The 57,671-nt window shown below is 38.0% G+C and carries 59 protein-coding genes; 38 read left to right on the top strand and 21 right to left on the bottom strand.

The window, feature by feature from the left end; translation table 11 throughout:
* Positions 1-162 precede the first annotated feature (162 nt).
* The 11 genes from FN960_RS15520 to FN960_RS15470 all read left to right on the top strand — a co-directional run bounded on the left by FN960_RS15520 (position 163) and on the right by FN960_RS15470 (position 14,297).
* On the top strand, positions 163-1,629 hold the full coding sequence (locus FN960_RS15520; protein WP_143849765.1) for a type I restriction-modification system subunit M: 1,467 nt from the start codon (positions 163-165) through the stop codon (positions 1,627-1,629).
* On the top strand, positions 1,626-2,786 hold the full coding sequence (locus tag FN960_RS15515) for a restriction endonuclease subunit S (protein WP_143849764.1): 1,161 nt from the start codon (positions 1,626-1,628) through the stop codon (positions 2,784-2,786). The genes FN960_RS15520 and FN960_RS15515 overlap by 4 nt, the downstream gene beginning before the upstream one ends.
* A 12-nt stretch (positions 2,787-2,798) precedes the next feature.
* Complete coding sequence (locus tag FN960_RS15510; protein ID WP_143849763.1) at positions 2,799-6,143, top strand: DEAD/DEAH box helicase family protein; 3,345 nt, start codon at positions 2,799-2,801, stop codon at positions 6,141-6,143.
* Positions 6,144-6,360: 217 nt separating this feature from the next.
* Complete coding sequence (locus tag FN960_RS15505) at positions 6,361-6,900, top strand: hypothetical protein (protein ID WP_143849762.1); 540 nt, start codon at positions 6,361-6,363, stop codon at positions 6,898-6,900.
* A gap of 38 nt (positions 6,901-6,938) precedes the next feature.
* Positions 6,939-8,678 carry an ATP-dependent nuclease gene (locus FN960_RS15500; protein WP_143849761.1) on the top strand — a complete coding sequence of 580 codons (1,740 nt, stop codon included), beginning with the start codon at positions 6,939-6,941 and terminating at the stop codon, positions 8,676-8,678.
* A gap of 190 nt (positions 8,679-8,868) precedes the next feature.
* A complete protein-coding gene (locus FN960_RS15495) occupies positions 8,869-9,963 on the top strand; it encodes a DUF4297 domain-containing protein (protein WP_143849760.1) in 1,095 nt (364 codons plus the stop codon).
* A 45-nt stretch (positions 9,964-10,008) separates the two neighbouring features.
* Positions 10,009-11,709, top strand: a complete 1,701-nt coding sequence (locus tag FN960_RS15490) for a hypothetical protein (protein WP_143849759.1) — start codon at positions 10,009-10,011, stop codon at positions 11,707-11,709.
* 336 nt (positions 11,710-12,045) lie between these two features.
* Positions 12,046-12,450, top strand: a complete 405-nt coding sequence (locus FN960_RS15485) for a hypothetical protein (RefSeq protein ID WP_143849758.1) — start codon at positions 12,046-12,048, stop codon at positions 12,448-12,450.
* Positions 12,451-12,465: 15 nt separating this feature from the next.
* Positions 12,466-12,945, top strand: coding sequence for an NUDIX hydrolase (locus tag FN960_RS15480; RefSeq protein WP_143849757.1), 480 nt, complete (start codon positions 12,466-12,468; stop codon positions 12,943-12,945).
* Between the two features lie 12 nt (positions 12,946-12,957).
* A complete protein-coding gene (locus tag FN960_RS15475; RefSeq protein WP_143849756.1) occupies positions 12,958-13,188 on the top strand; it encodes a hypothetical protein in 231 nt (76 codons plus the stop codon).
* Between the two features lie 146 nt (positions 13,189-13,334).
* Positions 13,335-14,297, top strand: a complete 963-nt coding sequence (locus FN960_RS15470; protein ID WP_143849755.1) for a tRNA dihydrouridine synthase — start codon at positions 13,335-13,337, stop codon at positions 14,295-14,297.
* Between the two features lie 355 nt (positions 14,298-14,652).
* On the opposite strand, the gene FN960_RS15465 is transcribed toward FN960_RS15470, so the two are convergent.
* On the bottom strand, positions 14,653-15,018 hold the full coding sequence (locus tag FN960_RS15465; protein WP_143849754.1) for a PH domain-containing protein: 366 nt from the start codon (positions 15,016-15,018) through the stop codon (positions 14,653-14,655).
* Between the two features lie 467 nt (positions 15,019-15,485).
* Between FN960_RS15465 and FN960_RS15460 the strand changes: the two genes are divergently transcribed.
* From FN960_RS15460 to FN960_RS15450, 3 genes are all read left to right on the top strand, one after another.
* Complete coding sequence (locus tag FN960_RS15460; protein ID WP_143849753.1) at positions 15,486-16,331, top strand: hypothetical protein; 846 nt, start codon at positions 15,486-15,488, stop codon at positions 16,329-16,331.
* A gap of 100 nt (positions 16,332-16,431) precedes the next feature.
* Positions 16,432-17,289, top strand: coding sequence for a DMT family transporter (locus FN960_RS15455; RefSeq protein ID WP_143849752.1), 858 nt, complete (start codon positions 16,432-16,434; stop codon positions 17,287-17,289).
* A gap of 126 nt (positions 17,290-17,415) precedes the next feature.
* Positions 17,416-17,604 (top strand): DUF6440 family protein, encoded by a 189-nt coding sequence (locus FN960_RS15450; RefSeq protein WP_143849751.1) that lies wholly within the window; start codon positions 17,416-17,418, stop codon positions 17,602-17,604.
* Between the two features lie 155 nt (positions 17,605-17,759).
* Here the strand turns inward: FN960_RS15450 and FN960_RS15445 are convergent, their stop codons facing one another.
* A complete protein-coding gene (locus tag FN960_RS15445; protein WP_143849750.1) occupies positions 17,760-18,197 on the bottom strand; it encodes a PH domain-containing protein in 438 nt (145 codons plus the stop codon).
* Positions 18,198-18,499: 302 nt separating this feature from the next.
* Between FN960_RS15445 and FN960_RS15440 the strand changes: the two genes are divergently transcribed.
* The 3 genes from FN960_RS15440 (at position 18,500) to FN960_RS15430 (ending at position 20,972) form a co-directional block, all read left to right on the top strand.
* Entirely contained in the window at positions 18,500-19,405 is a 906-nt protein-coding gene (locus FN960_RS15440) for an HNH endonuclease (protein WP_185971062.1), read from the top strand.
* Positions 19,406-19,457: 52 nt separating this feature from the next.
* The gene (locus FN960_RS15435; protein ID WP_143849748.1) at positions 19,458-19,949 is read left to right on the top strand and encodes a hypothetical protein; all 492 of its coding nucleotides are present in this window, start codon (positions 19,458-19,460) and stop codon (positions 19,947-19,949) included.
* A 531-nt stretch (positions 19,950-20,480) separates the two neighbouring features.
* Positions 20,481-20,972: a hypothetical protein gene (locus FN960_RS15430; RefSeq protein ID WP_143849747.1), complete on the top strand. Its 492-nt coding sequence runs from the start codon at positions 20,481-20,483 to the stop codon at positions 20,970-20,972.
* 91 nt (positions 20,973-21,063) lie between these two features.
* Here the strand turns inward: FN960_RS15430 and FN960_RS15425 are convergent, their stop codons facing one another.
* Together FN960_RS15425 and FN960_RS15420 are read right to left on the bottom strand one after the other, a co-directional pair.
* The gene (locus tag FN960_RS15425; protein ID WP_143849746.1) at positions 21,064-21,510 is read right to left on the bottom strand and encodes an OsmC family protein; all 447 of its coding nucleotides are present in this window, start codon (positions 21,508-21,510) and stop codon (positions 21,064-21,066) included.
* A 17-nt stretch (positions 21,511-21,527) separates the two neighbouring features.
* Positions 21,528-22,169 carry a TetR/AcrR family transcriptional regulator gene (locus FN960_RS15420; RefSeq protein WP_143849745.1) on the bottom strand — a complete coding sequence of 214 codons (642 nt, stop codon included), beginning with the start codon at positions 22,167-22,169 and terminating at the stop codon, positions 21,528-21,530.
* Between the two features lie 149 nt (positions 22,170-22,318).
* On the opposite strand from FN960_RS15420, the gene FN960_RS15415 reads away from it, so the two are divergent.
* The 4 genes from FN960_RS15415 to FN960_RS15400 all read left to right on the top strand — a co-directional run bounded on the left by FN960_RS15415 (position 22,319) and on the right by FN960_RS15400 (position 25,402).
* Positions 22,319-23,146, top strand: a complete 828-nt coding sequence (locus FN960_RS15415) for an oxidoreductase (protein ID WP_143849836.1) — start codon at positions 22,319-22,321, stop codon at positions 23,144-23,146.
* A gap of 150 nt (positions 23,147-23,296) precedes the next feature.
* Positions 23,297-23,869 carry a plasmid pRiA4b ORF-3 family protein gene (locus FN960_RS15410; protein ID WP_143849744.1) on the top strand — a complete coding sequence of 191 codons (573 nt, stop codon included), beginning with the start codon at positions 23,297-23,299 and terminating at the stop codon, positions 23,867-23,869.
* A 70-nt stretch (positions 23,870-23,939) separates the two neighbouring features.
* Positions 23,940-24,374 carry an NUDIX hydrolase gene (locus FN960_RS15405; RefSeq protein ID WP_143849743.1) on the top strand — a complete coding sequence of 145 codons (435 nt, stop codon included), beginning with the start codon at positions 23,940-23,942 and terminating at the stop codon, positions 24,372-24,374.
* Between the two features lie 125 nt (positions 24,375-24,499).
* Positions 24,500-25,402: a macrolide 2'-phosphotransferase gene (locus FN960_RS15400; protein ID WP_143849742.1), complete on the top strand. Its 903-nt coding sequence runs from the start codon at positions 24,500-24,502 to the stop codon at positions 25,400-25,402.
* Between the two features lie 39 nt (positions 25,403-25,441).
* Here the strand turns inward: FN960_RS15400 and FN960_RS15395 are convergent, their stop codons facing one another.
* Positions 25,442-25,669: a hypothetical protein gene (locus FN960_RS15395; protein WP_143849741.1), complete on the bottom strand. Its 228-nt coding sequence runs from the start codon at positions 25,667-25,669 to the stop codon at positions 25,442-25,444.
* Positions 25,670-25,805: 136 nt separating this feature from the next.
* Here FN960_RS15395 and FN960_RS23030 point away from each other — a divergent pair, with 136 nt between their 5' ends.
* The 3 genes from FN960_RS23030 to FN960_RS15385 all read left to right on the top strand — a co-directional run bounded on the left by FN960_RS23030 (position 25,806) and on the right by FN960_RS15385 (position 27,713).
* Positions 25,806-25,949 (top strand): hypothetical protein, encoded by a 144-nt coding sequence (locus FN960_RS23030; protein ID WP_221936811.1) that lies wholly within the window; start codon positions 25,806-25,808, stop codon positions 25,947-25,949.
* Positions 25,950-26,279: 330 nt separating this feature from the next.
* The gene (locus FN960_RS15390; RefSeq protein WP_143849740.1) at positions 26,280-26,909 is read left to right on the top strand and encodes a hypothetical protein; all 630 of its coding nucleotides are present in this window, start codon (positions 26,280-26,282) and stop codon (positions 26,907-26,909) included.
* 33 nt (positions 26,910-26,942) lie between these two features.
* Positions 26,943-27,713 (top strand): TSUP family transporter, encoded by a 771-nt coding sequence (locus tag FN960_RS15385; protein WP_143849739.1) that lies wholly within the window; start codon positions 26,943-26,945, stop codon positions 27,711-27,713.
* 88 nt (positions 27,714-27,801) lie between these two features.
* On the opposite strand, the gene FN960_RS15380 is transcribed toward FN960_RS15385, so the two are convergent.
* Entirely contained in the window at positions 27,802-29,259 is a 1,458-nt protein-coding gene (locus tag FN960_RS15380) for an Msr family ABC-F type ribosomal protection protein (RefSeq protein WP_143849738.1), read from the bottom strand.
* Between the two features lie 373 nt (positions 29,260-29,632).
* Here FN960_RS15380 and FN960_RS15375 point away from each other — a divergent pair, with 373 nt between their 5' ends.
* The gene (locus tag FN960_RS15375; RefSeq protein ID WP_143849737.1) at positions 29,633-30,634 is read left to right on the top strand and encodes an HD domain-containing protein; all 1,002 of its coding nucleotides are present in this window, start codon (positions 29,633-29,635) and stop codon (positions 30,632-30,634) included.
* Here the strand turns inward: FN960_RS15375 and FN960_RS15370 are convergent.
* Genes FN960_RS15370 through FN960_RS15360 form a run of 3 tightly spaced genes read right to left on the bottom strand, consistent with a single transcriptional unit; the run spans position 30,625 to position 33,872 of the window.
* Positions 30,625-31,905, bottom strand: coding sequence for an ABC-2 transporter permease family protein (locus tag FN960_RS15370; protein WP_143849736.1), 1,281 nt, complete (start codon positions 31,903-31,905; stop codon positions 30,625-30,627). The two genes, FN960_RS15375 and FN960_RS15370, sit on opposite strands and share 10 nt — an antisense overlap.
* Positions 31,906-33,003, bottom strand: a complete 1,098-nt coding sequence (locus tag FN960_RS15365) for a hypothetical protein (protein ID WP_143849735.1) — start codon at positions 33,001-33,003, stop codon at positions 31,906-31,908.
* Positions 33,003-33,872, bottom strand: coding sequence for an ATP-binding cassette domain-containing protein (locus tag FN960_RS15360; RefSeq protein WP_185971061.1), 870 nt, complete (start codon positions 33,870-33,872; stop codon positions 33,003-33,005). The genes FN960_RS15365 and FN960_RS15360 overlap by 1 nt, the downstream gene beginning before the upstream one ends.
* A 103-nt stretch (positions 33,873-33,975) precedes the next feature.
* Here FN960_RS15360 and FN960_RS15355 point away from each other — a divergent pair, with 103 nt between their 5' ends.
* The 5 genes from FN960_RS15355 to FN960_RS15335 all read left to right on the top strand — a co-directional run bounded on the left by FN960_RS15355 (position 33,976) and on the right by FN960_RS15335 (position 36,816).
* Positions 33,976-34,290, top strand: coding sequence for a hypothetical protein (locus FN960_RS15355; protein WP_143849733.1), 315 nt, complete (start codon positions 33,976-33,978; stop codon positions 34,288-34,290).
* Positions 34,287-34,841, top strand: a complete 555-nt coding sequence (locus FN960_RS15350; protein ID WP_143849732.1) for a DinB family protein — start codon at positions 34,287-34,289, stop codon at positions 34,839-34,841. Before FN960_RS15355 ends, FN960_RS15350 begins: the two co-directional genes overlap by 4 nt.
* Positions 34,842-35,240, top strand: a complete 399-nt coding sequence (locus tag FN960_RS15345; RefSeq protein ID WP_143849731.1) for a YhfM domain-containing protein — start codon at positions 34,842-34,844, stop codon at positions 35,238-35,240.
* A 30-nt stretch (positions 35,241-35,270) separates the two neighbouring features.
* Entirely contained in the window at positions 35,271-36,509 is a 1,239-nt protein-coding gene (locus FN960_RS15340; RefSeq protein ID WP_143849730.1) for an alpha/beta fold hydrolase, read from the top strand.
* Positions 36,510-36,573: 64 nt separating this feature from the next.
* Complete coding sequence (locus FN960_RS15335; protein ID WP_143849729.1) at positions 36,574-36,816, top strand: hypothetical protein; 243 nt, start codon at positions 36,574-36,576, stop codon at positions 36,814-36,816.
* Between the two features lie 707 nt (positions 36,817-37,523).
* On the opposite strand, the gene FN960_RS15330 is transcribed toward FN960_RS15335, so the two are convergent.
* From FN960_RS15330 to FN960_RS23375, 3 genes are all read right to left on the bottom strand, one after another.
* Positions 37,524-38,033 (bottom strand): cupin domain-containing protein, encoded by a 510-nt coding sequence (locus FN960_RS15330; RefSeq protein WP_260682033.1) that lies wholly within the window; start codon positions 38,031-38,033, stop codon positions 37,524-37,526.
* A gap of 69 nt (positions 38,034-38,102) precedes the next feature.
* Positions 38,103-39,263: a DUF418 domain-containing protein gene (locus FN960_RS15325; protein WP_143849727.1), complete on the bottom strand. Its 1,161-nt coding sequence runs from the start codon at positions 39,261-39,263 to the stop codon at positions 38,103-38,105.
* A gap of 244 nt (positions 39,264-39,507) precedes the next feature.
* Positions 39,508-39,591, bottom strand: a complete 84-nt coding sequence (locus tag FN960_RS23375) for a putative holin-like toxin (protein WP_368854050.1) — start codon at positions 39,589-39,591, stop codon at positions 39,508-39,510.
* Between the two features lie 207 nt (positions 39,592-39,798).
* Here FN960_RS23375 and FN960_RS15320 point away from each other — a divergent pair, with 207 nt between their 5' ends.
* Positions 39,799-41,127: a sodium-dependent transporter gene (locus FN960_RS15320; protein WP_143849726.1), complete on the top strand. Its 1,329-nt coding sequence runs from the start codon at positions 39,799-39,801 to the stop codon at positions 41,125-41,127.
* Positions 41,128-41,185: 58 nt separating this feature from the next.
* Here FN960_RS15320 and FN960_RS15315 read toward each other — a convergent pair whose 3' ends face one another.
* Together FN960_RS15315 and FN960_RS15310 are read right to left on the bottom strand one after the other, a co-directional pair.
* Positions 41,186-42,304, bottom strand: a complete 1,119-nt coding sequence (locus FN960_RS15315; protein WP_143849725.1) for a CAP domain-containing protein — start codon at positions 42,302-42,304, stop codon at positions 41,186-41,188.
* Positions 42,305-42,509: 205 nt separating this feature from the next.
* Positions 42,510-42,983, bottom strand: coding sequence for an NUDIX hydrolase (locus tag FN960_RS15310; RefSeq protein WP_260682032.1), 474 nt, complete (start codon positions 42,981-42,983; stop codon positions 42,510-42,512).
* A 42-nt stretch (positions 42,984-43,025) separates the two neighbouring features.
* Between FN960_RS15310 and FN960_RS15305 the strand changes: the two genes are divergently transcribed.
* Positions 43,026-43,586 carry a GNAT family N-acetyltransferase gene (locus FN960_RS15305; RefSeq protein WP_143849724.1) on the top strand — a complete coding sequence of 187 codons (561 nt, stop codon included), beginning with the start codon at positions 43,026-43,028 and terminating at the stop codon, positions 43,584-43,586.
* A 16-nt stretch (positions 43,587-43,602) separates the two neighbouring features.
* Here the strand turns inward: FN960_RS15305 and FN960_RS15300 are convergent, their stop codons facing one another.
* The 3 genes from FN960_RS15300 to FN960_RS15290 form a co-directional block, all read right to left on the bottom strand.
* Complete coding sequence (locus tag FN960_RS15300) at positions 43,603-43,869, bottom strand: transporter (protein ID WP_185971060.1); 267 nt, start codon at positions 43,867-43,869, stop codon at positions 43,603-43,605.
* A 129-nt stretch (positions 43,870-43,998) separates the two neighbouring features.
* A complete protein-coding gene (locus FN960_RS15295; RefSeq protein ID WP_143849723.1) occupies positions 43,999-47,214 on the bottom strand; it encodes a DEAD/DEAH box helicase in 3,216 nt (1,071 codons plus the stop codon).
* Between the two features lie 237 nt (positions 47,215-47,451).
* Positions 47,452-48,684, bottom strand: coding sequence for an MFS transporter (locus FN960_RS15290; RefSeq protein ID WP_143849722.1), 1,233 nt, complete (start codon positions 48,682-48,684; stop codon positions 47,452-47,454).
* 127 nt (positions 48,685-48,811) lie between these two features.
* Here FN960_RS15290 and FN960_RS15285 point away from each other — a divergent pair, with 127 nt between their 5' ends.
* On the top strand, positions 48,812-50,587 hold the full coding sequence (locus FN960_RS15285) for an ABC transporter substrate-binding protein (RefSeq protein ID WP_143849721.1): 1,776 nt from the start codon (positions 48,812-48,814) through the stop codon (positions 50,585-50,587).
* Here the strand turns inward: FN960_RS15285 and FN960_RS15280 are convergent, their stop codons facing one another.
* Complete coding sequence (locus FN960_RS15280; protein WP_143849720.1) at positions 50,588-51,013, bottom strand: DUF1801 domain-containing protein; 426 nt, start codon at positions 51,011-51,013, stop codon at positions 50,588-50,590.
* A gap of 78 nt (positions 51,014-51,091) precedes the next feature.
* Between FN960_RS15280 and FN960_RS15275 the strand changes: the two genes are divergently transcribed.
* The 4 genes from FN960_RS15275 to FN960_RS15260 all read left to right on the top strand — a co-directional run bounded on the left by FN960_RS15275 (position 51,092) and on the right by FN960_RS15260 (position 53,859).
* The gene (locus FN960_RS15275; protein ID WP_143849719.1) at positions 51,092-51,637 is read left to right on the top strand and encodes a histidine phosphatase family protein; all 546 of its coding nucleotides are present in this window, start codon (positions 51,092-51,094) and stop codon (positions 51,635-51,637) included.
* Between the two features lie 9 nt (positions 51,638-51,646).
* Complete coding sequence (locus FN960_RS15270) at positions 51,647-52,018, top strand: thiol-disulfide oxidoreductase DCC family protein (RefSeq protein WP_143849718.1); 372 nt, start codon at positions 51,647-51,649, stop codon at positions 52,016-52,018.
* Between the two features lie 612 nt (positions 52,019-52,630).
* The gene (locus FN960_RS15265; protein WP_143849717.1) at positions 52,631-52,909 is read left to right on the top strand and encodes a hypothetical protein; all 279 of its coding nucleotides are present in this window, start codon (positions 52,631-52,633) and stop codon (positions 52,907-52,909) included.
* A 20-nt stretch (positions 52,910-52,929) separates the two neighbouring features.
* On the top strand, positions 52,930-53,859 hold the full coding sequence (locus tag FN960_RS15260; protein WP_143849716.1) for a DUF1186 domain-containing protein: 930 nt from the start codon (positions 52,930-52,932) through the stop codon (positions 53,857-53,859).
* A gap of 92 nt (positions 53,860-53,951) precedes the next feature.
* Here FN960_RS15260 and FN960_RS15255 read toward each other — a convergent pair whose 3' ends face one another.
* Genes FN960_RS15255 through FN960_RS15245 form a run of 3 tightly spaced genes read right to left on the bottom strand, consistent with a single transcriptional unit; the run spans position 53,952 to position 56,533 of the window.
* Positions 53,952-54,956, bottom strand: coding sequence for an ABC transporter substrate-binding protein (locus tag FN960_RS15255; RefSeq protein WP_260682031.1), 1,005 nt, complete (start codon positions 54,954-54,956; stop codon positions 53,952-53,954).
* 13 nt (positions 54,957-54,969) lie between these two features.
* Positions 54,970-55,758 carry an ABC transporter permease gene (locus FN960_RS15250; protein WP_143849715.1) on the bottom strand — a complete coding sequence of 263 codons (789 nt, stop codon included), beginning with the start codon at positions 55,756-55,758 and terminating at the stop codon, positions 54,970-54,972.
* A complete protein-coding gene (locus FN960_RS15245) occupies positions 55,691-56,533 on the bottom strand; it encodes an ABC transporter ATP-binding protein (RefSeq protein WP_143849714.1) in 843 nt (280 codons plus the stop codon). Before FN960_RS15245 ends, FN960_RS15250 begins: the two co-directional genes overlap by 68 nt.
* Positions 56,534-56,720: 187 nt before the next feature.
* Between FN960_RS15245 and FN960_RS15240 the strand changes: the two genes are divergently transcribed.
* Positions 56,721-57,347 (top strand): Crp/Fnr family transcriptional regulator, encoded by a 627-nt coding sequence (locus FN960_RS15240; protein WP_185971059.1) that lies wholly within the window; start codon positions 56,721-56,723, stop codon positions 57,345-57,347.
* Positions 57,348-57,671 lie beyond the last annotated feature (324 nt).

The following is a 57,671-nucleotide window of genomic DNA, read 5'->3' as shown; positions in this document are numbered from 1 at the left end:
AACCAATGGTTTAAGAGAAAAAAATAATAAACTTTTTATTTTAGGTAATTAGTACTATGTGTATGAATGGTAATAGTAGGTTTCCCATTATATTTCCAAGTGAGATATAGTATAATAGAACTTACATATGTTTATATGATTCTTAATTTATGAGGTGTAACAATGATTACTGGTGAATTGAAGAATAAAGTAGATAAAGTCTGGGAGACGTTTTGGACAGGTGGAATAACAAATCCTTTAACTGTTATTGAGCAGTTTACATATTTGTTATATATCAAGGGCTTAGATGATAACGAAAAGAAAAAAGAAATGGATGCAGAATTGTTAGGCATTGAACACGAAGGAATCTTTCCACAAGATAAGCCACAGTTACGTTGGTCTATTTTTTCAAATATGGGTCCGGATGAAATGTTTAATGTGGTTTCACAGGAGGTTTTCCCATTTATTAAAGGCCTGGGCGGAAAAGGGTCTGTGTACTCTAAATTTATGAAGGATGCTATTTTTGTAATTCCTACTCCATCACTCTTAGCAAGAGTTGTTGCAGGTATAAATGGGTTAATGCAAGCCAGTAATACAGATGGTAAAAAGGATACTCTAGGTGACTTATATGAGTATTTACTTTCAAAACTTTCTACAGCTGGTACAAATGGTCAATTTAGAACTCCACGTCATATCATTGATATGATTGTTAAATTGATGAAGCCCACACCTGAAGATATTATAGTGGATCCGGCAGCTGGTTCAGCAGGATTTCTTGTTTCCGCTGGTGAGTATTTAAAAGAAAATCATAGTGATATGTTCCTGGTTCAAAGCCTGAAAGAGCATTTTAACCAAAAAATGTTCCACGGATTTGAGATGGATGGAACAATGCTCAGAATCGGTGCAATGAATATGATGCTTCACGGGGTAGATAATCCTAATATAGCTTACCGTGATAGTTTGTCCGAGCAGAATAAGGATACTGAGCAGTACACACTTGTTCTAGCTAATCCACCATTTAAAGGCTCTTTGGATTATGAATCTGTATCTGATGACCTATTAAAAATTACTAAAACAAAGAAGACTGAGTTATTATTTCTAGCATTGTTTATTAGAATGCTAAAAAAAGGTGGTAGAGCTGCTGTAATTGTTCCGGATGGCGTGTTGTTTGGCAATTCTAATGCTCATAAATCTATTCGAAAAGAAATTGTTGATAATCATAAATTAGAAGCAATAATTTCAATGCCATCTGGAGTTTTTAAACCGTATGCTGGTGTTTCAACGGCCATAATGATTTTTACAAAAACTGGTGCTGGTGGTACTGAAAATGTTTGGTTCTATGATATGAAGTCAGATGGATTCTCTTTGGATGATAAACGTAAGCCCATTGATGAAAATGATATTCCAGATATATTATCTAGATTTAACAACTTGTTTAATGAAGTCGGAAGAAAACGGACAGAACAATCATTCTTCGTACCAGTAAATGAAGTTCGGACCAATGGATATGACTTATCTATAAATAAATACAAAGAGATTGAATATACAGAAATAAAGTATGAAGATCCAAAAGTTATTATTGAAAAAATAAGGAATTTAGAAGAGGGCATAATGAAAGGCTTGGAAGAAATGGAGATGTTAATCAAGTGAGTAACTCTGTTGTTTCATTAGTATCCATTTGTGACTTTCAAGGAGGTACTCAACCTCCCAAAAGTCAATGGAAAACTAGAGAAGAAGATGGATATATTCGAATGTTACAGATAAGAGATTTTACTCAAGGGAGAAACGAAAAAGGGTACGTTCCTGTGACTGCTAATTTAAAAACCTGCAAAGAACAGGATATATTAATTGCAAGATATGGTGCATCGGTTGGAAAAATACTTACTGGTCAAAGTGGAGCATATAATGTTGCAATAATTAAAACTATTCCAGATGAAGAAAAAGTGTTAAAAAGATATCTATTTTATTATCTTAAGTCAGATATTTTTCAAAACTTTGTCAAAAACGTTGGTACAAGAGCGGCTCAAGCTGGGTTTAACAAACAAGACCTAGAAAGTTTGAATATATTTTTACCATCATTATCAGGGCAACAACAAATCATTGACCTATTAGAAAAAGCCGAGATGCTAATCTATAACCGTAAAGAACAAATTTCAGCAATATATTCACTTATTCAAAATGTATTTTTACAGATGTTTGGTGATCCCGTAATTAATAGTAATAAATATAAATCTATTTCACTAAAAGAAATCTGTAAAGATATAAAGGGTGGAGGCACTCCATCGAAAAGTAAACCTGAGTATTATACGGGTGATATTCCTTGGGTTACACCAAAAGATATGAAGATGATGATTATTGAAGATAGCATTGATCATATTAATGATGACGCTATTAATAATAGTTCAACTAAATTAATTCCTCCTAATTCCCTATTAATGGTTATTAGAAGTGGGATTCTGAAAAGGCATTTACCGGTAGCAATTAATAAGAATTCAGTTACTTTAAATCAAGATATGAAAGCTTTTATTCCTAATAATAATATTATAACAGCAGAGTATTTATTGTTATTTTTTCAAAATTATCAAAGGATATTATTGTCCCAGGTAAGATCTGTAACAGCAGATAATCTAGATTTTAATCAAATAAAAAGCATTGAGGTTCCTATTCCACCAATAGAAAAACAAAATGAGTTTTCTAAATTCTTTAATGAAACAAATCGATTGATAAAGAAAGTAGAAAAACAGATTGAAATACAAGAGGAATTGTATAAATCTCTTTTACAACGTGCATTTAAAGGAGAGCTATAGGGAGGAATTCATTTGTTAAGTAACTTTGAGTTTTTACAGGAAAAAGCTCAATTTAGTAGTTTTAGTAATGCTTGCTTGGAGGCTGAAAAAAGTCTTCAAGTAAGCCCTTCGACTTGTGCAATTTTAACTCGTCGTGCGTTAGAACTGTCAGTAAAATGGCTATATACTTCAGATAGTGAACTAAAGACACCATATCAAGATAATTTATCCAGTTTGATACACGAGCCTACATTTAAGTCAATTATAGACGAGGATCTTTTCCCTTTAATGAAATATATCATTAAATTGGGAAATGTAGCTGTCCACACCAATTCAACAATTACAAGAGATGAAGCTGTACTAGCATTACATAACCTTCATCAATTTATTGATTGGTTAGATTATTGTTACTCAGATGATTATTCTGATTCAGAGTTTAAGGAAGAGCTTCTTTTAACTGGAGACGAGCCACGAAGAAGACCAGAGGAATATAAAGAGTTATATGAAAAGTTAAGCTCCAAAGACCGAAAGCTTGAAGATTTGATGCGTGAAAATGAGGAATTACGTAAGGTTTTAACTGATAAACGTATTGAGAACACCGAACAATACAATTTCCAAGTAGAAGAAATTTCTGAACTTCAAACCAGAAAGATCTACATTGATTTAGAACTAAAATTAGCAGGTTGGGAGTTTGGAAAAAACGTAATTGAAGAGTATCAAGTTTCTGGTATGCCAAACAGTCAGAATACAGGATTTGTGGATTATGTTTTACTTGGAGATAACGGTAAACCAATTGCTGTGGTTGAGGCGAAGAAAACTTCATATGATGCTAACAAAGGAAAACAGCAAGCAAAGTTATATGCTGACTGCATTGAACAAATGCACGGTCAAAGACCGATAATCTTTTACACAAATGGATTTGATATCCGCCTTTGGGATGATGTGAATTACCCTGAACGGAAAGTATCTGGATTTTATACTAAGTCAGATCTTCAACTTTTAATTGATCGTCGCACAATTCAAAGACCATTAGCTGATATTGAAATTAAAGACGAGATTTCCAATCGTTATTATCAAAAAGAAGCAATCCTTGCTGTTTGTGAAGCTATACAATCAAAACAAAGAAAAGCCCTCTTAGTTATGGCTACTGGAAGCGGAAAAACTAGAACCGCAGTTTCCCTGGTGGATGTTTTGGTAAGACACAACTGGGTGAAAAATGTGTTGTTCTTAGCGGACAGAACTGCTTTGGTATTACAGGCAAAGAAAAACTTTAATAACCTTCTCCCAAGTATGACACTTTGTAATTTACTTGATAACAAAGATAATCCTGAATTAAGCCGGATGGTATTTTCGACATATCCAACGATGATGAGTGCAATTGATGATACAAAACAAAAAGACGGCAATAAACTTTTTACTGTTGGCCATTTTGACTTAATAATCGTAGATGAAAGTCACCGGAGTATATATAAAAAATACCGTGCAATTTTTGAATACTTTGATGGTATCATATTAGGATTAACTGCTACTCCCAAAGATGAAATTGATAAAAATACTTACGATATTTTCGGCTTAGAAACTGGTGCTCCTACTTATGCATACGAACTTGAACAAGCAGTAAAAGATGGTTATCTAGTTGAATACCGAACATTTGAAGCGTCTTCAAAAATTTTAGATGACGGTCTCCGTTATGATGAATTATCTGATGAAGAAAAAGAACAATTTGAAGATACCTTCGAGGAAGAAGAAGGAGAAGAGATAAGCAATTCTGCTGTTAACCAGTGGTTGTTTAATGATCATACCATCGACCAAGTATTGAATGACCTAATGGAGAAAGGAATTAAGGTTGAGGGTGGAGATAAGTTAGGTAAGACAATTATCTTTGCTAATAATTCCAAGCACGCTAAACGAATCGTTGAACGTTTTAATCATATTTATCCACAATACAATGGGAAATTTGCAGCTCAAATTGATTATAAAGTCGATTATGTGCAAACCCTAATAGACGATTTTTCAACAAAGGATAAATTTCCGCAAATTGCAGTATCCGTGGATATGTTAGATACCGGAGTAGATATTCCAGAAGTAGTAAACCTGGTATTTTTCAAAAAGGTTCGCTCAAAATCAAAGTTTTGGCAGATGATTGGTCGGGGGACTCGCCTATATCCGAATCTTTTTGGAGTCGGTGAGGATAAAAAGTACTTTTTAATTTTTGATTATTTAAGAAACTTTGAGTTTTTTAGAGAAAATCAAAAAGGAATTGAAGGGAAACTTTCAGTTGGCTTAACTGAACGGATCTTTAATTTGAAGGTAGATATAATTAAAGAACTTCAAGCAATCGATTTTCAAGAAGAACCTTATATTCGGCACCGTAAAGAACTAATTGAAGATGTCTATCAAGAGATAAGTAAGCTTAATGAGGAAAACTTCCAAGTAAGAATGCATCTACAGTATGTCCACAAATATAAAAACCGGGAGAATTGGCAAGCTCTTAGCGTAACGAATGTGAGTGAAATACAAGAGTATATCTCACCGTTGATCATTTCTATAGTGGATGATGAACTAGCAAAGCGATTCGATAGCGTAATGTATTCTATTGAACTTGCTAAACTTACTGCAAAGAATGCAACAAGACCTATTAAAAGTGTAGTTCAGACAGCTGAAGAATTATCTAAACTAAGTACAATACCTCAAGTTAATGCCAAAAGAGATATACTATTGAAAGTACAGACAGATGTTTTTTGGGAAGAAGCCAATATTTTTGAACTTGAAGAAGTTCGTGAGGCTATACGTGAGTTGGTAAAATTCTTAGAAAAAGAAAGCCAAAAGGATTATTACACTAATTTCAAGGATAACTTTACTTTGATTGGTGAAGGTGAAGCTCCTTTTTATGGCTCAAATGACCTGCAAAATTACCGCAAGAAGGTTAATCAATATTTAAAAGAACATCAAGATCAAACCGCCATATATAAGCTCCGGCATAACAAAACATTGACTAGACAAGATGTAGAAACTCTTGAGGGAATTCTTTGGACTGAACTAGGTACCCAGGATGACTATAAAAAAGAGTTTGGTGATACCCCGATTGCAAAACTCGTTAGACAAATTGTAGGTCTTGACCAACAGGCAGCTAATGAAGCATTTTCGGAGTTCTTGAATGAAGAAAAGTTAAATGTTAATCAACTACGATTTGTTAAACTCATCATTGATTATGTCGTGAAGAACGGTACCCTTGAGAAGAAAGTGCTACAAGAAGATCCATTCCGTTCTTTGGGAAGTGTAACCGAGCTATTTAGCGACAATATAGACGATGTACGTGGAATTATACGAATTATCGATATGATTAATCGTAATACTGAGGAGTATGAAGGGGCCTAATCTTTTTGACATTCTCAATAAAATCAACTTCAGCAGCCCTGAGAATATTAAAAGGTTTATCTAATTTATAGATAAACCTTTTGAGTATTGTTTGAAAAAGAGGTCATATACATAATTCTTGACAGCTGAAATGGAATTCTTTATAAAAAGTGGTTTTGCAGTTAATTGTAGCAAGATATATTCTTTAATTACAGAATTATGAAAAGAGGTGATGTTGATGGCACTTCAAGCGGAAACATTGGTTGAGGAATGGTTCAATCGTAACGGTTATTTTACAATAAGAGGATTAAAAGACAAGATTGAAGAAATTGATATCCTTGCTGTAAAAAATATTGGAGGAAACAATTGGGACTGTATTCACTGCGAAGTTCAAGTTAGTATAAGGCCGGTTGGATATATAAGCAAACTGACAGCCCAAGTTATGAGTGAATTACAGGTATTAAAGAATACAAGTGCAAAAATAAGAAATGAACAGCAACTCAAATTATGTGCTGCACAATGGGTTGAAAATAAGTTTTTCTCTCCCAAAAAACAACTACTAAGAGATAAACTGATGTCTAGTGGTAACTGGCGTTATCAATTCATTTATGGAAATGTTAAGGATCCTATAGAACTTACCTATATTGCCCGACAGGGTGTTCAGATTATCTCTTTTCGAAATGTATTAGATGAATTATGCACAAAACGAACAGAATTTGATTTTTCTGGTTCTTCAGCTGGAGACCTAGTTGAAATTATTAACTTTATAAATGAGTAAGTCACACAAGGGAAATTTAGGGGAAAAGGGATGGAGTAATGAAATTAATAAGTACTAGCATTATAAATTTTAGATCTATTCATAGCTGTACAGTACAGAATGGTAAAATTTCAGCTTTAGTCGGTGAGAATAATTCCGGGAAATCAGCTATTTTAAGGGCGTTAAATGCTTTCTTTAATTATGAAGAGGAAGAAATGAATTTCATAAATGGATTGCATCAATACTCGAATCAAAGTTTAGTGAGGATCGAGCTTACTTTTGAAGATATACCTATTAAAGACTACTACATAGATATAACTCAGAGTAATCAACTAATAATAAGGATGACTTACTCGTTTAAAACGAAAAAAAGAACTCTTCACTATAAAAAAAGTGGTCAATATGTTTTACTTAACGATGAATTTATCTCATATTTAAAAGAGGACATAAATTATGTTTTAATCCCTCCAAACAGAGACCAAAAATCAGTAATATGGGGCGAAAATTCCCTTATTAGTATTGTTCTCCAGGAATTTTTGAAAAAGAGCACGTCTCGGAGAGATACTCTAACACCAAGAGTAAAAGAAGTAGCAAAAAACTTAGAACGAGTCGGTCTTTCCAAGGTGGAAGCAGCAGTAGAAAGATATTATTCCTTAAACAAGAACTTTAAATTCAGGTTAAATTTTGATAAGCAAATAGATTATTCCTTACTTTTGAATGACATAGCATTAGAAATTGAAGAAAAAGGATTAAGATACAATATAACTGAAAGTGGTAGCGGCATTCAAAGTTTAACAATTATCTCATTATATAGATTTCTAGCTGAAATAAGACATAATAATATTATTTTGGGGATAGAAGAGCCAGAAATTAACTTACATCCGCAAGCACAAAGAGAGTTTATAAAATCTATAAAAGATAATCAGTCCGGAAGCTCTGTTGAAATACAAATTATTTTTACTACCCATTCTGCTGTTATAGCAGATCAACTTGACCATAATGAAATTATCCTATTTAGAAAGATAGAAGATAGTCTCAGAGGTTTTAAAACAGCTGGATATCAAATACCCTCGGATTTTTGGGAGAGACATAATCTTGAAGAGTTTAAGTATTACCAGTTTTACCGGTATCGAAACAGTGAGTTCTTCTTTGCGAAATTTATTGTAGTTGTAGAAAGTAAAAATGATGCTGAGGTTGTAAAACTTCTTTTAGAACAAAAAGGGATTGACACTGATTTATATGGAGTTAGTATTTTGAACTTAGAAGGGATTAAAAATCTAACTTATCCTTTTTACTTATTAAAATATCTAAATATCCCTTATTTGATTGTTGTAGATAAAGATTTCTTCCTTCCTTACACAAATGATAAACTAGCAACTAGCAGAAATGAAAATGGATTTCCGAAGTATAGGTATGAGTATAAGGATTCACACTTGATTATGGATTTAATTCCAAAGGAAGCAGACCGTGACAAGTTGTTGAGGTTATTTAGAACTAATCATAGTAAAGCTATGGATTTGTTAGAAAAATTTAATATCATATCTATGAATTATTGTCTAGAGATGGATTTAGTGGCATCTAAAACTGCAACCCAGGCATACTATGAAATTATTACTGTTCCCGCGGCTGAACAAGCGGCTGCCACTCAAAAGTATTTATTAACTGAAAGGCATAAAGAAATTAAAAAGATCGAGAATATAATAAGAGTATTACAAAGACTTCAGCATAAGAATTTACCTAATTCATTCAAAAGGATAAAAAATGTTCTTACAACTAAAATTAAGGAAGAAAATTCATAATAGATTTATACTTTCAATTAAGAATGAACCTTTCGAAAGTCTCTATTTACTTTATAGCCAAAAAACGACCTGAAAAGACCTAATTTCAAGAATTTGGTCTTTTTTTATTTCAAATTAATATATTATAAAGGGAAATATTGATTTATGTCGAATTAAGTATAAAATAACCATTTTTTTAAGGACGGATCAAATGGAACTTAAGGAATTAATTATAAATATAAAACCCAGAGAAAAAAGTGGTTCTAGGTCTGCTAATCGCTTTGCTTATCAACAGGATTGGGTAATTTGTAAAATTCTCGAATTACATAAGACGAATGTAAATTATTTAATTCTCCTAGACTATCACGATGATGTGGTTGTACTTAATAACGAGAAAGAACCCGATCTAATGTCATTTTATCAATTAAAAACAAAGCAGCCTGGCACTTGGTCTACCACGGATTTAACAAGACAAAGTTCAGGGAAATACGGTAAATTGCCTTCTATACTGGGGAAACTATACGATTGTCGTTTGAAATTTCCAAACCATACATTATCAATCCATTTTGTTTCAAATGCTCTTTTTAATGTTGAGTTAAATTCATTAGAAGAGAAAGGGATTGATAAAAGAAAGATTTGTTTTAATCAGCTTTCTTCAAGTGAAGTAGAAAAGGTAATAAAGAAAATCAAACAAGAATTTAATTTGGCTGACAATCCAGACCTAATTGATATGACTTTCTTGGAAGTTTCTGATTTGAATGTAAATGACCGAGAGACGTATGTAAGAGGAAAACTAGGGGTTTTTTTAGAAGAATTAAATCCAAATGGTAAGTTTAGAGTAGGGTTGATATATAAATCCATCTTTGATGAAGTTAAAAGAAAAAACAACTATGAATATGATTTAGATCAATTTGAGGATTTAATAAAACATAAATCAATTGGTCGTTCTATGTTTGAACATATTCTAAGTAATGTTGATATAGAGAATAAATATGAAGAATTATGGAATATGACTGAGAGACAATTATTGGCTGAGGGTATCCCTATTAGAGTAAGGTTAAATCTAAGAAGCTCTTGGGATAAGTATGAAATTCAAAAAATGGACTTGTCTAATCAGTATTTATTATTTGTTAAAAATAAAATTAAAAGAACGCTTGAGCCATATATAGAAGATACGACTATTTTAAAGCTTTATCAAGGAATTTTGGAGCCAACCTATAAAAAATTTTTGGTTACAGAACCAAACTGCATTTATGATGAATTTTTTATAAAAGCTATAATTCTAATGGAGTATTACGGGATATGAATGGAAACTTTAGAAAACTAATTCGAAATCTAAGGAAGAGGAATTATGAAGAGGTTAATAATAAGCGAGATACTGCTGTTATCGAAAATAGAGAGAAAAGCAAAAAGGGTACAGTTTCATCCAAAGATTACAATTATAAAAGGGACTAACCATACTGGAAAATCTTCATTACTAAAAAGCATCTATACTTCCTTTGGGGCAACTCCTAAAATTGTACACCCTAAATGGAAAAACGCTGATGTGATAAGTGTTGTTAAATTCAGCGTAGATAATCAGGATTACACGATTTTAAGAAAAGATAAATTTTATGCTGTTTTTAACCACGACGAAAAATCCATTGAGACGTTTAATAGTGTTACTAAAGGATTAGGTCCGTATTTGGCAACTATATTAGGCTTTAAGATTAAGTTGAACAACAAGCAAGGAGATTTGATTACACCACCTCCAGCCTATTATTTTCTTCCCTTTTATGTGGATCAGGATGCGGGATGGAAAGCAAATTGGTCTTCATTTGATAGGTTATTTCATCTTAAAGGAACTTGGAAGAAAGATATGGCAAATTACCATTCTGGTATAAAACCAAATGAATATTATGAAACCAAAGCTGAAATCCAAAAATATAACACAGTAGTTTCAAGTTTAGAGTCTGAAAAGAAACTAACTCAAAATGTATCGAACAAACTCATAGATCAATTTATTAGAGTTCAATTAGACATTGATATGGAAGCCTTTAAAAGGGAAATAGACGAATTAGTAATGCTTTATCATTCTTTACAAGAAGAGGGGGATACACTACAAGAAAAAATTGTAGAGCTTAACAATATTAAGATTAGTCTTCAATCCCATATTACGATTATTAAAAATACAATGACAGAATTAAATCTGGATTACCACTTCGCATTGAAAGAAGATGAGACAGTTTCTTGTCCGACTTGCGGAAATATCTACGAGAATTCATTTGCTGAAAGGTTTGATATAGCAAAAGACGAAGATCGATGTCAGGAGTTATTGATCGAAAAGGAGCTTGAGTTAAAAAAGATAGAAGAGGCAATTGCTGTTCAGTATCAATCCTTTAATCAAAATAATAATGAAATTGAAAAAATAAAAGAAACCTTAGATAAGAAACAAGGCGAAATTACACTTAGGGACTTGATTCAAAACGAAGGCAAAAAAGAGCTTAGAGTCATATTAGACTCCGATATAAGTCGATTGACTAAAGGAATTGTAGAAAATATAGAAAGGATTGACCTTCTAAAGGAAAATATAAAATTCTATAATGATAAAGAACGGCAAAAGGAAATAAAAAACCTTTACATAGATACAATGACTGACCTTCTATTAAAATTAGATGTGCATACGATATCACAAAAATCGTATAAAGCAATTGATTCAGTAATAAAGGAAACCGGAAGCGGTTTGCCAAGAGCATTATTAGCTTATTATTATAGCTTCTTAAAAGTAGTAAATGAATATTCGACTGCAACCTTTTGTCCTATTGTGATTGACTCTCCAAATCAACAGGATCAATCTCCAGAGAATTTAAGGAAAATGATTAAAGTTATTTTGGAGGAGCAGCCAAAGAATTCCCAAATTATCTTGGGAGTAAGAGAAATGGATACTGATGTTGATTTTGAAGGTAAGATAATTGAACTAAAAACCCAATATAGTTTACTTCAAGAAAATGAATACGAATCTGTATCGATGGAAATAAACCAACTTTTAGAGCAGAGCTTGAATCTCCGGTAATATTACATTTAATAGTCCTTAGCCATAGATGTATAAATACATAATATAATTTCATAAATTCTTTCGAATGTTGATAAACCCACCAACATCTCTTGTGTTGTCAAATACAGTCCACACATGTGGAGTGTGTGGTGGAGATGGAAATTAAACAATCTAAATAGTGATTGAAAATATAAGTACAAGGTCTTTTATGAGGCTTTGTACTTTTTTAACTATTATTTCTTGATTTATAATAAAAATATATTGATAAACGATAAATTTTATAATAGGATACTTGTAACAGTAAAAAATGGAAGCTTACATGAGGATGAGCTTCCTTTAAAAGGGGTGGATGGTGTGGGTAGGCTTATTGGATTTGTTATGACCTTACTGATCGTTATTTATATGTCTGGATGTTCTCATTCATATGAAGAAGAGACAATGAACGATGAAAATGTAACACTAACCATTCAAAATAACACCAATGTTGAAATGAACGGAATTGAAATAATTGGATATCAGAATGGGGATCGGACGTTTACTCAGGGGAGCGCATATGCTGACGGTTCTGAAATAGAACAAGGGGAGTCAATGGAATTCCAATTTGAAGAATCAGAGTTTGATCTTAATGACAATTCATCGTTTGAGATTCTACTTTTAGATAACGAAGAAACGTTGGTCACCATCACTAGTACAAATGTCCAGTTTAAAAAGGTAGGGCCTGGTGAGTATTATCTTGAATTAACCGACACAATTGAATAAAGGGGGCAAACACTTATGGATAAAGAAACGTTTGAAATACCTCTAAAGTGTAGGGGAATAGCAGTCGTCTTACTCAAAAAATGTAACAATGAAAACAAAGTATTGTTATTAAAGCGAGATTCTACCGTTTTGCAAAATGTTTGGTGTTACATTGGAGGAGGCATGGAAGGCAATGAATATGCTTGGCAAGCAGCACTCCGGGAAATTGAAGAAGAGACGGGTATCACAAATGTAACCTTATATTCAGCAAATAAAATTGAACAATTTTACTCGCCTCATACTAACGATATATATATTGCACCCGTATTTGTAGGGTTTGTAGATGAGGAACAGGAAGTCACTTTAAACCACGAACATAGTGAATATAAATGGTTGAGCTTTAACGAAGCGACCGAATATGTTAGCTTACCAGGAAACGAGGAAGTTCTTACATTCATTGAAAAGTACTTTGTACGTAGACAGCCTATGCATGAGTTATTGATAGATATCAGATAGAGGAGTGAATACATGATAAAGTCAAAACTGGATGGAGATAAGATCAATCAAAAAGAAATGTTTATGGATTATCCAATTGAAGTAAGTGGTTTAGTGTTAGTTGATTCAACCTTAGAAAAAAATCAAGATCGATTTCTTCTAACCCTGTCAAAAGATTTTCAAGACGCCTATCAGAATCAATTTACTACAGAAAGTACGTATAGCGAATTTATGGAGAGCTTAAAGCAAGTGAAACAAGACTAGAACCCAATAAAATAAACTTGCTAGTTCACCCCATATTTCGTTAAAATCGAATGTGGGGTCTTTTTAGGTAAGACTTCATTAACTAAACATATTATTACAACAGTCTATATAAGTGTAATCAGATAATTGAAAGGAAAGAAGATATAATGAAAGAGAATTTTTGGAACGACTTACCTCGTCCATTTTTTATATTAGCACCAATGGAGGACGTAACGGACGTTGTGTTTCGTCATGTAGTAGCCAAGGCAGCAGCCCCTGATGTGTACTTTACCGAGTTTACTAACTCAGAAAGCTACTGCCATCCAGACGGAAAACAGAGTGTACGTGGACGCTTAACTTTTACAGAAGATGAGCAGCCGATTGTCGCTCACATCTGGGGAGACAAGCCAGAATACTTTAGAGAGATGAGTATTGGCATGGCGGAAATGGGCTTTAAAGGAATAGACCTTAATATGGGCTGCCCTGTAGCCAATGTAGCTGGTAACGGAAAAGGAAGTGGCCTCATTCGTCGTCCAGAAGTCGCCGCTGAACTAATCCAAGCAGCAAAAGCAGGAGGACTTCCTGTCAGTGTCAAAACAAGACTAGGCTACACAAAGATAGAAGAGTGGACAGAGTGGTTAACACACATCTTAAACCAAGACATTGCCAACCTTTCCATACACCTACGCACGAAAAAAGAAATGAGCAAAGTAGAAGCCCATTGGGAGTTAATACCCGAGATTAAGGCACTGCGTGATGAAATTGCACCTAACACCTTACTCACAATCAACGGAGACATTCCTAACCGCCAAGTCGGTTTGGAGCTCGTTGAGAAGTACGGAATCGACGGTGTTATGATTGGCCGTGGTATTTTCACAAATCCATTTGCCTTTGAAACAGAACCAAAGGAACACACCAGTGACGAATTACTAGATCTCTTACGCTTACAATTAGACCTACACGACCACTATCATAAAATCGAATCACGAGCCTTCAAACCGCTACATCGATTCTTTAAAATCTATGTTCGCGATTTCCGTGGAGCAGGGGAGTTAAGGAATCAGTTGATGAATGCAAAGACGACGGATGAGGTAAGAGGATTGTTGGATGAGTTTAGGGTAGGGGTTTAGTGGATTTAAATAAAAACAGCTTTCAACTCTCTATGATTGGGTTTGAAAGCTGTTTTTTTTGAAATAATTATACGTGATTTTATAAGTATTTAAATACGTCTAGCTGAGCAGAAGTACATGAGGATGTAACAATTGAAATACAAAATGAAATCAAGCTAAAACTACTGAAAATCTATGTTAGAAAAACATAAGTATTTTAGAGAATACGAGAGAATCAGTTTCAATTGTCGTTTAACGGCCATAGATGAAGTGAAAGCTCCCAATTAACAGCTTTCAAAACAGAACATGCATGCTAAAAAGCGCACTCAATTCTACTCTCATCTCAGAACAGTAAAAAAGGAACCTAAGCTCCTTACTAATTATGTACTTCTGAACCTGTTATAGGTGAGAAAAGTTTGATACCTTCCTCAGGGAAGTAATTATATTTTTCTTCATTGTAATTAAAAGAAACATCATAATAGAGCATTTTAGGCTTTACTCTTATGTTTTGGATCTTATCCTGCTCGAATATTTGATGCTCTTTGCCTTTTCCGTCGAATGTTACAATAATTAAGCGACTTTCAGTAATAGCGAATATCCTATTTCTTTTAATGGACTGAGCCCCGATTGTAAGGATGTTTTCATCTGAATCTAAGAGACTTTGAAGTGTTTCTAAGTGCTTACTATATACGAGTAAATACGTTTTCCCAAGCGGAGCCACTTGTTCTTTAAATGTGTTCATACTGGTCACATCCTTATAAGTGATTTATTCCAGTATACTATAAAATTTTCTTTTTTGGCAAAAAAAGATGGATTATTTGTTATAGGTCACTGTTCACAGCAGTTGCTTTTTTCTTTGTTTGAAGCTTCAAGTAGGTTAGATATCGATACGAACCATCTACATCAACTTAACGCTATTTTTGATTATTTTTCTCTCTGCCTTTCTTGAGTCCTTTTGGACAAACTACCCTCTCAAACTGGTGAGAAGTAAGCCTATCGTAAATGGAAAGAGCTCTTAAGAATTATACAGAAGAGAACATTATCAATGGTATGACTTGCTATAATCAGCATATTAAAAAGAGTAAGACGGAGTCAATAATTTAAGGAGAAATATGTTAAAATTTCAATTAAATTTAGTTTGAAAATAAAAAGTGAAAACATCAGTGAAATTAAGTATGATAAAAAAATACATAATTAAGGAGAAATATTGTGAATGATTTATTTATGGAGCATGGGATAGCTATATTTTCTTTATTAGTAGCAATTATAGCATTATTCTTAAATAGAAAAATTTCTAAATTAAATAGCTATAATCAACATGGGAGTTATACTGTTTACTTTCAAAAGGAGAGCAAAATAAAGAAATGGTTATATGGACCAGGGTTTAGTGTTAAAACTGACAATTCTATTTCATCCAGCAAACTAGCTTTTAATTATAGTCTTAGGATAAAGCCTTTGTTAGGAGGTGTATATAGGTCTCATATATTTAATGATCTAGAACGAACTGAAAGTATAGGGACGACTAAAACATTACCTGTAGTTAGAACGTATAAAAACAAATATAAATTTCCTGATAAGTATGCACATCAAGATATTATATCTTTTTCATCTTCCCCTATATATCCTTATTTTTCTGTTAATGGAACATTTGATGAAGAAGAACGTAAATATGAAAAAAGATTGTGTCGTTATCATCGTTATATAGAAATTACAGATTACTGTGGAAATACAGAGATTTGGTATATTTCATTTTCTTTATATCTGTCTAATCTAGAAGAAAATAGGCATTGGAATAAATATAACGAAGACAAAAATTTTATGTATTATACATTCGGTGACTTTAATATTGTTTCGCCTCGAGATATTCGACTGAATTTAAATCAAACTTTGCGATTTAATAAAGACTTATCAACTATTGCAGGTTCAGAAAAAAGTTGGGGAGAATCAGAAAGGTTCATTGATATAGGCTATGATAAAATAGACTCTGAGTTACAACTCTACGAGATGAAAGAGTATCTATTATTTAGGAGTAGTTTGAAGAATTACGATTTATAAAAATGCTTCTTGCCACCATCCCGCCCCCTATGATATTCTATAATCTTCTTTTCTTTTACTAGAAAAGATATCCATACCATACATATCAAGGGGGCGCTTCATGAAAAAAGGTCTGATCCTCAGTGTTTTTTCGATCCTCATCATGTCACTCACACCACTACTGAATAAGTTTTCGCTTGATTATTATAGTCCTGTGTTTGCTGCGTTGTTGAATAGCGTGTTTGCGGGGCTTTTTTGCTACTTGTATTCGTTAGTGATTAAAGAGCGAATCAGAGTGGTGAAGAGTAAGATGCTTTGGTTGATTGGGCTAACGAACTCGATTGGTTTGATTTGCTTGTTTGTTAGTTTGGATTTGTTGAGTCCGATTACGGTTGGTTTTGTTGGGCGGTTTTATACGATCTTTGCGATTATGCTTGCGGTGTTTGTCTTGAAGGAAAAGCTGAAGCGGATTGATCTTGTATTGATTGGCCTCGCGATTGTGGGTACGTTTTTATTTGTTGAAAAAGGGGCGACGGCTGATAGTTATATTGGCATTGCGGCTGCTTTAATGTACACCTTATTTTTTGCTTTAACAAATACGCTGGTCAAGAAGACAGTGGAAGGCATTAGCTCTAATACAATTTTATTTTATAATAATTTGATTTCTGTCGTTTTAATTGCTGGATTTATGATAATTACAGGTGATTTAGGATCTATGACGTTTCAAGCTGAGGGTATCATATTTATTTTATTAGGCGCTTTTTTCAGTGGATTTCTTGGTTTGATTTTGTTCTATGAGTCAATTAAGCTCATCGACTTTTCTCTAGCGAATCTAATCAGGGCGGTTGGGCCGATTGTGGTGGCTCTTTATTCTTATTGGTTCTTTCCGATTGAATTTACGGTATCTAATGTGGCAGGAGCGATCTTAATATTAGGTTCGATTGTGTTAATTACAATTAAGCCTAAGAAGCTTTATTAAAGTTGCTCCGTTTAATGCTTTTTCTCCACCGTTAAGTACAATTCTTCCTCCTTTCATGCGATGTAAGCTGAAAACTGCTTATATATCAGCGATAATGAAAAGTATCTAAAGAAGGAGGAGATTGTTATGATCAAGAAAAAAGAAAAACGTTTTATCGAGAAAGAGACACACAGTTATCAATATGGAACGATCATCATATTGGTTGATCTTCAAACGGGTGTTCACTACCTTCACACGTGGTCTGCGCAAGGAAATGGTCTCACACCTTTACTTGATGAAAATGGTGAAGTGGTGATTGAAAAAGTGCAGGAATAAAAACGATTTCTGTGGATACTTGTTTTACGCTAAGCTTCCAGTTCTTCCAAAAGTACTGAGAAGCTTTTTTTGTCGTTAGAAATGCTAGTAGAGGAGTTGGTCACATGGATAGAGAATGAAGAAGTAGACTACTAAATTCTTGACCACTTTTAACATTAATCACGAATAAAGTTGATAGGAGTACGTTCCCTTTTTCTTTGTAGCTCAACAACAAATATATCAATGTTCTCTGGAGAAATGATGCAATGCTTATAGGGTTTGTACTGCAATATGTAGCTTTCTAACGAAAGGGCAGTACTTGCTACTAGAGGATTGGTGTTTCGTTCAATCTTTTCAATTGTATCAATGCTGATTGTTCTTCTAAATGGTCCTTGTTTAATAATGAATGTATCATCGTAAATCAAATAAGAGGTACCAAACCAACACCAAAGCGAATACACCCCAAGTGGTAAAAAAAGAACAGTGATAACTATGATGGAGACAATGTCAGCATCAAAGGTAAATGGGAATAACACCCCAAATGTAATACAAAAAACGCCTATTGGTATTAAGATCACTCCATATAGAAGATCTTTTTTCGGTTGGAATTTCACACTGAACCACCCCGTTCGTGTATTGGTTTATATACCATTATAAATAAATTGGATGAATAGTAGTAAGTTAATTTTCCGCTCTGTGAGGGAGGAGCTGACCCATGAGCTATTAGCTTATAGCCTAACCCTCCATTTTTTTTAGATGCTCTTCGAATGTGTTAATGGTCAAATACTAAGGATAACCGGATAAATCACAAGTGTCTGGTTATTTAATTTGTATAAAAGGAAAATAATATATAAATTAAGAGTCTTTTGATCTATAATAATAGTAAAAATTGAATATGATAAGTAGGGGAGTAGTTATGGGGATTTTTAGAGGTACAGGAAAAGTAATTGGTCAGGTAGCAGGTCTTACCGTTGGAGGAACTGCACAATTGGTAGGAAAAGTAGTCTCTACAAAACATGAGGCAACAGGTGAATGGATTAACGAAGTGGGAAAGGGTATACGAAGTGCTTCTGATTTTGCTTTTACAAATACTGGTCAACTTTTGGATGGAACGATTCAAACTACATATGGTGCCATAAAAAAAGATGCCTATCATCAAGAGGCAGGAATACATCAATTAAAGGATTCTGCAGGGAAGACTATTAATGGTATTGGTAATACGGTTAAGTATACTGCTCAAAATGGGAAGGCAGTTTATGATGGCTTTACTGAGGGTGATAAGCAAAAAGCCATTCAGGGAATAAAGAATGTTGGTAAAGTCGCAAGCGTCTCTTTATTAGCGATAGGAGTGCTTGACGTACTTATAGATAGTAATGTAGCAGATGCTGAAGCTGAAGAAGGATTAATTGTGAGAAACGGTAACTTGGGTGGAGAAGCTCACCCAGTTACAGGAGTACCTTTTGTGGAAAAAGAATTCATATTAACAGATGGAACTGAACATTCAGCTGCATTTCCAGCATTCAATTCCTTTCATGACGTTCAGTTGCCGGAAGATCAGTACCTTCAATCAGATCGTGTACATTTTGCTTATGCTAACAACGATCTAGCTACAGCGATTGCTGAAGATCCAAAATTAGCTGATGAATTGAGATTAACGTCAACTGACATTTCTATTTTACAAAATGGTGATACACCGAGTGGGTACAGTTGGCACCACAGTGAAGATCCTGGAAAGATGCAATTAGTTAATACCGAGGATCACATAAATACAGGACACACAGGTGGAAGAGAAATATGGGGCGGAGGTACGGAGAATAGATAATCACATTGTATTAAGTCGGGGAGTTATTTAACACATAATGAGGAGTGAAGACTTGAAATATTTCCTTTTGTCATTAGGCGCTTTGGCTATCCTGTCAGCTTGTAGCCCATCAGCAGATTACACTAGTCCATTACCAAAAAAGATGCCGGATGACTTCAATATCTCTCTAAAATACGGCGTCACTATGGCCAACGAGCTAAATACGTATGAAAATACCTATACAAAAGATTTAATTTCTGATGGAACGGCCTCAACGGAAATGCCATTGACTGAAGATGAACGATTGTTTATCTATGAAAAGCTTAGAAGTGTAGATTTGTTAGCTTTGCCAACACAAATGGGGTCAACCTGCGTGGTGCCATTTGAAAGGTATGATTTAATGATGACGGCAGATGGTGAAGAGCTCACGTTTGAATGGGACACGTCTTGTGACACAGAAAAGCTTAATAAGTGGGAAGAGGTAATGAAGGATATTCACAAAGAGATTATTTATAAACGGTCGGAATATCAAGAGCTGCCAGAGGCTAGCGGAGGATATTTGTAATGGGCAGGTATCATCTAAACTGAGCAAGCTTGGCTAATGAACATCATTTCCTTAACTTCAGTCATTGTCTTAATTGTCGTGTTTAATAATAAGAAATAAACCACCCTTGAGCTCCGGCTTGTGTGAATTAATAGCTGATCCCCTCGTGAGACCTTTTCTATTAATGACCAAACAGTGGGCAAACACTGTTTGGTCTCTTTTAACTTCCCTTATCTGGTCGTCAATTTATAAGTTAATTATATTTAAGCTTTAAAAATTGTTCATTTACTTTACCATTTAAAGGATTTACAAGCATAGATGTAGAATGAGAAAGAGTATTCTATGTCAGCATCAAAGATAAATGGGAACAATACAGCAAACATAGTGCAAAAAACGCCCATCGGTATCAGGATTATTCCATATAAAAGATCTTATTCGGTTGAATTTTCACACTGAAATACTCCGTTCGTGCATGGGGTTAAATATTATTATAAATAAATAGGATGAATAATAGTAAGTTAATTTAACATGTTGCTAGGAAGGAGCTAACTCGTGAGGAAACTTCTCATATCTGTAAGTACTGTGGTCATTTTATCCGCTTGTAACCCATTCAATAGCTGTACAAGCCCATTACCCGAAGAAATGCCAGACGATTTTGAGTTCTCGTTACAATACGGGTACTCGATGTCCAATGAACTAAATACGTTTGAAAACACATTTACAAAAGATTTAATCGCTGATGGCACGGATACAACGGAAATGGTACTGAGTGAGGAGGAACGCATGTTTATTTACGGAAAACTCCGAAGTGTGGACTTATGGGCATTGCCAACAGAAACAGGTACCCCCTGCTACGAGCCTCATGAATCTTATCATTTAACAATGATCGCGGATGGGGAAGAAACCAATTTAGAGTGGAAGACGTCCTGCAGTGCAAAGAAATTAAATCAGTGGAAACGTGTCATGAATGAAATAGAGGATGATATTATACATGTTAGACAGGAGTATCAAGAGTTACCTGAGGCTAGTGGGGGCTATGACTGATTATAAATTAGGCTCTATATCCTAGTTAGTGCGGCCTTTTTCTTTTAAAATTAAAAACCCACCTTTCCTGGTGATTTTTCATATTAACTATTCATTCAACTTCAACATGCACCTCAAGCTCTACCTCCACATTCCCTTGGATCGCCCGACTGATCATACATGACCTCTCCGCTTTTTCTGCAAGCTTATAGGCTAGCTCTTCATCCTTTTCAGATGCTCCTTGATTCAGCACGATTTCAGGCCGGTGGATGATCTTTTTATACGTAATAATACCTTTGGTCACATCCACAATTCCTTCTGAGGTCATGGTGAGATCTGCTTTATCAAGCTTGCTGCGTTCCATCATTGCGGCTAGCGTAATGATATAGCAGGTAGCTGCAGCTCCTAGCAGCATTTCGTCTGGATTCGTACCTACACCAGGTCCATCCATTTCCGGCGGGATGGAGACCTTTGTCACAAGGTTACCTGCTTCAATTGTACCTACATCATTGCGTAAGCCCGGCCAATTAGCTTTAAGATGAAAGCTGTGTTCTGCCATTTCGAGAACCTCCTTACTTACTTGCTATCTAAATATCTTATCGTATAAGCAATAAATTCTGCAAAATCTTTTACAAAATCAAGGTCTTTATAGTTCAGTCCAGATTTCTCCATCGCTTCTTTTTGAATAGGCGTAGGGGAGGTATAAGGGAATAAACCGATGACATAATTTGATTGTAGCTCAAAAAATCTAATAATCGTCTCATCCTTCCATTCAGGAAAAACAAGCTTAAGTGAGTCGTGTAACTCAGCCATTGCGACACGGTAGTTTTGTTTAAAATCAATAAGTCTCTCAAGAGAGACATTCCGTTCAATCATTGTGAAGAGCATGGATATAAGCTTTAAAAATCGCTTATGTCGATAAGCGACCTCTGCCCACTGTTGTGAGAAACTCTCGATATCATCCATTTTTGTAGTGAATGTTTCCTTAACGTCACTGATCCATTCAGTTAGCTCATCCATAGCTACCAAAAGATAGATCTCTTCTTTTGAAGAAATATATTTATAAAGATTGCCACGTGTGAAAGTCGTTTCTTTGGCAATCTTAGCAAGTTCAATTTCATGAAATTGTAACGTATCAAAGAGCTTAATCGCTGCATCTTTTATTTGTTGTATTCTAATTTTTCGTTGTTCTTCCGTTCTTACCCGTTCAAATTCCATTCATCAGGTCTCCCTTCTAAAAAAATTATAGCACATCTATATTGCGTTACCATAAAAGTCAGTCTATAATAAAATATAAGTAACGTGACGTCGCGTCACTTATATTGGGCGTAAATTTATATTACTATTTGAAGGGGATGAAATGAATGATGGATGGGAAGAAAGTTGTATTAGTGACAGGAGCATCTGCCGGTATTGGCAAAGCGACAGTAAGGCTATTGCTAAAAGAAGGGTATATTGTTTATGGAGCAGCCAGACGTGTAGAGCAAATGAAGGATATTAAATCACAAGGCGCACATATATTAGGCATGGATCTAACAGACGAACATTCTATGAGTGATGGAGTTGCTCGTATTATTAAGGAACAAGGGAGAATTGATGTCTTGTTTAACAATGCTGGATATGGAGCCTATGGTGCCGTGGAGGATGTACCGATGGAGGAGGCACGACATCAATTTGAAGTAAATCTTTTTGGCTTAAGTCGTTTGACTCAATTAGTTCTTCCTTATATGAGAAACCAAAAATCAGGGAAGATTATCAATACGTCATCAGCAGGCGGGAAAATTTATACCTTGCTTGGTGCGTGGTATCATGCGACCAAACATGCGCTAGAAGGATATTCGGATTGTCTCCGAGTAGAAGTTAAGCCATTTGGTATTGATGTTGTGGTGATTCAACCAGGTGCAACTGAAAGTGAGTGGTCTGATGTAGTCTATGATCATGTTAGAAAAACGTCCGGTAATACAGTCTACAGTAAAATGGCTGATTCGCTAATAAAAACGTTAGGTGGCATGGGTGGGCTTTATTCTCCTGATCAAATTGCGCAATTAGTGTTAAAGGCTGTTCGTGATAAACAAACAAAAACTAGATATGTGGCTGGTAATGCAAAACCCGTTCTATTGTTACGCAGAATATTGACGGATCGTATGTTTGACCGAATGATTTATCGAATGTTTAAGATAAATTCTGCACAATGATGATTTAGATGGTCGCACTGTTTTGTCATTTATTGAAGATCAAAATGATATAAAACGAAATCGGGGGCAGGGCTAAGAATGAATTTGGAGAAGGGATGGGACCAATTTTGTCGAAGGGTGTGTTATGCTAATTTTTGAGAGGTGTTAACTATGAGTGAAAGAGATTATTATCAAGTGAAAATGACAATGAGTGATATTAAACCACCAATTTGGAGAAGAGTGTTAGTTCCTAGTAATATTACGTTTCATAAATTCCATAAGGTCATTCAAGCGGCGTTTGATTGGCAGGATTATCATCAGTATGTATTTAAGTTTCCTGAATTTTTAATTATAGAACCTAGTTTGGAGGTTCCATTAAAGGAGGGAGACAAGCATCCAAAACGTACAAAAATTGATACTGTGTTTGAAGAGTATGATCATTTTTACTATGAATATGATTTAGGTGATTCATGGGAGCATAAAATAGAAGTGGAGAAAGTCGTAATTGTTGATGAAGAAAAACATACTCCGATTTGTATCGATGGAGACAGAAACCGTCCTCCAGAGGATGTTGGTGGGGTTCCTGGATATGAGGAATTTCTGAAAACCATCAGTGATCCAACTCATGAGGATTATGATTTCATGTTGACCTGGGCTGAAAAGGATACAGGTGGAAGGAAGTTTGACCCTGATTACTTTTACAAAAATGAAATTAATCGGAGGCTCAATAGAATAAAGTGCTAGAAAGCTGAGCACCTGCATGGAAAGATGCAGGTGCTTATTGACTTTCACAGTGATGGGGGATGGATGATCTATGCATATCGTGGTAGTAGAGGGTGCGGTTAAAAAAGATGAAAAAATTCTCATCATCAAACGCAGTGCGAAAGAAGAGCACGCAGCCGGCGAACTTGCTTTAGTGGGTGGCAAGGTAGATGAGACGGGTGCTTCCTATGATGTGCTAGAGGAAACGCTTAGGCGTGAGATTCAGGAAGAAGTAGGAATTGAAGTCAAAGAAGAAATGGTATATGTTCATAGCTCTACATTTGTCTCAGATCAAGGGGTATCTGTAGTGATGGTTGTCTTTTTATGTGAGCATCAAAAAGGAGAGGCATATGTAAAAAGTGAGGACGAGGTTGATAGTGTGTATTGGATGACAATAAATGAGATTGTAGAGCATCCAGATACGCGTCCTTGGCTAAAGGAAAGTGTGCAGCGAGTGGATATGATTAGGGATAGAGGAAGAATATAAGGGTACGTTCCTGCTGTAATTGAAGGTTGAATGCCCGTTAACATAAAGGAGATGTTCAAAATACGCGAAACCTCCATAATGACGCGTGAAGTCCTAAACGAATGATCACAAGGTGGTATAAGAAAATGAGTTTATCAAAACAAGAAGCATTACAACTTGCTGCAAAACACAATTTGCAGCTAAAAGAAGGAACCCTAAGCATGAATGAATCCGGATTAGATTTTCAAGCAGTGTTTGCTACGGATGTGGGTGGTCACGATTGGGTCCTGCGCATCCCAAGGCGTGAGGATGTGGTTCCTAGAACGAAGCCGGAAAAGCTAGCATTAGATGTGGTAAATCAAGAGGTAACTTCATTCCAAGCACCTAAATGGGAGGTTTATTCCGATACACTTATTGCTTATAAGAAATTGGATGGTGTTCCGCTTGGCACCATTGATCACGAGATTATGAATTATGTCTGGCAGGTTGAGCCAAAAGAGATCCCGCAGCAATATCATGAAACCCTAGCTCAAGTATTAGTTGCTCTGCACTCAGTATCAGCACAGAAAGTAAAAATGGCAGGCCTGACAGTTCACTCTGCAGAAGAGGCAAGACAATCAATGAAGGATCGAATGAACGCTGTGAAAAATAAACTAGGTGTGGGAGATGCATTATGGGAGCGCTGGCAGCTATGGGTAGAGAATGATGAGATGTGGCCAAAACAAACAGGTTTGATCCATGGCGATGTGCACCCTGGACATATTTTAATTGATGATTCTTGCAGTGTAACGGGTTTAATCGATTGGACGGAGGCTCAGGTAACAGATGTCTCAAGTGACTTCGTTGCCCACTATAAAGTATTTGGAGAAACGGGATTAGAGTTATTGATCCGGGCATATGAAGAGGCAGGAGGATATGTCTGGCCAAAAATGAAAGAACATATTGTAGAGCTTGAGGCTGCCTATCCCGTCGCAATTGCTGAGTTTGCCATCATTTCGGGAAGCGATGAGTATTTGCAAATGGCAAGGCAGGGTTTACAGGTGGAATAGAAGTCGGGAAGACTGTCGTGACCTGAGACAGTCTCTTTTTTATGTGAAAAAAGGGTAGCTAACATAGATTGTTAGGATCACAATGACCACAATCAATAAGGCAAACACTTTTTGCCCCTGCCGAATTCTTATATAGAAATGACGAGTAATTAAAGGAATAGCCAGGCACAAAAACAAAATAAGAATAGGTACAGATTGAGTAATAATGGCCAAGAAGAACAGCGCCGAACCTAATATGGGTAGAACTATATGCAAAAGAGTGTGCATAATCAATCCTCCTTTTTTTAATACGGATTGTTTTACCTAAAAAAGATTAGATCAAACGTATTTAATTCTTATCCAAATGATGGATTTGAGGTAAAATAAAAGCACAACACTTATAGCAAAAGAGAGGCGGGATAATATGTTCATACTTAACTCAATCCGGGAAATGGTGCTTGACCTATTTGCAATGGCGAAGGGATTTGTTTATGGATTTGTAATGGTAGGAGGATTTATCCTGGTATGTAGTGCTATTGTATATGCGGTTTTTGTATTGATTTTATAAAATTAAGAAGATAAAAGTGTGTTTAAAAAGCATAGCTGTGTCATGTATCTAGAAAGTAGGAAAATACTTAGAAGGTTTAAATAACTTTCTGAACAAGCGGACGAAAATGGAGGGCTGACACCTGCGGGATTAAAAGGTTCAATGAGATAAAGCGACGGAGTCGAATCAGCTCATTACCTTCCCAAGCGTGCCCCCATTTTCGGGAGTGGCAGTCGAAGAAACAAAACATGGTTCCTCCTCTATCTCTTTACATCAATGCAATCTTCACACATTCATGGACTCTATAAAAAAGTAATAATAAGCAAATGCGTAAAATAAGGAGTTGCGTTAATGAAAACAAATCCTCGTCTGCCCCTAATGAATGTATTCGAAGGGTATGTCCGTAACTATCGTAGTTTAAACTTGGAAGCTAACCATCATGTTTCAATGTTTACACTTCGAGAGATTGAATATTTTTGCCGGTTGGGTGACATGTTGGGTTTTATTTCATACATAGAGGATGCCCGCGTAAATGGAGAAACCGAGAGTTCGAGAAGAATGGATATGTCCTGGTGGAAGTGGGATGCACGAAAGGATCAAGAGAACTATATTGAACTGGCTTTACATTTGGAAAGAGAATCAAATCCTAAAAAAGATCTCGACACTGTTGAAAAGTTATTCGTAGAATCTGCAGAAGGCTACCACCCAACGCATGTGATTGGCATTCAATATGTAACATCAGAAGCTAGAGTGGAAGAGTTAAATCAATTGGTTAAACAGCGAAATGGCGTCCAGCAATCTCACGTCCTCATGGTCTATCGTTACGTAGACCCACTCTTCCATATCGAGTGTGTAGCTGCGTACACTTTTTCCAAGGGTTCCATAACAGAAGTACGAAAGGCATACTGTCAGAAGGATCAAGCAGGCTTTTGGCAGATGTGTTTTGAAGAGGAGTATGAAGCAAGATTGACGCAGGTTTAGGGATAAAAAGCTAACCTTGGATAGGAGACATGAATGAACGTAGATATAGAAGTTATTTTGCTTATCATATTAATTGGTTTTCTAGCTGCGTTTATAGACGCAGTTGTTGGAGGAGGAGGGTTAATTACGATTCCTGCTTTGCTTTTTGCTGGTCTTAATCCTACTGCAGCCGTCGCCACCAATAAATTAGCTGGAACGATGGGGTCTCTTACAAGTACGATGATCTTCTATCGGTCTGGTCATTTAGAATTTAAATCCATCCTAAAGTTCTTTCCACTTTCTCTCATAGGCTCACTGCTAGGCGCTTGGACGGTGTATGTCATTGATCCCGCTTTATTTAAGCCTATTATGCTCGTGATGTTAATTGCTGTTGCGATTTATACCGTGATCAAAAAAGATTGGGGGAGCATCTCCACATTTAAAGGATTAACAAAAAAGAGATGGCTACTTTTTGCTTTGGTACTAACATTCATTGGTTTTTATGATGGGTTTTTAGGGCCAGGGACGGGATCTTTTCTTATGTTTGCTTTCCTTTTTGTTGGATACGATTTTTTGCATGCGGCTGGTAATGCCAAACTCTTAAACTTTGGTAGTAATGTCTCAGCGTTGATACTATTTATGATATTAGGGCAAGTGGATTATACGATTGGTCTCATTATGGGGCTATCAGGGATTGCTGGCTCCGTTGTTGGCTCACGCTTTGCTATTAAACGAGGAAGTGGTTTCGTTCGAATCCTTTTTATCGTAGTTACATCTACATTAATTATAAAAACCATTTATGACTATGTCATAGAATTATATTAGGGAGCCTTACTCTTAGCAGTTAAAAAATCACCCCACCTCATCAAAAAAAAGGAACGTGACTCGTACACGTTCCTTCTATATATTCTCTTTAAACCTGCAAAAGCTTCAAGTCCTTAATCTCATAAACTGTATCTGCCACTTCCTCAACAAACCGTTTGTCATGCGAAACAAGGATAATCGTGCCTTGATAGGCATGGATAAATATTGCGAGTGCTTTCATCGTGTCAACATCAAGGAAATTTGTGGGCTCATCTAGAATCAACACATTGTAGTTTCCTAAAAAGAGCTCGCACAGGGTCAGGCGGATGGCTTCTCCACCACTTAAATCCTGTATATTTTTCTTTAAATCATTCCCTTCAAAATTCATGGCGTGTAGGACCGCACGAATTTTGCCTTCGTTTTCCTCGGTTCTGCTTTGGACATAATTAAAGACTGATTCGGCCTTTACAAATTGGTAGGCCATTTGCTGATACTGACCGAATGCAATTTTGGGTGAAAGAGTTATGCCTTCTCTATCTTCATGAATATGTCTGAGTAGTGTACTTTTTCCGCTTCCGTTTGCCCCTGTAATGGCGATGGTTTTTCCTAGTGGGAATTGGAAGCTGACACGATCAAGTAACAGTTGATCGCCTATGCTTAAAGTTAGTTGGTTTGCCATGATTGGGAACTTATTGTGCATCTGGAGTGCCTTTGATTGATGAAACCTCAGAACCTTTTTTTCTTCAGGCGCTTCCACTTCTTCTAACTGGTCCACTCTTTTTTCGATCGCTTTTGCTGCACGTTGCATAGATTTCTGAGTAGTACCCTTGGACTTAGTCATAAACATTCTGTTACCAGGTGTGTTCATTTCTTTTTTAGACATTGATTGATTGGCCTGAGTGATTTTTTCTGCTTTTTTCATTTTTTCCTCGGCTGCACGTTGAAGTCTGCTTTTATTATTTTGATAGCTTTCATATTGTTCTTGATGCTGTTTGGCCTCAAGTTTCTTTTGCGCATCGTAATCCGAATAATTTCCTACATATTCGGTAATTTTACCATCTGAGATCTCCCATATTTTTGTCACGAGCTGATCTAATAAATATCGGTCGTGACTGACAAGGAGGAGAGAGCCATAATAATATCGCAGCTCTTCAATCAAAAAATCAATGCCTCTTGTGTCTAAATGAGAGGTTGGCTCATCAATTAGCAAAGCCTCATAATAAGTTGAGAAAAGCTGTGCCAGCTTAAGTCTTGTCTGTTCTCCACCACTTAGTCTTTCCAGGTTATCTGATACATGTAACTTTGAAAGTAAGGTTGGATCAACTGACTGAGGTTTGGGACTAGTAGTCTGTTTAAAATACCCCATCTCAGAGAATCGCTTCACCTGTCCCTTGCTCGGCTGAATATCTCCATTTATCACCTTCAGCAATGTGCTTTTTCCTTGCCCATTTTTCCCGACGATTCCAATTCGATCAAACTGATAGACAGACAATGTTGGGATTTTTAAAATCGTTCGATCTAAAAACGAAACCTCTATATCCGTTAACTCAATTGTTAATGTTTCCATGCTTGTTTCCTCCTACAATCTTTTCTTATGTTACAGCTTCTCTCAGCTCATACATTCAAAAAGACTGCCCCATCAAAAAAACACAGACCGGCGTCTGTGTTATAGAGTAAACAGTATAAAAAATAAGCGGACGTATCCACGTATGTTGTCTTTCCCGTGAGGCTATTAAAAATGGACAGACTTCTCCCGTTTACTCTGTCATGATGTACAGAGCCTTTGAACATATGAAATTACTTGTTCAAAGCACGGATCCAAAGTCTTCTTGATGGCATCATTTTTAACAACCCTCCTATGATTTGTTACGTTGACTATACAAGGAAACTATGAAAAGATCAATAGAAGAGAAAAAATGGAAAATGTGGTGATGTAGACGATGAGGATAACAGACGACCTATACGGAACCTTTGAGCTAGAACCCATCTTAGTCAAATTAATCGAAAGTAATCCCATCCAAAGGCTGAAAGGCATTCATCAGGGTGGGGCAAGTTATTTAGTGAATGAGAAATGGAATGAAACGCGTTACGATCACTCTATTGGTGTGATGCTTCTTATTCGTAAAATGGGTGGGAGCTTAGAGGAGCAAGTGGCTGGCCTTTTACATGACGTGTCGCACACAGCCTTCTCTCATGTTGTAGATTTGGTCTTTAAGAATGAAGAGCAATCCTATCATGAGGAGATTTTCAAACGAGTGGTTACTGAGTCCGAGATACCAGCGATCCTCTCAGCGAATTCAATCAGTCTAGTAAAGCTCTTTGATGATGCCAACTGGTCGATTTTAGAACAGCCTGCCCCGGATCTTTGTGCGGATCGAATTGATTCTACGTTACGAGATATGTATCGATATGGTCAGATTACACTTGATGAGGTTGAATATTTTCTTGGGCATCTTGTTCTCCATGAAGGGACATTGCATCTCAATCATTTAGGAGCAGCTGAATGGTTTTCCGAAACATATTATAAAGAAGTAATTGATTTTTTTATGGATCCGTTAAATGTGTACGGATATGATAGGCTGTCCAAGCTTTTAACCTATGCTTTAGCAGAAGGCTATCTCACTCCACCAGATTTATTAATGGAGGATGAGCAAGTTTTGCAAAAGCTTCGTGCTCTTTCTGATCCACAAATCAGCAAATATCTCTCCGAATTAACGCCTCCTATTTATATAGAAGAAAACAAAAACGAAGCAACCATTCATCTGAAAACAAAGGTTCGACTGATTGACCCGATGGTAATAGAAGGTGAATGCATCAGTCGAGCATCAGAACGATCAACTCGAGTGGAACAGATGAATGCTAAAGCTCAGCAAAGAGCATTAGAAGGCATGTCAATAAAAGTTCTAGCTCCGTCAACGCAAAAAAACCCGGTTCACGAGTAACCGGGTTTTGCTCTCCACTTAAATCCAACAAAACTTAATGCAAAAAATAGAATAGAAGAAAGAAGGAGTACACCAACTCCTGTGCTAACTTGAAACCTACCATCATAAGAATCCAATGCCAATTGCCCGTTTACAATTTGATACAGGTCAAAATAGCTGAACGGATTGTAGGGTCCAAAGCTTGCTAAGTGTGCTGTTAAGATTATTGCCAAAAAGACAATGATGCGCAATCCGATGTGGCGAATCATGATGGCAAACAAGCTATAAAGCGAAAATAGAAATAAAGTTAACGCTGCTGCTAGGGTGAGGTACTGTTCAAAATAATCCCGAAGCGAAATAAAGTGATAAGGATCTCTCTTTGGATCAAAAATACCGTGCCCAAGATCGTTGAGCTCATACATAAGGACTGGATAGTGTAAGCTCCCAAGGTCAGCTAACAATAAGCTAAAAATAAGAGGGGCAAGAATCATACTTAATGTAAAGAGCACAACGCCAGTAACTCCTGCAACAAGTTTCCCTGTGTAAAGCTTCATTGTAGTAATCGGAAGTGTAGCAGATAGATCAAAACCCTCATTCTTGTGTTTACGTGAAAAAACCTGTCCAAAAAGCACACAACCAAAAGCAAGTAGCATAGGCAGGAGGAAGCTCTGACTGATCAAATATAAATAAGAGAGGCCGTTTTTACTGTACCTCGTAGTCAGGTTCTTCCACTGATGCTCGGCTGTTCCTTCGAAGTTTTCGTATACATTCGGAAGAAGACGGAAATGCCTAGTTTGCTGGATAAAGGGCTCTAAGTTGTGCTCCTCCATCCAAACTAATTCATTTAGCGTTGTGCGATAGGAGAACCGAGACAGCTCCAGCTCTGCAATCATAAAACCCAACTCATCACCATTTGTTAGTACATTTGTTAACATAGTTATTTCATTTTCATAAATGGATTGCCAGTTGCCGTTCTGTTTGTTAGTAAGTTCAGCTTTTGTCCCCTTCAGATTCTGTTCAAATAATTCTATAGAATCATGAATACTATCTTGGACTTCCTCATCCGAAAACTTTATAGCATCTTCATGCTGTAGCTGAAGTTCTTGAAGATAGTTTCCGTATTGAATAATATCAGTCTCAATTTTGGTGAGGTTTGCTTGTTCTACACTTGATGCGACTGTGTAATGGAGAATATATAGTCCAACAGAAGACAATATGGCACTTAGAAAGATTAGGACAAGTCGTTTATTTTTCCATCGTTTTTTCCATTCAAATAAAAAGCTATGTACCATTTATTGATCCCGCCTTTGTTGATCAGACGTTAAGAAATAGATAAATATAGCTGATAAGACTAGTAGGATCACAGAGCCGTACATGTATGAATGAGGAGTCGCCATAAAAGATTGATTAGGAAGCAAAGGTGGTAAGTACTCATACACCATTAGTAATATAAAGCTTAAAAACAAACTTATAATAAGCGCCCATGCTTTTTTTGTGGTTATGTTTGCTGTTAAAGTGTATAAACTACTGGTAAATACAATTACCGTAATCTGAAACATAGCAACAAATGGTAGATATGATCCAATATTTATAAAATCATGTTCAGGTGTGAGTAGGGGATAGGAGAAGCTACTTGTATCCTGTGTGACAAAAAGAAATGGCAAACCAATTGCGATCCCCCAAATAACAATAACTAACATCATACCAACAGAAAAAAAGGATAGCATTTGCACGGTGGTAAGGCGCCTGAAAGAAATAGGCAAAGTTGAAAGGATACTCACACCGTTGTTTCGTTTTTTCTTGTTCACGGTGTACGCAATAGAAAAAAGCAGTACAATCAATAGTCCATACTTACTGAGTAGTGTGGTGACACTAAGAGTAAATAATGCTGGCTGAACGGACTGGTTAGGTAGCTCCTTTACCAGATTTAGTCGATTAAGCTCAAGATTCATCACTAATTCATTCAACAAATCCTCGTGTTTAACATTGAGTTGGCCATCATAGTCTAGATATTCAATGGCGGCGCTATAAATATCATTTTCCGAAAGGAGAGATTCTTGATAGTCGAGATGGTCCACTGCTTGAATATAGTAACTAAGAGTTCTAATTAAACGAATGCCTGGGAAATGATAGCCTTGATAATTCCTTCCACTTGAATTAGAGTCGTCTTCAAGCAAAGCAGCTTCATTAAGCTCGTTTTGTTCTATAACCTCGCTGTATAGCTCATAAAATTCATGAATTTTATTTGATGGAATGGTATGCTGCTGCATACTGTTTCGAGCAAAAAGGGCACAAACTAAGATCAGGGTAAGGATTAGAAGATATGTAAATGTTTTAGAACGAATCATTTTTTTGAACTCTAATAAGAAAAGACTAATCGCGCCACCCATTATTCAAAGTGCTCCTTGTATTGTTGTTCTAGGTTATGACTCTCTTTTTGTACATCAATAATGTTTATCTGGTGAGACATTAATAGCTCCATTAATCTATGCAATGGTTTATGCTCAAGATAGACGAGTAGACATTCACCGTCTTCTTCTACTAAATAATTTTCATCTTCAAGGATTTGCTTCACTGTAGTAGGTGAAGATACGTGCAATCGATAATATGTAGATTCATAGTGTTTACTGTTTATTTCGGTTAGCTTGCCATTCTTCAGAAAATAAATGTGAGGAGTGATCTGATGAATGGATGTTAGGTCGGGAGAGGTGAAGAGAATAGAACTCCCATTCTCTTTTAGCTGATGAAAGATACGTTGGACAGCGCTAATACTTGATGAATCAAGTCCAGTAAACGGCTCGTCTAAAAGTAACAGTTTTGATTTCGAAATTAGAGCCATCGCCAACAGTAATAGCTGCTTAGAGCTAAATGTGTGGTGTCTAATCTTTTTTTTGAAGGTGCCTTGGATGCCAACATCCTTCACCACCTCATTTATTCTAGATTTGTGAATGTTATGGGCTGTACAAATATATTTTAAATGGTCATAGCCAGTAAGATCATCGTGTAGGATCGATGGATTTTGTAGATAAACCACCTCTTTATAAACACTGCGATCCTGGTTTGATTTGCCTACTAATTCTACAGTCCCAGAGTCAGCAGCTTGAAGATGACAGATCGTACGAAGTAGAGTCGTCTTGCCAGATCCGCTTGGTGCAACAAGAGCCCAAATGCCAGGGGCGTTGATTTCAAAAGAAACCTCATCCAGTACCATTTGATGATTCACAATTTTTGTTAAATGATTTACACTTAAGATAGACAAAGCTTCACCTGCTTTATATGAGTACATATATACATTGTACCGACCCATTTTTATAAAGTAAATCGGTTTTTTCCTTAATATAATCGAGAAGGATTTTTATGGTATGGCAAAGAAATCTTTATTGAAGGTGATGAGTATGGAACAGCAAGTAAAAAGTAAGCGATTAGGTATCACCTCAATTGCTTTAATGTTTCTTAGTATGTTTTTATTTTATACGCAGTTAATTGTCGACGCGGGTTTGTACACTGAAATTGCAATCTACGGAGGCCTATCAATTGCGGGTATTCTATTTGCAATCTATGCTGGAAAGCTGACAAAGAGATCAAAGCTATTTATTTTGGGAGTAGCGGGAAACTCATTTATGCTTTTCATAAGCGCATTTCTATTTGTGATCTCCATAATGGTTGAATCCCAATGAGTGAAATGAAAAGTGGTATGATGCTGATTTATTTTAATCAGCTTTCAGATCAAAGAGAAACATTTTTGTCGTCTGTCGTAGAAAAGGATGTTTGGCAAAGACCACTCCCAGAAAAATGGTCTATCGGAGAGACGATGTATCATCTTTTGTTGTTACTTAAGAGATTTCGACAAATCAATGTTGGATATCTTCATCTAGCGAAGCCTCTTGCTCATCTAAATAGGCAGAAGTCCTTTAAAACGGAAAGTGAAAACATTTATGAGCATTATCAGCAGCACCACTCTCGAGCAATGAAAGCACCTCCTTTTATCAAACCTCCATCAAAGCTTCAAGAGAAGATTACATACAAAGACATGATTACAGAGTTAAATGTAGAAACAAGAAAATTAAAGAGCATGCTATCAAATATTGATGAGAATATTGCGGGGCATATTCGGTATCCGGACCCACCTGCCCATTATCCGAACCTAATTCAAGCCATTCATCTGCTAGTCATTCATGAGCAGCATCATTTTAAATTATGTGAAACCTATTATAAGGAGACGGAGTGAATGAAAAAGGGCTATGTCTTATTTTCAATCGTATATCTAAGCGTTGTTGTTGCTTGCAGTGGTGCTGAGACCTTTACCGTAGAGGGGGAAGTAGATGATATTAGACTCTATGAAGCTATTACTCATGATGAGGTGTCAGATGAGACGGTTCTTATCATAGATGAAAGTGAAGATATAACTGAATGGGTACAGATCTTTGAAACGGCCGAATTCGTAGATGCGCTGCTAGACATTAGAACGCCTGATTATGGGGTAGAATTCGCAGGTTCATCGAATGAAGTACTGTTCTTGTGGATTGATGAAGAAGCGGATACACAGGCAATGTTTGTTGAAGAGGGGACAGAAGGTTATTACTCGATCCCGGTTGATGAGACGTACATATTAAAGGAGTTTTTTTAATATGGAGCGAAGTCAGGAGACAAAAATAATATGTTAAATGTATCGTCATTGGAGTCGTTTATAGATGAAGAGCTCACGGTTCAAATCAGCGGCTGTGAGCCTAATGAAGAGGTTAGTATTGAAACAAGGATTCGAGATGAAAAGGGCAATCTGTTCACATGCTTGACCTCCTATCAGCTTAATACAAACGGAGAGAGGACCCTTACTCGTTCTGAAGTCGATCAGTTATTTTGGAAGGCAGATAAAGAGAAAAGTAGTTACGGAGACTTTTTTTATAAATCTAATGCACGTGATCTTAAAATAGAGCTTGTTTTAAAGCGACAAGACAGTCAAGATACCTCTATTCGCTTGAAACGTTGTTTTTACCGAGGGGATATTTTACGAAAAAAAATAAAGGATCATGGAATTGTTGGGACATTTTTTTACTCTAGCCATAAGCAAAAGCAACCAGTTGTACTGCTTCTAGGAGGTTCGGACGGTGAGATACAAGAGCATGCAGCAGCGTTATTGGCCTCAAAAGGCTATACGGTTTTGGCGTTAGCTTACTTTGGTCAGAGCGGTGTACCTAAGGACCTGCATAGAATCCCATTGGAGTATGTGCACCAAGCCATCCAGTGGTTAAAAGAACAGGCTCAGGTTGAAAAAATTGCATTGATTGGCTACTCTCGTGGTGCAGAGCTAGCGTTACTTATCGCTTCAATATATGATGAATTTTCCGCAGTCGTGGCTGGAGCGCCAAGTGCGTATGTTACATCCGGTTTAAGAAATACGATTTATGCTCCTATTCCTTCGTGGACCTTAAATGAACAAGACCTACCTTATCTCACCTTTAAATATCGACCAGCCCAGATGTTTTCCATGTTTGGTGGAATGCTGACTAGGAGGCCAGTCTCATTCTTATCTATTTGGGAGAACAGCTTATCTTCATTAGAAGCAAATGAATCATCTCGAATTCAGGTAGAAAATATCAAAGCTCCCGTCATGTTAATAGCTGGTGGCGACGATCAAGTGTGGCCAGCAGCTAGGTTCGCTGAACGAATTAAGGAGAACCTGACAGAATATCCTCTGGAATGCTTAGCATACGAGAAGGCAGGACACTTCTTAGCCTTCCCATACGCCCTACCAGGAATGCCAGCCAACGTGAACATGCATGTAGGCGGAGGCATGATCATGAATTTTGGAGGAACAAAAGAAGCCAACGCAGCAGCAACCACTGATTCCTGGGAGAAACTTTTGAATTTTCTTGGTGAAAATGCAGGTGGAGCGTGATTAGTTGAAAAAGAGCCTAGGCTCTTTTTTTATTTTGGGGTTGGAGTGATGGGCGTGGGGGTGTTTGAGTGGGATAGAATCGATGCGGAGGATATCGGGAAAGAGGAGCGGATATCGGGAAAGAGGAGTGGATATCGGGAAAGAGGAGTGGATATCGGGAAAGAGTGGCGGATATCGGGAAAGAGGAGTAGATATCGGGAAAGAGATGAGGATATCGGGAAAGAGAGGTGGATATCGGGAAAGAGAAGCCGTTATCGGAAATGAGATAGGTTTGTCAGGAACGAAGGGTATAAATTTAAATATGTAAAAAGATACAGTTTAGATCCCTCTCGTCACGTGGAATCGGCGCGAAGTCCCCGAAAGCGGCGGGAGGAGAAGCGGAATCGAAGCGAGGCCCACAAAAGCGGCGGGAGGAGAAGCAGAATCGGCGCGAGGCCCCCGAAAGCGGCGGGAGGAGAAGCAGAATCGGCGCGAGGCCCCCGAAAGCGGCGGGAAGAGACGTGGAATCGGCGCGAAGCCCTCAAAAGCGGCGGGAGGAGAAGCGGAATCGGCGCGAGGCCCCTGAAAGCGGCGGGAGGAGACGCGGAATCGGCGCGAAGCCCCCGAAAGCGGCGGGAGGAGACGTGGAATCGGCGTGAAGCCCCTGAAAGCGGCGGGAGGAGACGTGGAATCGGCGCGAGGCCCCCGAAAGCGGCGGGAGGAGAAGCGGAATCGGCGCGAGGCCCCCCAAAGCGGCGGGAGGAGAAGCAGAATCGGCGCGAAGCCCCCGAAAGCGGCGGGAGGAGAAGCGGAATCGACGCGAAGCCCCCGAAAGCGGCGGGAAGAGACGCGGAATCGGCGCGAAGCCCCCGAAAGCGGCGGGAAGAGACGCGGAATCGGCGCGAAGCCCCCGAAAGCGGCGGGAGGAGACGTGGAATCGGCGCGAAGTCCACGAAAGCGATCCGATCCGACTTGTCCTTCCCATCATCCACCACTTACAAGTTTTCTAGAATTCTAATGTCCTTAACGATTTCCTTATATTTTATAACCACGAAGTCTAGCAAGAGCAGCTAGCCCTCCGAGTAGGGTACGTTGAATGAGTGGTGGAGGTCCAACTAGATATCCATCGATACATTCCCAGGCAAGGCCTAGCCAAAGAGGATTTTTAGGTATGCCTTTGCTTGTTAGTTTACCTTCTGTTTCGAGTTTATGGATAAGGCGAAACATGTCTCCATGCTTTCCGGGTGGTTGAATTTTATGCTGGACGATCAATGCTTGCTCGCCGATGTTCCAGAATTGATGTGTTTGATTAGGTTCAATGGTTAAGGTTTCGCCAGCGTGAAGCAGCATTTCTTTTTTATCAATGATTAACTTCATCGTGCCTTCTTGTACTGTAAATGTTTCCACTAAGTGAGGGTGCCAATGTGGGCCGCTCATGATTCGTGGTGTTGGAATACGGTGTTCGAGTAACAGATAGTCTCCTTTATGGTCTGAATGACGCTCAAGATAGCGAATGACTCTGCCATCAGGGTGTAGGAGTTCCAAGCTAGCCACCTCTTTTCTTAATATAAAAATAGTTTATCTGTCTTAAAAGGGGGTGAGTAGTGACATCAGTCATTTAGTAGATATCTTTTTAAACGGTGCATACGAAAGCTTACGCCATATCCATTCTAAAGGGCCTGTTCCCATGGTCTTAACGAAGATGTGAGCAACCAGCATCATGACAACGGTTATGAAGATCCATGCTCCAACGATAAGGTAAACATTTGTGGAAGGGGCGAGGCCAAATCCCCAGCTGTAAAAAATGATGGACGCTAAGAGATTCTGAAGTACATAACAACTCAGCGCGCACTTTCCAATAACTTCAAACCTAGCGAGTAGCCAAGATACCCAATTACGCTCACTTAAAAATGCAAGCAGACCGATGTAGCCAAGGGATAGAACAGGAGCGAATAAATACCGAGTGAATAAATCAAAGATTTGCCCTGGAATCATAATAAGAGCGTTTAAAGGAATTCCAAGACCGAGTCCCCAGACTAAAAGCTTTTTTCGTTTAGCGCGTCCTCTTTCGTCATCGGAGAATGCTCCTGAACGATACAGGCGTATGCCTACTAAATAAAGAAAGATGTTCATAAAGATAATAGCGATCGCTTCAAAACGCATACTTATAAAATTAGACAATCGAAAGTGAACCTGCTCAAGATAGGATGAAGAGGTGTATATGATTTCAGAAACACTAAACTCTTGTATGATTTCTGATAAAATTTCTTCCTCTTGAAACATCCAGACCCACGCCATTGTCATCACAGTTAATCCTAGGATGTGTATGGAAGCAGCGCTAGCCATCCACCGTTTCATAACTTTTTCGCGACAGCCTACTAAAAAAGCAACAATCATACCTGTTATGGCATAACTCATCAGGATGTCATATTCAAATACAAGAATATAATGAAGCAAGCCGTCCAAAAACAGTAGTAGCATGGTCCATAGGTACATTTTTTTCCAGGGGAGATCATCGCGTAACGCTTTTCGATATTTCATTTCTAGCCCGATCCCAAACATGATAGTTAATAATCCTAGCAATTTCCCATTTATAAAAATGGAAAAGAACAAATGAACCCAATAATCTAAACGATTTGTTGTCTCATCTAATGTTAGAATGAAGAGGGAAGCACCAGGATCAGCAAATAACCAAATGTTTGTACCGAGCGTTCCGATAATAGCAAAACCTCTTAAAATGTCCAGCAAGCGAATGCGCGAAGAATTTGTCTGCATGAGAGTCTCCTTTGTTATCTTATGAACATCTATTCGAAAAATAAGTGCAGAGGTTTCAGTATTTTTTAAAACAATACGCCTATTGCGTAAACATCGCTTGATCCGTATAATAAATACACACACAATATAAACTAAAAAGTCTGACTCAGGTGCAGTGCACCGGAGTCAGACAGCTGATCTCATAGAGACTGGCGCAAATAGAGCAAAGAATAAGCCCCGAGAGCGGTCAACTCATATACGGGGCTTATTTTTCATTTCTGAAAGACAGAATGGCAATGACTAACATGGAAAAACTAATCATGATGGTCAATACCTCATAAACTGTCATGAATGGCCTCACCCCCTTTATCAAGAGGTGCTGCCAGCCCCGTATGAAAGAGAATCAGCTACTAGTTAGTATACAAGATAACGGAAGAACGATATAGACAGCTTTGGTCCCAGATTCTAAGGACTGCTTGACTTTTTTACTTTAAACAAGCAAAGTTAGTCTATTCGGTTTGTGAAGGAAGGTGTACGCTGCAACAAGCAGTAATGTATGAATGAACAATGGTCTTCAAAAGTAGGTTTTATTTTAGCTTCAGCAGGGGCAGCCATTGGACTTGGCGCCTTATGGAGATTTCCATATTTAACTGGTATGAATGGTGGCGGGGCTTTTTTCCTGATCTTTATATTTTTTACCTTATTTATTGGCATGCCACTATTAATTTCGGAATTTATTATTGGACGAGGCTCTAAAAGAGAGGCCGTCTCCGCCTATGAAAAGCTCCAGGCTACGGGCCTTTGGAAGTGGATTGGTCGGTTTGGTGTAGTGGGATGTTTCTTATTGCTCACCTTTTATTCGGTGATCGGTGGTTGGATTCTTACCTATGTGTATTTGGCTTTAACCGGTTCGATTCTGCATCCAAGTGGTAATTACGATGCACTGTTTGGCGCAGTCGTAGGAAGTCCGGTCATTAGTATCACGGGACTGGTTGTATTTATTGGACTGAATGTAATGGTCCTTTCACTAGGCATAAAAAAAGGAATTGAGCAGGTAAATAAATTTCTAATGCCGCTATTATTTGTTTTCTTATTAATTATCATCGTGCGTAGCTTGACGCTAGAAGGAGCAATGGAGGGAGTCCGCTTCTTTTTGAATCCTGACTTCTATAGCATCACAACAGACGGAATCCTCGAAGCACTTGGACAATCCTTCTTCTCATTAGCTGTTGGATTCTCGTGTATGGTTACCTATAGCTCTTATCTAGGAAATGAGCAGAGCTTGCCTCGGTCAGCGGGGTATATTGTCATCTTAAATCTTGTCGTTTCTTTATTAGCAGGTCTTGCGGTTTTTCCTGCAGTTTTTGCCTTTAATCTTGAACCTGACTCAGGCCCAAATCTACTCTTTGTGATCCTGCCTACCGTGTTTGAGCAATTACCTTTTGGTGCGCTGTTCTTGAGTATGTTCTTACTCTTGTTTTTCTTTGCGACCATTACTTCATCCTTTAGTCTATTAGAGATTATGATCTCTGCTTTTACACAAAACAAGGCATATAAACGAATTAATGTGGCGATTATTTGTGGGTTGCTCGTCATTGTAGCAGGCATACCAGCTGCATTATCTAACAACTTGTTAAGTGAGGTTATTTTGTTTGAAAGAAATGTCTTTGATTTAACCGATTTCCTTGTCTCCAATGTTATGCTTCCGCTAGGCTGTTTGTTTATTGCTTTATTTATTGGATTTAAAGTTAAAAAAGATCTACTGATCGAGCAATACAAGCTAGAAAGTGGTCGATTAGGAGAAACGGCCGAATGGTGGTATTTACTCATGCAAACCATTGTACCAATGGTTATATTGATTGTGTTTATTTTTGGATTAATGTAGGTGAGAACACATATAAAAACGGAGCCACATGTGAAGTGCGGCTCCGTTTTCCTCATTATCAGCTTGTAAAAAACTTCTCCGTATAAAATGGTTGTGCCTGCTCATTAAAGGCTACTCCGACACCAAGCTGCTCAAAGCTTTCCTGAAGAATATTCTCTCTATGCCCTAAGGAGTTCATCAATCCTTCATGTGCAAAGATGCTGCTAAACTGACCATGAGCTAAGTTTTCGCCAGCTGTGATGAATCGAATATCATCCTGCTGCATCCGGTCAAATGGAGACTCGCCTTCCAGGTTGGTATGGCCAAAGTAGTTGTTTTCAGCCATGTCTGTACTATGCTTTCGTGCGGTTTCTTTAACATTATCATCCCAAGTCAGAACGGGTAGCCCATGTACAACTCTTGCTGCGTTTGTTAAATCAAACAATTGATACTCAAATCCCTCAGTTAACTGTTCATTCGGTTCTGTATATAGTTCGTCCTTGCTTTGTTCTAAGTCATACTCGATGATTTGAATAGCAGTGACGGTGTCATCCCGGTGTTCATCATAAAAAATGGTGACATAGCTATTGTCAATCTGGAATAAATCATACTCCTCGTCCTGATTTACTTGATAACTAAACATACCTTTTCTCACCGATGTTTCGGGATCGCCTAGTTGTTCGCGAACTTCATTTTTATCAGTTCCATAGGTAATTTCAGTTGGAGAGGAAATTAGATCCTGATTCGAATAAAGACCGATCACATGATCTTCTGAATCATATCCGACCATGACAAAATTATGATATTCTTCATGGTACGTTACCCAGTCAACCCCGTATTCATTCTCAGTAGATCGCATAGGTTCCCCGGTTTCTTCCTCTACGTCTGAACGAGAGTCACCTAATTCAATGTTGTGCACAGAAAATAATTGTTCGTCCGGTGCAGTTAAAGTGGGAGCATCTACCTCAATCTGCTCATTCTCATTGTTAGGTAATGCCAGGCGGGTCTCACCAGAAAGTAAAGAATCGAAGTATTGAGCAATGCCATCAAGGGACAGGTCATTCTCTATTGTTTGCTGCAATGATTGAAAGGAATCTATTATAGATGCTGGAACCTGTTCTTTTGCAGCGTCCCACCAATAATCTCTTGAGCCATAAGCGACTAAAACAATAACAAGCAATAAAATAAATCGTTTCATTGTTCACGTCCTTTTTTAGTCTATTACATTGCTAGTCTAACAATGTATAGTATAAATTATACGTGATAGACATAGGCATTCGTCAAATAATTGAGCGATAACCTTAGAGGATAAGGACGACAAACGTGACAATGATGAGAATTTTAAAAGGAAAAGAATATGTAAATGTAGAGGAAGTTATAGACGTATGTATAGAGAATAGGAACTACTTCCTGTCAACAAACTGATAAAATGACGTAAGCTCGGAAGGCTCTGTATCTAGCTGTAATTCATTAAATATATCAGACATACATGTTCTAGCGGTTTCATGATCCATCCAATGGATGTCAAGAATATCTTGGTCGGGATCATTTATCTGTACACTCCCACCAATGATTTTTGCATAAAAGGTGAAAATCATAACGTGATGATTCGCCTCATAAAAAAATAGTTCGCGAACAGAATGAAATTTGCCAATCTCTACGTGATAACCCGTTTCTTCAAATGCCTCTCGAACAGCAGCCTCTTCAAGTGTTTCGCCAGCTTCAACTGCACCACCAGGAGGTGACCAGTACGAGGTACTACCTTTTTTATTATTCACTAACAGTATGTTTCTGTTGTCATCAAAGACGAGTACAGACGCCACATCAATACGTTCCACTTCAATCAGCTCATTTCTATTATGTACAATATATACCAATAAGTGTACTCGCCTACATCTCACAAGTCTATAGAAAAGAGGATGAATCCATTGATTAAAAGAGAGCAGTTAAATGTCCGTCCGCTAGTAAAAGAAGATGCTTATAGACTAACAAAATGGCTCTCTGATCCAGAGGTATTACAGTTTTATGAAGGGCGTGACCATCCGTTTGACCTAGAAATGGTTCAGAGGAAGTTTTATAAACAAACGGATCGCACAAATAGATGTGCAGTAGAGTGGGAAGGTCAAACCATTGGCTATGTGCAATATTATCCTATTGATGAAGAGGAGAGGAAAACCTATGGATTAATGGATAACAAAAGTCTCATTTATGGTTTAGATCAATTCATTGGTGAGAAAGACTTCTGGAATAAAGGGATTGGAACAATACTAGTCCAGACAATGACTGATTTTTTAACAATAGAATTAAAAGTAGAGCAGGTTGTGATGGATCCTCAGGTTACGAATACAAGAGCTTTAGCCTGTTATGAAAAATGTGGATTTGTGAAGCAGAAGCGTCTGCCTGAGCATGAATGGCATGAAGGGCAATATCGTGATTGCTGGTTGATAATCTATACTCCAAACCAAAAATCGGAGCAGTAGAAACCACTCCGCATCATTAAAGGCACCAAAACGAACGAATTCGTTGCTGCTCAATTATATAGTTAAACCAGCCAAACCGGCCCCAGCGATAGCCAATGACACTTTGTCTGCCAACAAAAGTGGGAAAGAACCAGAAGCTGTTTCCGTTACGCATCCAGATAAATGTAGGTCTGTATAGACACATCCGAATACCACTTGGCCCCATTTGCCAAGCTGGAATCGGAGGTGAGAAGGATGGGGGTGGAGCTAATCCTTGGGGTGGCGGTGGGATACGATACATCATGTCACTCCTTATCACAAAAGGTCATACAACAGGTTATGTTCATGTGCCTATAGATGTGAGAAGACCGCGACAAACATTCAACAAAAAAGAAATGGCATACCTCTAGGTAATGTCCATTTCTCCTTTTATCTAAGTAAGCAATAATTCTTGGATTTCTTCTGCTGTGAGACTCGTTCCTGTTTTTTCTCCTGAATGGATGACCTCTTCAATTAAATGCTTCTTTTTCTCTTGTAGTGCTAGCATCTTCTCTTCAATGGTTCCAGTTGAAATGAATTTGACGACTTGCACATTTTTCTTTTGACCAAAACGATAGACACGATCAGCTGCTTGTTGCTCAACCGCTGGGTTCCACCAGGTATCATATAGGATGACCGTGTCGCCTCCAGTGAGGTTTAGGCCTGTTCCTCCAGCCTTCATCGAAATAAGAAAGAGTTCATGCTCTCCTTTGTTAAAACGTTCTGTTAGCTGCAACCGTTCGGCAGTTGGTGTTTGTCCATCAAGGTAATGATAGGTCCATTCTTTTTTGGCAAATGTCTCACGGATAATGGCGAGCATCGAGGTGAACTGAGAGAAGATAACCATACGTTGTCCTGCGGCTAAGCCCTCTTCAACATATTCAACTAAACGATCCAATTTACCTGATGTATAAGATTGATTTGTACCTGCCACTAAGTTCGGGTGACAACATATCTGTCTTAGCTTGGTTAGGCCTGCCAGGAATTGCATACGTTTTTCCTGGAATTGTCCAGTACGAGATGCTTCTTTTACATCTTTTGTTAATTCTTTGACTTGAACAGCGTACAGCTTTTTCTGATCATCTGTCAGGTCGATATACTGGGTCAGTTCAATTTTATCTGGTAGCTCTGTTAAAACATCCTTTTTCATTCGACGAAGAATAAACGGGTTCACTCGTTTGGCAATGTCTGAGCTCTGCATCTCTTTGAATGCTTTTTTTGTCCCTAAACTGCCAGGTAAAAGAGTGTGAAACAATGAATATAGCTCGTCCAATCGATTTTCTATCGGTGTACCAGTTAATGCAAATGTGCTACTCGCTTGAATGGCACGTACGGACTTTGCTGTTTTGGATGTGTCATTTTTAATAGCCTGCGCTTCATCAAGGATTAAAATATCCATGCTCTTATCGTTGTAAAGCTCGCTATCTCGTTGGATAAGCGGATAAGATGTAATCCAAACAGAAGCAGTCGACTCATTTTTCTTCTGAGTGCGCTCAGCTTTTGAACCTACTAAAAGCTCAACATCAATGCCTGGCGCAAAGCGTTGGAATTCTCGCTGCCAGTTATAAATAAGACTAGCGGGAGCAATAACCAAAATCGAAGCATGTGGGCGCTTGTTTAACACCCCTTGAATAAAGGTAATCGTCTGCAATGTTTTCCCTAGTCCCATATCGTCCGCTAATACGCCACCAAGTCCAACACTTTCAAGGGTGCTCAGCCATCTGTAGCCAGTGAGCTGATACTCTCGGAGATCTGCAGTAATTCCTTCTGGCTTATTCCCTTCCATAAAATCGGGTCGGTTGATGTTCCGTAGTAAATCTCGAAGCTGGGAAGAGAGCTTCATCGCAGCAGCTGACTCTTCTTCTAAACTCAACGCTTTGTATAGTGGTACCGAAAGATTTTCAGATAAGGCACCTTTTTCTGGTCCCAACTGGTTAAGCGCATCCTTCATATTGGTGAACTGATCTTCTTTAAAATTTAGAAAGGATCCACTTTTTAACTTGTAATAGGTTTGCTTGCTTCTGAGTGCTTGAAGAACCTCTGACATTTCTTCGGTAGGAATACCATCCAACGAAAAATGGATATCAAGCCAGTTTGATTTTTCATTTTGAGCAATTGTTACAGCTGGTGGTCGATTAAGAGGAGTAATCATTTGTCTGATGCCCGATGTGGTATAAACCTCCATATATTCTTGAAGTACAGGTACTTGTTCGAATAAAAATGGGGCAAATAGATCCTCATCATCTAGTAGATAGTGATCCTCATTTCGAATAAAAGGATAGCTGTGTAACAATTCTAAAATAATGGCTTCCTTCTCAACATCTCTCACTAAAATGACAGAGCTATCTATTTGTTCTTCTTTTTCATCAAGTGGATGTAGAATGTGAACCCCATATTGAAAGGTTATTTTCACAGTAAGAAGTCCATTTTGAGTATCTAAATGCAGTTTGGCTTGCAGCGGCTCGTGCTGAATGAGTGATGCAAGCTCCTGATCAATGTCCACATTTGCTATCTGATTAATCTGCGGCAAAATAATGGAGCAGAAGGCTTCCATCTCACTCTGATGAAATTCAGCTAATAATTGATTTTCATTGTATTTTTTGTTGATAACGAGTGTTTCTAATATGTTGGCTTGCTCTGTTGTAAGTAAATACAATATATGATCACTCATGATGGCACGAAATTCTTTTGCAAAGAAATCATATTCGTGACGTAATTGTAGTGACGCCAATTCACCCTGATCAAGCTTAGTGAGATGAATGTCGATCGGCTTAAACAGCTCCTTAGGAAGGATGGTCATGGCCTGAGGGCGATGTCTTCTATAACCTGTTACAACATTTCTTGTACTAAGTAATTCAAGAAGTTCGTGAGTGAACCACAGTGGAATGCTGTAATTTTTAGAGCGTGCACTCGGGTACATGGAATCAGACTGCTTAGCTGTATCAATCTTAAGTATGAGCTCGAGTACAGCCCTGTCCTCTGTTTGAATTTCATAGATAGCAGGGTCGTAGGTGAAGTTTTTTGTGAACTCACGCTTTAGACCTAAATGTACACTACGCACAAAAGAGGATAGTTCTTGGATGACATACAATCTATTCTCGCCAACCTTTGCACGAATCTCTAACGTGTCGATCAATTGATTATAATAATCTGTTCGAAAAAATAATTCAAACTCCATGGAGACTGGAATCTTTGACTGCTGAGGCATTCGATTTATTTGTGATTGCTTTTGAAAGGCTGAAATGAGTTCAAACCCCGAGCTTGTTTTAGGTTCCGTCACAGGAGCCGGTACTTTATTAACAAAATAATTAATCTCAAGCAGTGTGGCTACAAGATGTTTACACAGTCCATCATAGTTATCAAATGCAGGGCAGCTACAATCTTCATCAATAATCAAACCATCTTTTGAAAAATAAACAGTGGTCAAATAATCATCTGATCCATATACCTCTGCTTCAACAGCTGGTCTATCACTCCTGGCGTCATTCCAAACAAGTGGCGAGACACTCTCATCGCGGTAATATTGAAATCCACGCTGATAGACCTGGCTATTTGCTGCCAGTTCTTTTATAGAACTTTCTGATACAGCATCTTTATTAACATAAAACATATATTTCCTCCGGATACCATTAATTATTGTATCTATTAAATCATACAATATGTATTAATTGCTATCCAAAGATATGAGGAGTGACTCACGCTGAGTCTTTAAGAATTGAGTTAATAAGTGAATGTGGAAATGCCCAAATCTTGCGTGTAGAAAGGGTCGGACCGGCACTGTATTGGCTACCTACATCATTGTTTATGACTGTGAATCAAGACACTGTAGCTGAACTACGAATCTATTTTATTTTACTACTCGATAAAATGTTGTTCGAATTAATACGCAAAAAATCGTGATTGATATACAAATTGTAAAGATAAATAGCACACGTATGGAAAAATACTCTGCCCATAAACCGGCTGCAAATAAACCTAATGGCGTAGCTAGCTTCATCATCATAGAAGAAGTGCCTGCCACACGTCCCAGTAAGTGATTAGGTGTAAACTCTTGTCTTATTGAAAAGTAAAGAATGTTTGAAATCGTAATTGCAAATGTCCTGATGGCAAGTGAGATTCCAATCATCCACCATGCCTGAGCGATAAGTAAAATCGCGTAACCCATCACTTCCCCAAGTTGTGTATATGTATATAATTTTCCACGAGATATCCTAAGGGAGAGCCGTTTTACTAAAAGTGCACCAAGCAATCCGCCAATACCCCCTAAGCTAATCATTAAGCCAACATCAGCTTCTGAAGACCCTAACTGATCGACAGAGAAAAAGATTAAGACCCCCATCACCATGCTGGAGGCGAAGTTTTGAAAGATTACGGCAACAGTTGGTGTGAGTAATGTTTTGTTTTGAAAAAGCTCGTGTATACCTTCCTTCATGTCTGCAATAAAACCAATAGACTTTGGTCTTGGTGGGGCGGGAGATATATGTATAAAACAGACGGTGAGTACAACTAGTGTCATACATACAAATTGCACTGTGAGTGTTCCGGTAAATGAACTGATAGCAATCAAGGCACCAGCTACTCCAGGGCCAATGGTGCGTACCAATGTATCGGTGAAGCCCATTTTTGAGTTAGCTTCTGTTAATTGCTCGCGTCTAACGATTTGAGGCAGCGCAGAATGAGTAGCGTTCGCTTTAAAATAACCCGAGCTAGAGAATAGAAAGCCAAGGAGAAATAAACTCCACATTGCCACCATTTGTGTAATAAGAAGAAACAGAATGCAAGTAACGGCTAACCACTGCAAACCAACGGTAATGAGCATAATTTTTTTTCGATGCATTCGATCTACAATCACACCGGCAACCATACCAAGCAATACATTCGGCAGAAACTCCATGATACGCATACCGCTCATAGCAAGTGGGCTTTGAGTCATTTCATAAATTAAAAGTGGAATAACGATCGAATAAATTTGAAAGCCAAAGTTTCCAAGAAAGCCACTGAGCCAGAGAAGTAAAAAGGATCGGTTACGCCATAATGATTTTGGAGTAGTGGGGAGTATATCTTCTTTTCGTAATGCCATAGGATTCCTCTTTTCTAAAATAAGGTAGTAATGCGTACCTCTTTATGGTACAAAGAAAAAGAAGGAACAAAAAGATACAGCGTTAAAAAATATTACTTCACCCTTTTGTTAAAAGGAGGTTTCTAGGATGAAATTGGAAGACCATTACTTCACCCTTTTTGAAAGATGGGGACCGGCATTTTCAGATGTATACATACGAGACATTGCAGATTCGCTGTATTGCTCCGAGCGACATGCCAAAACAATCATTCATAGGCTTCAAGAAAAGCGGTGGTTGACGTGGCAGGCGAGTACGGGAAGAGGAAAAGCATCTAAGCTCACGTTTCTTTTAAATAAAGATCAGGTGTACGAGGAGATTATACGTGATTATATAAAAGGGGGAGACGTTTCAAAAGCCTTATTGTATATGGAAGAAGCGCCTTTACAACAATCTCTTATTGATTGGGTGGAAGCACAATTTAAATGGACACCATCTACTCACCAAGCAGAAGGACTCGATATTTTGAGTTATCCTCATTACTATCCAATATCAACACTTAATCCAATGCACACGACATCAAGACATGAGGGTCATATTGCAGACCACGTGTTTAATCGACTTCTTCGATTTGATCAAGAGTCAATGTCTTTTCAGTATGAGTTGGCTCATGCGTATAATATGGAAATGAGCGGAAGACGCTGGACATTTTACTTGCGAAAGGGAATCATGTTTCATGATCATACTCGTTTAACAGCAGGAGTTATTAAGGAAAATATTGAACTATGGAAAGAGGACTGGGCAGTTGGTTGGTTTCAATCGGTTCTTCAGGCAATTGAAACGATTGAATTAGTCACAGAACATACGATTACATTCCACCTAGACAGACCCATTTATTTATTTCCTCATCTCTTCGCCGGTACTAAAGCCAACATTCTACCTGTTGCCTCCTACTTAAAAGATAAGCAGACTTTTAATAGACAACCAATTGGAACAGGCCCTTATAAAATCGCAGAGCATCGAGACGGGTATTTACTTCTTCATGTAAACCAGGATTACTTTGGTTTGAGGGCACAGCTTGATCAAATAGAGCTATATCAGATTCCAAAGAAGGATAGAGTTGGACATAAACAGGTACGCTATCGGATCATTCAAGATGATACGAAGCATACTGTTCATTATGATTGGTTTGATACAGAAATTGGAGGGACCTATCTGGTTGTTAATCGAAATAAGCCTGGTATTCATTGTCATCCAGAATTTCCAGAAATGCTATCCCTTGCCCTTGATCGCGAAGAACTTTTTTCCCACCATCCCCATTATAAAGTGTGGTATCCGGATAGTTTCTTTAAGAGGCCAGTGGAACCATTACGCCAACGACCAAATAAAGAGAATGCTCGCCAATGGTTTAAAGGAAACGGATTTGATGGGAAAACCTTAACTCTGACGTCAACTTGTCTTAGTCATAATGCACATCTTGGCTACGAAATGGAAAGAATCAAACAAGCACTTGAGCCTTTAGGGTTAATCATTGAGACAAAGATTGTTGACATCAATGAACTCACTAATAAAGACCAAATGAATCAGACAGATTTAATAATCGCTGCAGGTGGAATGGGCGAGGACAGACTTATGTCCTTTTTATATGTGTTGAAAAATGATAAAAGTTTTATTTATTCGACTCTTCCTAAAGATGTACAAAGCTATGTTGATGTGCAGATTGAAGACATCGTAACAAGTACATCGTCAGAGGAAGCCTATCAAAAATTGCGAGTGCTTGAATGTTTCCTAATGGATCAACACCATATTATTTATCTGTATGATCGCAAAACACATTTGCATATCGAGGTAGACGAGCGATTACAGGGTGTAACAATTAATCGATACAATCGTCTTCAGTATGATAAACTTTGGTACAAAAATTAATTACTTTTTAGTAGGATAACGCTCCTGTAAAAAAAGAATCGACTGTTGAATCAGCTTTTTAAGAACGTCTTCATCTACATCAGCAAGTTTATTAATATACACACAGGCTTTGCCACTCGTGTGTTTACCGAGAGTAGCTAGGAGTTGTTCACGTTCAGTATCACCTGTTGCAAAATAAAGACTAATTTTTGCTTTGCGCGGAGAGAAACCGACAAGTGGTGCATCCCCCTCGTGACCAGAATCATAGCGATAATGATAATGTCCGAATCCAATAATACTTGGTCCCCACATCTTTGCCTCATATCCACTTGTTTCAGTGAATAAATCTAATAACCTGTAGGCGTCTTCACGTTTTTTGGGATGATCTACTTGTTCAATAAATTCAATAACACTTGCATCTGTTTGTTTTGTTTTTTGTTCATACATTAGACCAGCTCCAATCATGTTTAAATTTAAGCAGGGATGGTAAATAAGAGTATACGTCTATTATGGGGGAATGAGCCTATGAAATCTATCTATCTTATTCGTCACTGTTCTGCAACGGGTCAAGAACCAGAAGCAGAGCTTACAGAGGAAGGAAGACATCAGGCTGAAAAGCTAGCAGAGTTTCTCGCACATGAGGAAATTGAACGGGTGATTTCAAGCCCTTTCACTCGCGCAGTGCAGTCCGTGAATCCCTTAGTAGAGCAAAAACAACTTGAACTAACTTTGGAAATGAGATTAACTGAGCGTGTTTTAAGCAAAAAACCTTTAGAGGATTGGTTAGATAAATTAGAGTTGTCCTTTCAAGACATGGATCAAGTGGTAGGCAATGGAGAATCTAGTCATACGGCTCAAAAAAGAGTTGTAGAGGTTCTGGATGAGGTACTTGAAGGCAAAGAGGAGAGAGTAGCAATCGTAACGCACGGGAACCTTTTATCGCTGCTCCTGAATTATGTCGATTCAAGATATGGTTTTAAGGAATGGAGAGAGCTGAGCAATCCTGATGTGTATCTAGTAACTGCAGACGAAGACCGTACGCTATCTACAACAAGATTATGGAGAGCATAGGAGGTAAGTATGTCATCTAAACATCTTATTTTATTCGATGCCGAGTGTCCGCTTTGCCAATCGATCAAAACGTTTGTGACTAAAATGGATTGGCTAAATAGATTAGAGTGGTACCCGCTACAAGAGATTCACCATACGAAGTACAGATTTCTTAAAAATCGCAATATCTATGATGAGATTCATATGATAACAGCCAATAACGAAATAAAAACCGGGTTTTACACGGTACGAAAAATCCTGCTTAATTTACCATTAACAGCTGGAATAGGTTTGATTTTATTCATTCCATTTATTGATAAGCTGGGAGTAAGCCTCTATCAATTTATTTCCACAAACCGCTACGAGTGGTTTGGGCGTTTGGAGGATTATCCTTCTTATTAATGTAGCAGTTAAAATACAGTAGAGGATCGACTTTAGCAAACAAGCGGACAATATAGGAGGGCAGACATCTGCGAGATGAAAAGGAGGCCACTGAAAAAGAAGCTTTATATGATAGTGAATCTTCTTGTCAAAACAGCCCTCATTTTCTTAAAAAGAACCTTCGTCATTTGTTTGATCAGAACAGTAGCGGAAGGAGAAACCGTAGACTCCTACGGAACAGAACGAGGCAGACCGACATTGAAGTGGCGCACTTCCACTTCAAGGGCTGAGGCCGTTCCCGTGGAAAGCGTAGGGTTCTCCTGTAGCGGCGCCTATAATCTTAATTCTAGATGACTTTTTTCAGTGACCTTGATAAAAATGTTTATTGAGATAAAAGGGCTTAGCTCGTTAGCGAGGATACTCCCGAGGTAAACGTACCCCCAATTTGTGGGAGTGACAGACTAAAAAATGGATCATGAGCTGCCCTTTATTCAATCTTGAACACTTTCAATATGCCCTTTGCACAAACCCTCCATCTCATAAGAAGATGGTTTTTTTTATTTATTTACTTGGCAGAATGAATCGAAAAAGAGTATACTGTTAGAAAAATCAGAAAATAAGGGGAGAGGAAGAATGGGTTACTCGTCATTTTTAAAAAAAGATCATCTTCATTTAGGTTTCAAAGGGTGGTTTCGTTCTGCTGAACAAATCCAGTCAAGCTTATCTCACTCAAGGATTGAAAATGAAAAGATCCATGACGTAGTTCTTCGTAATTGCGAACTAACGAATATAGCGATTGAGGACTGCAATATTCAAGGTCTTACGATTAATGGAATTGAGGTAGAAACCTTACTGTCCACCTATTATGCAAGTTCAAAGCAACCACTCAATGATCTGACTAGAGAATTATAATCAAGCTAAAGGGTGAGCTGATGGTTTATCAAATAACGGAGGTAAAAGATCTAAGTCAAGCGACACATATTCTTATTCCTCCAATCGCTTCAAACTGCCCGACAGGGGTTTCGCAAGCAAAGCTATATACCCTAGAGAGAGGGTTGACTGATTACATTGTGGATGATAAAGGCAATAGAAACGACAATATATTTTCAGAGCCATCCATACAATATTTTAAATTAAATCGCGATTCAATCAAGGAGCGGCAGTTGGTTGAAGAACTCTCGATGATTAGCTATCTGCAGGGCAGTAAGCTTTCAAAAAAAGCATATCAGCAAATCATTCGTCATGAAGAATTAGTGATCCCATATTTATTACAGCTAGTGAAGGATGAAGCATCTCGCTCTCAGCATCCGCACTATGTGGGTCATGTGTATGCCCTCTATCTGCTTGCTGAGCTTGGTGCCACAGCATTATTCCCAGTATTCATTGAGTCCTTTATGCAAACTGAAACGGATGAGGAACATCCAATGGCTCATTTTTTGCAGGATGATGGAGCGAGAATTCTAGCTTCAGTGTACGATGGAAATCTTTCGCGATTGCTGCTTTTGATTGAATCAGAGCATGTGTATCCCTACGCAAGGGGCCAGGCTATTCGGGCCTTGGTTATATTAGTATTTATGAAACGATTAGAACGCAGTGAAGTTCAGGCGTATTATAAGTATCGTTTAAAGCAAGAGCAGAATTGGCAAGTGATGACACAGCTTGTTATGTCGAGCACAGCCTTATATCCTGATCAAACCTATCAGGAAATTAAAAGAGCTTATGAGCAAGGAAGGGTAGATGAATGGTTTATCACATTAGAGAATGTTCATCAAACACTCGAACTCTCAGAAGAGATTGTCCTTCACATTTCAAGCCAAGATAGACGACTGCAGCAAGTAGGTGTGAATAATGAGCACTTATAGAAAACAAAGATCCGAACCATGCCTATGCTGATGGCATGACTTGGATCTTTTAGTTAAATACTAACGAAGTTGCAGATCAACTTCCCCTCTGCTTATTGCTCATTTAAAACTTCCTGCAGATAATCCAAATTAATTAAACCATCAATATCATCACTTGTAGAATAACCAGCTTCCTTAATTATGCTAGCCATCTCCGTTAAGATATCTTCGTTGATTTCGTATGTTGGGAATGTTCGTTCAAGAGCCTGTTCAATCTCGTCTCTGGTCAGCTCTTTACCTGTGATTTCCTGAATGTGATTGATAAAAAGATCGATGGCTTCATCAGGGTTTTCGTTGATGAAATCAACCGCGCGAACATAAGCGCTTAGGATGGCTTGTGTGAGCTCCGGGTTTTCCTCTGTAAAGTCTTGGCGAGCTGCAAGAACGGTGTTTGTAGAGTCTTCACCCCAAGCAAACTCTTCAGGTCCGAGTAATAGCTTAGCATCGGCGTGAGTTTCAAGATTAATTCCCCATGGTTCTTGTGTTGCAGCAGCATCTACATCATTTCCAAGAAAAAGAGCGGCCGTATCTGCAGGTGCTTGTGGAACGGTGTTTACAGTTCCACCTGATGAATTAACGTCCATTCCATGATCCTGTAGTTCCTTCATCAGCATGATATCTTGAGTACTGCCTATCGTTGGTATAGCTACTCGTTTGCCATCTAGGTCTTCTACACTATCAATGCCAGCGTCATTCCGTACTTCTAGTACCGCACCACCATTTACCGCACCGGCAATAATTTCAAAGGTAGGGTTTTTAATGTAGTTGTTAATGACAGGAGTTGGGCCGACTGTTCCTACATCAATGGCGTCTGTTCCCATTGCCTCCATGAACACTCCTCCATCTGGAAAGGTTCGTGTATCAATAGTGATATCCTCACCTAATTCTTCTTCAAAATAGCCGTTTTCAAGCGCAATAATAGTCGAGATGTGAGTGAGGTTAGGGAAGTAACCAATCCTTACTTCCTCGGCTGGTTCACCGTTAGAACCAGAGGTACCGCAACCAGTAGTAATTAGTCCTAATCCTGCAAGTGTTATCATCATGTTTCTTAATTTCATTAGTAAAACTCCTTTATGCTAAGTTGTTTGATGTTCCCCATTTTTTTGCAATGGAGCGTTCCATCCGTAGAAAAACAAAGTGATCCATAATTGTACCTACAATACCAATAATAATCATGACACTTAAAACAAGATCCATTGATTGAAGGGAGCGACCCATATCCAATAGCTGACCTAGTCCACCACTTCCTGCAAGAAGCTCCCCTGCCATAATGGCTCTCCAGGCAAAGGCCCAAGCCACGCGTAATCCGGAAATAAGATGTGGTACTGATCCGGGTAGGATCACAGTTCGAAACATGTGTAGGCCAGAGGACCCCATCGTTTTGGCAACCCTTGTGTAGAGCTGAGGCACGTTTTTAAAGCCGGTGCTTGCAGATACGGTCATTGTCCAAGTGGCACCAATGGTTACAATAAATAGAATGGCTTGAACACCTAGCCCAAACCAAACGATAGCAAGCGGGAACCAAACGATACTTGGAATAGATTGTAACGCGGTTACGAGAAATCCGAGCGTGTCATCAACTAACTTATATCTAGCAATAAGATAGCCCAAGAGTAATCCGAGTGTAATGGCTATTGCAAAACCCATCAAAAGTCTGCCAAGGGTTGTAAATGTAGCTTGCAAGATTTGGCCAGAAATCAACCCATTAATTAAGGTTCCAAAAACAGTTACTCCGCCCGGATCATTTGGAATGAGAAGAGGCGGCCATAAAAATTGAGGGAAGAGACCTAACTTAGATATCACTTCCCATGTTGCGATGAGGATGAGAAGAAACGTGATCCTCCTTATAATTGTAGTCATCTCCCATTTCCTCCTTTAATACCTTCTCCATCTCTAGTTCTAACTCTCGCAAAATACGTCTTTCTAAATCTACTAACACACTGTCAGCCGAATCTCTTGGTCTGGTAGCCTGGACGCGGTATTCCTTTTTAATATGGCCGGGTCTGGTTCCCATTAAAAGAATGCGATCTGAAAGCATTAATGACTCTCGAATATTATGTGTAACAAAAATAATCGTTTTTCCTGTTTTTCTCCAAATCGACTCTAGCTCCCTGTGAAGCACCATCCGAGTTTGCTCATCTAATGCAGCAAAGGGTTCATCCATAAGAAGAATGTCTGGATCCATAACAAGTGCCCGCGCAATCGCCACCCGTTGTTTCATACCTCCGGATAATTCGTGCGGATATGAGTCTTGAAATTGAACAAGATGAACCATTTTTAAAATCTCAATCGCTTTTTGTTTAGCCTCGGCTTTAGGAATTTTCTTAATTAATAAGCCGTACATCACATTATTAATAACATTCATCCAAGGAAATAAACCGGACTCTTGAAAAACAACAATTCGATCATTGCCTGGCCCTTTTATCATGTTTCCATTAACCGTTAGCTCTCCGGAGGTCTGCTTCTCAAGACCCGCTACCAAGTTTAGTAGTGTAGATTTGCCACAGCCGGAAGGACCGAGTAAGGAAACAAATTCCCCGCGATTTATCTCAATATCAATATCTTTTAAGACAGTAAGCGGAACATCTTTTTTTGTAAATTCTTTTTGAATGTTCTTTAGCACAACCTGTGCCATCAATATTCACTCCCTTTAGATAGAAAAAATCCTTATTCCAAGTTAATTTATATGAATTATGTGCTATTATATCATTAATCTTATCGATTAAATAGGTTTTTGTGTCGGATAAATGACATTTTTCTGAAGGATGCCTGTAATTCCTTAATAAACAGGGTTAAATTCCTGGATGAAGGCAGGGGTAAGAGTGAAGGAGTTCAAGATTTCTCAAGTGAAAGAGCTGTTTGAAAAAGAGGGAAAAAAGAAAGTCTACTCAAAAAAAGAATTTATTTATCATTCGGGAGAAGCTCCAAACCATGTATATTACATTAAAGAAGGTTGGGTTAAAACGTCACGAGAGATAGAAGCGGGGAAAGGCATGACCTTTTTACTGCGTAAGGAAAAAGAATTATTTGGAGTTACGGAATCATTCGCAGGATTTCAGGTAAGAGAACGATCAGCTCGTTGTATGACAAAATGTACCATTTACTCACTACAAGTACAGACACTGCAAAAGCTCATGGACGAAAACCAGTGGCTCTGTATCCATATGATGACGTTGCTTGCCCAAGGACTACTCGATTCCAGAAAAACAATAGAAAATTTAATTAATCAACCCGTCACACACAGATTAGCATGGTTTCTTACTTCACTTACTGACGAAAACAAAAGAATTCAACTACCAATTAGTCACGAAGAAATTTCACACCTCATAGGCTGCAGTCGTCAAACTGTGACAGAACTTTTAAATAAATGGGCCACCACCGGACTGATATCATATCAACGAAAACAAATTACTTTATTGCAACCAGACTCGTTTATGGAAATGGTATAAGTTGTTTCAAATCAAAACACCCCTTTTCATTGTGAAAAGAGGGGTTTTGATTTAAATTGATATGTTTCAATACGCGAGGAGGGAAGTCCTTTCTTGGTAAACGTTCGATCTTCTTGCTATGGTCCTAATTGATCTTGGTAAGGAGGTGGAGCTCTTGGTAAGGCACTTATTCTTCTTGGTATACGGAGCTTCTTTCTTGGTATCGCGCTCTGGCTCTTGGTGTTGTGCTGGTTCTTCTTGCTATGCAGAGCTTCTTTCTTGGTATCGCGCTCTGGCTCTTGGTGTTGTGCTGGTTCTTCTTGCTATGCAGAGCTTCTTTCTTGG

The organism is Alkalicoccobacillus porphyridii (assembly GCF_007293315.1).
Taxonomy (GTDB): Bacteria; Bacillota; Bacilli; order Bacillales; family Bacillaceae_D; genus Alkalicoccobacillus; species Alkalicoccobacillus porphyridii.
This window is presented reverse-complemented; position numbering and strand designations above follow the sequence as displayed.

Coding starts and splice junctions, on each gene's coding strand:
- FN960_RS15520 (WP_143849765.1), top strand. CDS start 163: ATGATTACTGGTGAATTGAAGAATAAAGTAGATAAAGTCTGGGAGACG.
- FN960_RS15505 (WP_143849762.1), top strand. CDS start 6,361: ATGGCACTTCAAGCGGAAACATTGGTTGAGGAATGGTTCAATCGTAAC.
- FN960_RS15500 (WP_143849761.1), top strand. CDS start 6,939: ATGAAATTAATAAGTACTAGCATTATAAATTTTAGATCTATTCATAGC.
- FN960_RS15495 (WP_143849760.1), top strand. CDS start 8,869: ATGGAACTTAAGGAATTAATTATAAATATAAAACCCAGAGAAAAAAGT.
- FN960_RS15490 (WP_143849759.1), top strand. CDS start 10,009: ATGAAGAGGTTAATAATAAGCGAGATACTGCTGTTATCGAAAATAGAG.
- FN960_RS15480 (WP_143849757.1), top strand. CDS start 12,466: ATGGATAAAGAAACGTTTGAAATACCTCTAAAGTGTAGGGGAATAGCA.
- FN960_RS15475 (WP_143849756.1), top strand. CDS start 12,958: ATGATAAAGTCAAAACTGGATGGAGATAAGATCAATCAAAAAGAAATG.
- FN960_RS15470 (WP_143849755.1), top strand. CDS start 13,335: ATGAAAGAGAATTTTTGGAACGACTTACCTCGTCCATTTTTTATATTA.
- FN960_RS15465 (WP_143849754.1), bottom strand. CDS start 15,018: ATGAACACATTTAAAGAACAAGTGGCTCCGCTTGGGAAAACGTATTTA.
- FN960_RS15455 (WP_143849752.1), top strand. CDS start 16,432: ATGAAAAAAGGTCTGATCCTCAGTGTTTTTTCGATCCTCATCATGTCA.
- FN960_RS15450 (WP_143849751.1), top strand. CDS start 17,416: ATGATCAAGAAAAAAGAAAAACGTTTTATCGAGAAAGAGACACACAGT.
- FN960_RS15440 (WP_185971062.1), top strand. CDS start 18,500: ATGGGGATTTTTAGAGGTACAGGAAAAGTAATTGGTCAGGTAGCAGGT.
- FN960_RS15425 (WP_143849746.1), bottom strand. CDS start 21,510: ATGGCAGAACACAGCTTTCATCTTAAAGCTAATTGGCCGGGCTTACGC.
- FN960_RS15420 (WP_143849745.1), bottom strand. CDS start 22,169: ATGGAATTTGAACGGGTAAGAACGGAAGAACAACGAAAAATTAGAATA.
- FN960_RS15415 (WP_143849836.1), top strand. CDS start 22,319: ATGGATGGGAAGAAAGTTGTATTAGTGACAGGAGCATCTGCCGGTATT.
- FN960_RS15410 (WP_143849744.1), top strand. CDS start 23,297: ATGAGTGAAAGAGATTATTATCAAGTGAAAATGACAATGAGTGATATT.
- FN960_RS15405 (WP_143849743.1), top strand. CDS start 23,940: ATGCATATCGTGGTAGTAGAGGGTGCGGTTAAAAAAGATGAAAAAATT.
- FN960_RS15400 (WP_143849742.1), top strand. CDS start 24,500: ATGAGTTTATCAAAACAAGAAGCATTACAACTTGCTGCAAAACACAAT.
- FN960_RS15395 (WP_143849741.1), bottom strand. CDS start 25,669: ATGCACACTCTTTTGCATATAGTTCTACCCATATTAGGTTCGGCGCTG.
- FN960_RS23030 (WP_221936811.1), top strand. CDS start 25,806: ATGTTCATACTTAACTCAATCCGGGAAATGGTGCTTGACCTATTTGCA.
- FN960_RS15390 (WP_143849740.1), top strand. CDS start 26,280: ATGAAAACAAATCCTCGTCTGCCCCTAATGAATGTATTCGAAGGGTAT.
- FN960_RS15385 (WP_143849739.1), top strand. CDS start 26,943: ATGAACGTAGATATAGAAGTTATTTTGCTTATCATATTAATTGGTTTT.
- FN960_RS15380 (WP_143849738.1), bottom strand. CDS start 29,259: ATGGAAACATTAACAATTGAGTTAACGGATATAGAGGTTTCGTTTTTA.
- FN960_RS15375 (WP_143849737.1), top strand. CDS start 29,633: ATGAGGATAACAGACGACCTATACGGAACCTTTGAGCTAGAACCCATC.
- FN960_RS15370 (WP_143849736.1), bottom strand. CDS start 31,905: ATGGTACATAGCTTTTTATTTGAATGGAAAAAACGATGGAAAAATAAA.
- FN960_RS15365 (WP_143849735.1), bottom strand. CDS start 33,003: ATGGGTGGCGCGATTAGTCTTTTCTTATTAGAGTTCAAAAAAATGATT.
- FN960_RS15355 (WP_143849733.1), top strand. CDS start 33,976: ATGGCAAAGAAATCTTTATTGAAGGTGATGAGTATGGAACAGCAAGTA.
- FN960_RS15350 (WP_143849732.1), top strand. CDS start 34,287: ATGAGTGAAATGAAAAGTGGTATGATGCTGATTTATTTTAATCAGCTT.
- FN960_RS15345 (WP_143849731.1), top strand. CDS start 34,842: ATGAAAAAGGGCTATGTCTTATTTTCAATCGTATATCTAAGCGTTGTT.
- FN960_RS15340 (WP_143849730.1), top strand. CDS start 35,271: ATGTTAAATGTATCGTCATTGGAGTCGTTTATAGATGAAGAGCTCACG.
- FN960_RS15325 (WP_143849727.1), bottom strand. CDS start 39,263: ATGCAGACAAATTCTTCGCGCATTCGCTTGCTGGACATTTTAAGAGGT.
- FN960_RS23375 (WP_368854050.1), bottom strand. CDS start 39,591: ATGACAGTTTATGAGGTATTGACCATCATGATTAGTTTTTCCATGTTA.
- FN960_RS15320 (WP_143849726.1), top strand. CDS start 39,799: ATGAATGAACAATGGTCTTCAAAAGTAGGTTTTATTTTAGCTTCAGCA.
- FN960_RS15315 (WP_143849725.1), bottom strand. CDS start 42,304: ATGAAACGATTTATTTTATTGCTTGTTATTGTTTTAGTCGCTTATGGC.
- FN960_RS15305 (WP_143849724.1), top strand. CDS start 43,026: ATGAATCCATTGATTAAAAGAGAGCAGTTAAATGTCCGTCCGCTAGTA.
- FN960_RS15300 (WP_185971060.1), bottom strand. CDS start 43,869: ATGATGTATCGTATCCCACCGCCACCCCAAGGATTAGCTCCACCCCCA.
- FN960_RS15295 (WP_143849723.1), bottom strand. CDS start 47,214: ATGTTTTATGTTAATAAAGATGCTGTATCAGAAAGTTCTATAAAAGAA.
- FN960_RS15290 (WP_143849722.1), bottom strand. CDS start 48,684: ATGGCATTACGAAAAGAAGATATACTCCCCACTACTCCAAAATCATTA.
- FN960_RS15285 (WP_143849721.1), top strand. CDS start 48,812: ATGAAATTGGAAGACCATTACTTCACCCTTTTTGAAAGATGGGGACCG.
- FN960_RS15280 (WP_143849720.1), bottom strand. CDS start 51,013: ATGTATGAACAAAAAACAAAACAAACAGATGCAAGTGTTATTGAATTT.
- FN960_RS15275 (WP_143849719.1), top strand. CDS start 51,092: ATGAAATCTATCTATCTTATTCGTCACTGTTCTGCAACGGGTCAAGAA.
- FN960_RS15270 (WP_143849718.1), top strand. CDS start 51,647: ATGTCATCTAAACATCTTATTTTATTCGATGCCGAGTGTCCGCTTTGC.
- FN960_RS15265 (WP_143849717.1), top strand. CDS start 52,631: ATGGGTTACTCGTCATTTTTAAAAAAAGATCATCTTCATTTAGGTTTC.
- FN960_RS15260 (WP_143849716.1), top strand. CDS start 52,930: ATGGTTTATCAAATAACGGAGGTAAAAGATCTAAGTCAAGCGACACAT.
- FN960_RS15255 (WP_260682031.1), bottom strand. CDS start 54,956: ATGAAATTAAGAAACATGATGATAACACTTGCAGGATTAGGACTAATT.
- FN960_RS15250 (WP_143849715.1), bottom strand. CDS start 55,758: ATGACTACAATTATAAGGAGGATCACGTTTCTTCTCATCCTCATCGCA.
- FN960_RS15245 (WP_143849714.1), bottom strand. CDS start 56,533: ATGGCACAGGTTGTGCTAAAGAACATTCAAAAAGAATTTACAAAAAAA.